Origin of the sequence: uncultured Sphingomonas sp. (assembly GCF_964237155.1) — a bacterium.
Lineage (GTDB): Bacteria > Pseudomonadota > Alphaproteobacteria > Sphingomonadales > Sphingomonadaceae > Sphingomonas.
The window spans coordinates 1-45,027 of record NZ_CAXSHH010000016.1; the positions used below are offsets into that span (position 1 = coordinate 1).

At 69.6% G+C, this 45,027-nt stretch carries 42 protein-coding genes and 2 pseudogenes; 24 read left to right on the forward strand and 20 right to left on the reverse strand.

What is annotated here, in order from left to right:
- From nuoF to ACFE71_RS05770, 15 genes and pseudogenes are all read left to right on the forward strand, one after another.
- Window positions 1–704: NADH-quinone oxidoreductase subunit NuoF (gene nuoF, locus ACFE71_RS05700; RefSeq protein WP_375427843.1), on the forward strand; the 704-nt coding region annotated here is incomplete at its 5' end.
- A complete protein-coding gene (locus ACFE71_RS05705; protein WP_375427844.1) occupies window positions 701–931 on the forward strand; it encodes a hypothetical protein in 231 nt (76 codons plus the stop codon). The genes nuoF and ACFE71_RS05705, both read left to right, overlap by 4 nt.
- Window positions 931–2,931, forward strand: a complete 2,001-nt coding sequence (nuoG, locus tag ACFE71_RS05710) for an NADH-quinone oxidoreductase subunit NuoG (protein ID WP_375427845.1) — start codon at window positions 931–933, stop codon at window positions 2,929–2,931. The genes ACFE71_RS05705 and nuoG overlap by 1 nt, the downstream gene beginning before the upstream one ends.
- A 2-nt stretch (window positions 2,932–2,933) precedes the next feature.
- Complete coding sequence (locus ACFE71_RS05715) at window positions 2,934–3,332, forward strand: clan AA aspartic protease (protein WP_375427846.1); 399 nt, start codon at window positions 2,934–2,936, stop codon at window positions 3,330–3,332.
- Window positions 3,329–4,375: pseudogene (gene nuoH / locus ACFE71_RS05720) on the forward strand (NADH-quinone oxidoreductase subunit NuoH); the annotation flags it as partial. The gene ACFE71_RS05715 and the pseudogene nuoH, both read left to right, overlap by 4 nt.
- Window positions 4,376–4,796: 421 nt before the next feature.
- Complete coding sequence (gene nuoI, locus ACFE71_RS05725; RefSeq protein WP_375427847.1) at window positions 4,797–5,282, forward strand: NADH-quinone oxidoreductase subunit NuoI; 486 nt, start codon at window positions 4,797–4,799, stop codon at window positions 5,280–5,282.
- Window positions 5,283–5,349: 67 nt separating this feature from the next.
- Window positions 5,350–5,961, forward strand: a complete 612-nt coding sequence (locus tag ACFE71_RS05730) for an NADH-quinone oxidoreductase subunit J (RefSeq protein WP_375427848.1) — start codon at window positions 5,350–5,352, stop codon at window positions 5,959–5,961.
- Between the two features lie 8 nt (window positions 5,962–5,969).
- Window positions 5,970–6,272: an NADH-quinone oxidoreductase subunit NuoK gene (nuoK, locus tag ACFE71_RS05735; protein WP_375403377.1), complete on the forward strand. Its 303-nt coding sequence runs from the start codon at window positions 5,970–5,972 to the stop codon at window positions 6,270–6,272.
- A 4-nt stretch (window positions 6,273–6,276) separates the two neighbouring features.
- Window positions 6,277–8,334, forward strand: coding sequence for an NADH-quinone oxidoreductase subunit L (gene nuoL, locus ACFE71_RS05740; protein ID WP_375427849.1), 2,058 nt, complete (start codon window positions 6,277–6,279; stop codon window positions 8,332–8,334).
- A gap of 7 nt (window positions 8,335–8,341) precedes the next feature.
- Window positions 8,342–9,877 (forward strand): NADH-quinone oxidoreductase subunit M, encoded by a 1,536-nt coding sequence (locus ACFE71_RS05745; protein WP_375427881.1) that lies wholly within the window; start codon window positions 8,342–8,344, stop codon window positions 9,875–9,877.
- Window positions 9,877–11,331: an NADH-quinone oxidoreductase subunit NuoN gene (nuoN, locus tag ACFE71_RS05750; protein ID WP_375427850.1), complete on the forward strand. Its 1,455-nt coding sequence runs from the start codon at window positions 9,877–9,879 to the stop codon at window positions 11,329–11,331. Before ACFE71_RS05745 ends, nuoN begins: the two co-directional genes overlap by 1 nt.
- 87 nt (window positions 11,332–11,418) lie before the next feature.
- The gene (locus ACFE71_RS05755; RefSeq protein WP_375427851.1) at window positions 11,419–12,156 is read left to right on the forward strand and encodes a biotin--[acetyl-CoA-carboxylase] ligase; all 738 of its coding nucleotides are present in this window, start codon (window positions 11,419–11,421) and stop codon (window positions 12,154–12,156) included.
- A gap of 8 nt (window positions 12,157–12,164) precedes the next feature.
- Window positions 12,165–12,947 carry a type III pantothenate kinase gene (locus ACFE71_RS05760; protein WP_375427852.1) on the forward strand — a complete coding sequence of 261 codons (783 nt, stop codon included), beginning with the start codon at window positions 12,165–12,167 and terminating at the stop codon, window positions 12,945–12,947.
- A 47-nt stretch (window positions 12,948–12,994) separates the two neighbouring features.
- Entirely contained in the window at window positions 12,995–14,632 is a 1,638-nt protein-coding gene (locus tag ACFE71_RS05765; RefSeq protein WP_375427853.1) for a ribonuclease J, read from the forward strand.
- A gap of 17 nt (window positions 14,633–14,649) precedes the next feature.
- Window positions 14,650–14,928, forward strand: coding sequence for a DUF1467 family protein (locus tag ACFE71_RS05770; protein WP_375427854.1), 279 nt, complete (start codon window positions 14,650–14,652; stop codon window positions 14,926–14,928).
- On the opposite strand, the gene ACFE71_RS05775 is transcribed toward ACFE71_RS05770, so the two are convergent.
- On the reverse strand, window positions 14,929–17,175 hold the full coding sequence (locus ACFE71_RS05775) for a hypothetical protein (protein WP_375427855.1): 2,247 nt from the start codon (window positions 17,173–17,175) through the stop codon (window positions 14,929–14,931).
- Between the two features lie 110 nt (window positions 17,176–17,285).
- Between ACFE71_RS05775 and ACFE71_RS05780 the strand changes: the two genes are divergently transcribed.
- From ACFE71_RS05780 to ACFE71_RS05795, 4 genes are read left to right on the forward strand one after another with little or no spacing between them, the layout of a single operon-like run.
- Window positions 17,286–17,582 carry an Hpt domain-containing protein gene (locus ACFE71_RS05780; protein ID WP_375427856.1) on the forward strand — a complete coding sequence of 99 codons (297 nt, stop codon included), beginning with the start codon at window positions 17,286–17,288 and terminating at the stop codon, window positions 17,580–17,582.
- Window positions 17,583–17,625: 43 nt separating this feature from the next.
- The gene (locus ACFE71_RS05785; protein WP_375427857.1) at window positions 17,626–18,807 is read left to right on the forward strand and encodes a hypothetical protein; all 1,182 of its coding nucleotides are present in this window, start codon (window positions 17,626–17,628) and stop codon (window positions 18,805–18,807) included.
- Between the two features lie 36 nt (window positions 18,808–18,843).
- Window positions 18,844–19,977 (forward strand): hypothetical protein, encoded by a 1,134-nt coding sequence (locus ACFE71_RS05790; RefSeq protein ID WP_375427858.1) that lies wholly within the window; start codon window positions 18,844–18,846, stop codon window positions 19,975–19,977.
- Window positions 19,974–21,326, forward strand: a complete 1,353-nt coding sequence (locus ACFE71_RS05795; protein WP_375427859.1) for a sensor histidine kinase — start codon at window positions 19,974–19,976, stop codon at window positions 21,324–21,326. The genes ACFE71_RS05790 and ACFE71_RS05795 overlap by 4 nt, the downstream gene beginning before the upstream one ends.
- On the opposite strand, the gene ACFE71_RS05800 is transcribed toward ACFE71_RS05795, so the two are convergent.
- The 3 genes from ACFE71_RS05800 to gltX are packed head-to-tail and all read right to left on the reverse strand — an operon-like array spanning window position 21,288 to window position 24,205.
- Window positions 21,288–21,488 carry a hypothetical protein gene (locus ACFE71_RS05800; protein WP_375427860.1) on the reverse strand — a complete coding sequence of 67 codons (201 nt, stop codon included), beginning with the start codon at window positions 21,486–21,488 and terminating at the stop codon, window positions 21,288–21,290. The two genes, ACFE71_RS05795 and ACFE71_RS05800, sit on opposite strands and share 39 nt — an antisense overlap.
- A 6-nt stretch (window positions 21,489–21,494) precedes the next feature.
- The gene (locus ACFE71_RS05805; protein ID WP_375427861.1) at window positions 21,495–22,778 is read right to left on the reverse strand and encodes a citrate synthase; all 1,284 of its coding nucleotides are present in this window, start codon (window positions 22,776–22,778) and stop codon (window positions 21,495–21,497) included.
- A gap of 20 nt (window positions 22,779–22,798) precedes the next feature.
- Window positions 22,799–24,205, reverse strand: a complete 1,407-nt coding sequence (gene gltX / locus ACFE71_RS05810; protein WP_375427862.1) for a glutamate--tRNA ligase — start codon at window positions 24,203–24,205, stop codon at window positions 22,799–22,801.
- Window positions 24,206–24,283: 78 nt separating this feature from the next.
- Here gltX and ACFE71_RS05815 point away from each other — a divergent pair.
- Window positions 24,284–25,771, forward strand: a pseudogene (locus tag ACFE71_RS05815) (ComEC/Rec2 family competence protein); the annotation flags it as partial.
- A gap of 559 nt (window positions 25,772–26,330) precedes the next feature.
- Here the strand turns inward: ACFE71_RS05815 and lexA are convergent.
- The 8 genes from lexA to ACFE71_RS05855 form a co-directional block, all read right to left on the reverse strand.
- On the reverse strand, window positions 26,331–26,984 hold the full coding sequence (gene lexA / locus ACFE71_RS05820) for a transcriptional repressor LexA (protein ID WP_375427863.1): 654 nt from the start codon (window positions 26,982–26,984) through the stop codon (window positions 26,331–26,333).
- Window positions 26,985–27,052: 68 nt separating this feature from the next.
- On the reverse strand, window positions 27,053–28,243 hold the full coding sequence (gene glp, locus ACFE71_RS05825) for a gephyrin-like molybdotransferase Glp (protein ID WP_375427864.1): 1,191 nt from the start codon (window positions 28,241–28,243) through the stop codon (window positions 27,053–27,055).
- Window positions 28,244–28,256: 13 nt separating this feature from the next.
- Complete coding sequence (locus ACFE71_RS05830) at window positions 28,257–29,000, reverse strand: fatty acid desaturase (protein WP_375427865.1); 744 nt, start codon at window positions 28,998–29,000, stop codon at window positions 28,257–28,259.
- Window positions 28,997–29,497 carry a beta-carotene hydroxylase gene (locus tag ACFE71_RS05835; RefSeq protein ID WP_375427866.1) on the reverse strand — a complete coding sequence of 167 codons (501 nt, stop codon included), beginning with the start codon at window positions 29,495–29,497 and terminating at the stop codon, window positions 28,997–28,999. Before ACFE71_RS05835 ends, ACFE71_RS05830 begins: the two co-directional genes overlap by 4 nt.
- A gap of 87 nt (window positions 29,498–29,584) precedes the next feature.
- Entirely contained in the window at window positions 29,585–30,052 is a 468-nt protein-coding gene (moaC, locus tag ACFE71_RS05840; RefSeq protein WP_375427867.1) for a cyclic pyranopterin monophosphate synthase MoaC, read from the reverse strand.
- Complete coding sequence (gene trpC / locus ACFE71_RS05845) at window positions 30,049–30,831, reverse strand: indole-3-glycerol phosphate synthase TrpC (RefSeq protein WP_375427868.1); 783 nt, start codon at window positions 30,829–30,831, stop codon at window positions 30,049–30,051. The genes moaC and trpC overlap by 4 nt, the downstream gene beginning before the upstream one ends.
- A complete protein-coding gene (gene trpD, locus ACFE71_RS05850) occupies window positions 30,828–31,823 on the reverse strand; it encodes an anthranilate phosphoribosyltransferase (RefSeq protein WP_375427869.1) in 996 nt (331 codons plus the stop codon). Before trpD ends, trpC begins: the two co-directional genes overlap by 4 nt.
- Window positions 31,820–32,419: an anthranilate synthase component II gene (locus ACFE71_RS05855; RefSeq protein WP_375427870.1), complete on the reverse strand. Its 600-nt coding sequence runs from the start codon at window positions 32,417–32,419 to the stop codon at window positions 31,820–31,822. Before ACFE71_RS05855 ends, trpD begins: the two co-directional genes overlap by 4 nt.
- 97 nt (window positions 32,420–32,516) lie before the next feature.
- Between ACFE71_RS05855 and ACFE71_RS05860 the strand changes: the two genes are divergently transcribed.
- Complete coding sequence (locus tag ACFE71_RS05860) at window positions 32,517–32,951, forward strand: hypothetical protein (RefSeq protein ID WP_375427871.1); 435 nt, start codon at window positions 32,517–32,519, stop codon at window positions 32,949–32,951.
- 41 nt (window positions 32,952–32,992) lie between these two features.
- Here the strand turns inward: ACFE71_RS05860 and trpE are convergent, their stop codons facing one another.
- Together trpE and ACFE71_RS05870 are read right to left on the reverse strand one after the other, a co-directional pair.
- Window positions 32,993–34,477 carry an anthranilate synthase component I gene (gene trpE / locus ACFE71_RS05865; protein ID WP_375427872.1) on the reverse strand — a complete coding sequence of 495 codons (1,485 nt, stop codon included), beginning with the start codon at window positions 34,475–34,477 and terminating at the stop codon, window positions 32,993–32,995.
- Window positions 34,478–34,482: 5 nt separating this feature from the next.
- Window positions 34,483–36,420, reverse strand: coding sequence for a SurA N-terminal domain-containing protein (locus ACFE71_RS05870; protein WP_375427873.1), 1,938 nt, complete (start codon window positions 36,418–36,420; stop codon window positions 34,483–34,485).
- A 122-nt stretch (window positions 36,421–36,542) separates the two neighbouring features.
- On the opposite strand from ACFE71_RS05870, the gene tpiA reads away from it, so the two are divergent.
- Complete coding sequence (gene tpiA / locus ACFE71_RS05875) at window positions 36,543–37,292, forward strand: triose-phosphate isomerase (RefSeq protein ID WP_375427874.1); 750 nt, start codon at window positions 36,543–36,545, stop codon at window positions 37,290–37,292.
- A 240-nt stretch (window positions 37,293–37,532) separates the two neighbouring features.
- Here the strand turns inward: tpiA and ACFE71_RS05880 are convergent, their stop codons facing one another.
- Together ACFE71_RS05880 and rimO are read right to left on the reverse strand one after the other, a co-directional pair.
- Entirely contained in the window at window positions 37,533–38,930 is a 1,398-nt protein-coding gene (locus ACFE71_RS05880) for a M17 family metallopeptidase (protein WP_375427875.1), read from the reverse strand.
- Window positions 38,927–40,279 carry a 30S ribosomal protein S12 methylthiotransferase RimO gene (rimO, locus tag ACFE71_RS05885; RefSeq protein WP_375427876.1) on the reverse strand — a complete coding sequence of 451 codons (1,353 nt, stop codon included), beginning with the start codon at window positions 40,277–40,279 and terminating at the stop codon, window positions 38,927–38,929. Before rimO ends, ACFE71_RS05880 begins: the two co-directional genes overlap by 4 nt.
- 186 nt (window positions 40,280–40,465) lie before the next feature.
- Here rimO and ACFE71_RS05890 point away from each other — a divergent pair, with 186 nt between their 5' ends.
- The gene (locus tag ACFE71_RS05890) at window positions 40,466–41,566 is read left to right on the forward strand and encodes an anhydro-N-acetylmuramic acid kinase (RefSeq protein ID WP_375427877.1); all 1,101 of its coding nucleotides are present in this window, start codon (window positions 40,466–40,468) and stop codon (window positions 41,564–41,566) included.
- Between the two features lie 16 nt (window positions 41,567–41,582).
- Here ACFE71_RS05890 and ACFE71_RS05895 read toward each other — a convergent pair whose 3' ends face one another.
- Both ACFE71_RS05895 and ACFE71_RS05900 read right to left on the reverse strand, forming a co-directional pair.
- Window positions 41,583–41,864 carry a hypothetical protein gene (locus ACFE71_RS05895; protein ID WP_375427878.1) on the reverse strand — a complete coding sequence of 94 codons (282 nt, stop codon included), beginning with the start codon at window positions 41,862–41,864 and terminating at the stop codon, window positions 41,583–41,585.
- Window positions 41,865–42,283: 419 nt separating this feature from the next.
- Window positions 42,284–43,462, reverse strand: coding sequence for a VWA domain-containing protein (locus ACFE71_RS05900; RefSeq protein WP_375427882.1), 1,179 nt, complete (start codon window positions 43,460–43,462; stop codon window positions 42,284–42,286).
- Between the two features lie 80 nt (window positions 43,463–43,542).
- Here ACFE71_RS05900 and ACFE71_RS05905 point away from each other — a divergent pair, with 80 nt between their 5' ends.
- Entirely contained in the window at window positions 43,543–43,809 is a 267-nt protein-coding gene (locus ACFE71_RS05905) for a hypothetical protein (RefSeq protein WP_375427883.1), read from the forward strand.
- 4 nt (window positions 43,810–43,813) lie between these two features.
- On the opposite strand, the gene ACFE71_RS05910 is transcribed toward ACFE71_RS05905, so the two are convergent.
- Together ACFE71_RS05910 and ACFE71_RS05915 are read right to left on the reverse strand one after the other, a co-directional pair.
- Complete coding sequence (locus ACFE71_RS05910) at window positions 43,814–44,668, reverse strand: AAA family ATPase (RefSeq protein ID WP_375427879.1); 855 nt, start codon at window positions 44,666–44,668, stop codon at window positions 43,814–43,816.
- A gap of 78 nt (window positions 44,669–44,746) precedes the next feature.
- The coding region (locus tag ACFE71_RS05915) for a DUF6975 family protein (RefSeq protein ID WP_375427880.1) at window positions 44,747–45,027 on the reverse strand (281 nt) is incomplete at its 5' end.

The window sequence follows — 45,027 nt, forward strand, 5'->3', positions numbered from 1 at the left end:
GGCTGTATGGTTGCCCGACCACGGTCAACAACGTCGAGTCGATCGCGGTGGTGCCGACCATCCTGCGGCGCGGGGCGGAGTGGTTCGCGGGCTTCGGGCGCGAGAACAACAAGGGCACCAAGCTCTACCAGATCTCCGGCCATGTCGAGCGGCCGTGCGTCGTCGAGGAGGAGATGGGCATCCCCTTCCGCGAGCTGATCGAGCGGCATTGCGGCGGCATCCGGGGCGGGTGGGACAATCTGCTCGCGGTCATCCCCGGCGGGTCGTCGGTGCCGCTGGTCCCGGCGGCGGAGATCATGGACGCGCCGATGGACTTCGATGGATTGAAGGCGGTCGGGTCGGGGCTGGGCACGGCGGCGGTGATCGTCATGGACAAGTCGACCGACATCGTCCGCGCGATCAGCCGCATCTCGTATTTCTACAAGCATGAGAGCTGCGGCCAATGCACGCCGTGCCGCGAGGGCACCGGCTGGATGTGGCGTGTGATGGAGCGGATGCGCACCGGCGAGGCGGCGCTCAGCGAGATCGACACACTGCTCCAGGTCACCAAGCAGGTCGAGGGCCACTCGATCTGCGCGTTGGGCGACGCGGCGGCCTGGCCGATCCAGGGCCTGATCAAGCATTTCCGCCCCGAGATGGAGCGGCGGATCAACGAGCGCGCGGGCAACGACGTGCTGACGCCGATGCAGGAAGCGGCCGAGTGAGCGACGACCGCACCCAGATGATGTTCGACATACTGCTCGGCATTCAGAAGGATCTGGGGCTGATCAAGCGCGAGATCGCGTCCCAGGGTATTCGACTGTCCTCAATCGGGGAACATATTCGCGGCATGATGACGTCGATCTACGGCTTGCAGGCGGATGTGGGCGATCTGAAACTGCGCGTGGACCGGATCGAGCGCCGACTAGGACTGAACGAGGTCGAACACTGATGCCCAAGCTAAAGGTCGACGGGATCGAAGTGGAGGTGCCGCAGGGCGCCACCGTGATGCAGGCGTGCAATGCCGCCGGCAAAGAGATCCCGCATTTCTGCTATCACGAGCGGCTCAGCATCGCGGGCAATTGCCGCATGTGCCTGGTCGAGGTGAAACCGGGGCCGCCCAAGCCGCAGGCTTCGTGCGCGCTGCCTGCCGCCGAGAATCAGGAGGTGTTCACCACCACGCCGATGGTGAAGCATGCGCGCGAGGGGATCATGGAGTTCCTCCTGATCAACCATCCGCTCGATTGCCCGATCTGCGACCAGGGCGGGCATTGCGACCTGCAGGACATCTCGCTCGCTTACGGCAAGGGGCATAGCCGCTTCGCCGAGAACAAGCGCGCCGTCACCGACAAATATATGGGGCCGATCGTCAAGACGGTCATGACGCGGTGCATCCAATGCACGCGCTGCGTCCGCTTCGCCGAGGAGGTCGCGGGCGTCGAGGAGATCGGCGCGATCGGGCGCGGCGAGGAGATGCAGATCACCTCGTATCTGGAGCACGCGGTCAAGTCCGAGCTGTCGGGCAACACGGTCGATCTGTGCCCGGTCGGCGCGCTGACGCACAAAGCGTACCAGTTCGAGACGCGGCCGTGGGAGCTGCGCCGCGTGCTGACGATCGACGTGTCGGACGCGGTGGGCACGAACATTCGGCTCGACGCGCGCGGGCGGCAGGTGCTGAAAAGCTCGCCGGTCATCAACGACGACGTCAATGAGGAGTGGGCGACCGACAAGACCCGCTACATGATCGACGGGCTGGTGCGCCGGCGGCTCGACCGGCCGTTCGTGCGGCGCGGGGGCAAGCTGGCGGCGGTGAGCTGGGACGAGGCGTTCGACGCGGTGGCACAGGCTGCGCGAGACGCGGGCGGAAGCGTCGCGGCGGTCGCGGGCGACCTCGTCGATTGCGAGACGATGTACGCCGCGCGCGAGCTGCTGGCGGGCATGGGATCGACCATGCTCGAAGGGCGGCAGACGGGGATGGACTATGACACGTCCAGCCTGGCGGCGGTCAACTTCAACACGACGATCGCGGGAATCGAGCGCGCGGACGCGGTGCTGCTGGTCGGCACCAACCTGCGCTGGGAAGCGCCGCTGGTGAACACGCGTGTCCGCAAGGCGATCAAGCGCGGGGCCAAGGTGTTCGGCATAGGTCCGCGGGTGGACCTGACCTATCCTGTCGAGTGGCTGGGCGAGGACCTGTCGGTGTTCGGCAACCTGCCGTCACACGCGGCCGACCGGTTCGGCGCGGCCGAGCGGCCGGCGGTGATCGTCGGCGGGGCGGGGCTGAAGGGCGCGCACGGCGCGGCGCTCGCCTTCGCCAAGCGGTTCAACTTGGTCCGGGAAGGCTGGAACGGGTTCAACGTCGTCCATATGGCGGCGTCACGGATGGGTGGGCTGATGCTCGGCTATGCGGCGCGTGGCGGGATCGGCGACCTGGCGAGCGCCCGCCTGACCTTCTTCCTGGGCGCGGACGAAGTGGACTTCACGCGCTTCACCGGGTTCAAGGTCTATGTCGGCCATCACGGTGACCGCGGCGCGGCGCATGCCGACATCGTGATGCCCGGCGCGACCTATGCCGAGAAGTCGGGTACCTGGGTCAATCTGGAGGGCCGCGTCCAGCGCGGCGAGCGGGCGGTGTTCCCGCCGGGCGACGCGCGCGAGGACTGGACGATCTTCCGCGCCTTGTCCGAACGGCTCGGGCGGCCGTTGCCCTTCGACTCGCTCCCGGGCCTGCGCGAGCGGATGACGCGCGATGTGCCCGCGCTCGGGCGGCTTGGGCTAGCGACGTTCGAGTGGACCCCGCCCGCGCTCCCCGCGACCGCGTCGGGCACGGTCGAGCGGTATCCGATCGCCGACTTCTACCTCACTAACACGATCTGCCGCGCCAGCCCGACCATGCAGCGATGCTCGGCCGAGTTGCTCCACGGCGAGAGCTTCGCGGAGGCGGCGGAGTAGCGATGGGTCACATCTTCTCCGAAATCGAAATCTCCAACGCCCGCGACGATGAACTCGCGCCGATGACGATATCGGCGCTCGTCGATACGGGCGCGTTACATATGTGTATTCCGCAGCATGTCGCGCTCCAGCTGAAGCTACCGGTCCAGGATCGCCGGCAAGTCACGATTGCGAACGGCGCGTCCGAAATGGTCGACTATGTCGGACCGGTCCGAATCCGTTTCGCCAATCGGCAATGTCTGGTGGGTGCTTTGGTGCTGGGCGACCAGGCGCTGCTCGGAGCCATTCCGATGGAGGATATGGACCTGGTCGTCAGCCCGTCGCGTCAGACGATCACCGTCAACCCAAGCAATCCGAACATCGCCGTTTCACTGGCGATGGGCGTCAGGACCTACCCATGATCGCGTTCTTCAACACCACCGTCGGGCTCAGCTATAGCTGGTCGTGGTTCCTCGCGACGATTAGCGGCATCCTGATCATCGCGCTGCCGCTGATGCTGACGGTGGCGATGATCATCTATGCCGAGCGCAAGATCTGGGCGGCGATGGCGCTGCGGCGCGGGCCCAACGTGGTGGGGCCGTTCGGGCTGCTCCAGAGCTTCGCCGACGGGTTGAAGGTGTTCCTTCAAGAGACGATCGTCCCGTCGGCGGCGAACCGTGCGTTGTTCCTGATGGCTCCGATCATCACCTTCACCGTCGCGCTGATCGTGTGGGCGGTGGTGCCTTTCGCGCCGGGCGTGGTGCTGGCGGACATCAATGTCGGGCTGCTCTACGTGCTCGCGGCGTCGTCGCTGGGCGTGTACGGCATCATCATCGCCGGTTGGGCGTCGAACTCCAAATACCCGTTCTATTCGGCGCTGCGGGCGGCGGCGCAGATGGTGTCGTACGAGGTCGCGATCGGGTTCATCCTGATCTCGGTCGTGCTATGGGCGGGCAGCTTCAACCTGTCGCGCATCGTCGAGGCGCAGCAGAACACGCTTGGGCTCGGGGTGAACGGCTTCGGCTTCAACCCGCTGCTGTTCCCGATGGCGGTGATGTTCTTCATCTCGTCGCTCGCCGAGACGCAGCGCGCGCCGTTCGACCTGACGGAGGCCGAGTCGGAGCTCGTCGCGGGCTACCAGACCGAATATTCGTCCATGAGCTTCGCGCTGTACTGGCTGGGCGAGTACGCCAACGTCATCCTGATGTGCACGCTGAACGCCACGCTGTTCTGGGGCGGGTGGCTGCCGCCGCTCGATATCGGGTTCCTGTACGCGGTGCCGGGCATCTTCTGGCTCGGGCTGAAGATGCTGATCTTCTTCTTCATGTTCGGTTGGGTGAAGGCGACCGTGCCGCGCTACCGGTACGACCAGCTGATGCGGCTGGGGTGGAAGATCTTCCTGCCCGTGTCGCTGTTCTGGGTGTTCCTGGTGTCGGGCGTGCTTATGTTGACCAGGGTAGGCTTACGACCAAACACCGTAGAGCCGGTGCGTGTTGCGTCTTCCATGCCGATGAGTTTGCGGGAAGACTGCTTGTTGACGCGAGAGAGTGGCGGGAAAAGCGCTTACAACGTGCGCGTGTATATGCCGGTGTTTGGAGATGACTGGCCGGAGCATGATAAGTATGCGGTGCGCGGCGATGCGAATGCGCCCGGTGCTCCCTATCCGTCAACGCTGACGAAGGTAGGCGTAGGGCCGTACTTCTTGAGCTGGCGCGGGCCGGAAAGGGAGAAGCGGCTTCTTAGCTATGAAGGGTTCGATGTATCGAACTCGGGCGGCATCGTGACGATCCTCCCCGACGAACGCGACCAATCCAGCATGTCCACTCGGTATAGTGGTCGCTGTTCCCCGACCGACGTCGTCGTCGAGACAAGCAAGGCAGTTTGACATGAGCATCGCTCAACACCTCAAGGCGTTCACCCTGTGGGAGTTCCTGGGCGCGCACGCCAAGACGCTCCGGTATTTCTTCAAGCCCAAGGCGACGCTCAACTACCCGTACGAGCGCAACCCGATCTCCCCGCGCTTCCGGGGCGAGCACGCGCTGCGCCGGTACCCCAACGGCGAGGAGCGGTGCATCGCGTGCAAGCTGTGCGAGGCGGTGTGCCCCGCGCTTGCGATCACGATCGAGGCGGAGCCGCGCGACGACGGCAGCCGGCGCACGACGCGCTACGACATCGACATGACCAAATGCATCTATTGCGGGCTGTGCGCCGAGGCGTGCCCCGTCGATGCGATCGTGGAGGGGCCCAACCTCGATTTCGCGACGGAGACGCGCGAGGAGCTGATCTACGACAAGGCCAAGCTGCTCGACAACGGCGACCGTTGGGAGCGGGTGCTGGCGAGCAACCTTGCCCAGGACGCACCCTACAAGTAAGGGCCGCCAACATTCTTGATCGCCGCGCCCGGGTCGGGGCGGCGCGCACGTCGAACGGGGCTCGTCGTTGATCCAGGCCATCGCCTTTTACCTCTTTGCGACCGTGGTCATCGGGTCGGCGGCGCTGACGATCTCGTCGCGCAACCCGGTCCACTCGGTGCTGTGGTTGATCCTGGCGTTCTTCAACGCGGCCGGGCTGATGGTGCTCGTCGGCGCGGAGTTCATCGCGATGCTGCTCGTCATCGTCTATGTCGGCGCGGTCGCGGTGTTGTTCCTGTTCGTGGTCATGATGCTCGACATCGACCTGGCGGAGATGAGGAAGGGCGTCGTGCGCTACCTGCCGCTGGGCCTCGCGCTGGCGGCGGCGCTGCTGGCGGAGATCGTGATCGGCATCGGCGCGTACGGCGCGGGCGGGATCGAGCTCGCCCGCCGCACGGCGGTGACGGTGGCGGGGGTGCCCAACATCCAGGCGATCGGGAACCTGCTCTATACGCGCTACCTGTTCGTGTTCGAGGCGGCGGGGCTCGTGCTGCTGGTGGCGATGATCGGCGCGATCGTGCTGACGCATCGCCAGCGCGGCGGCACGCGGACGCAGAACGTGTCGCGCCAGAACGCGCGCCGGCCGCAGGACGCGACGCGCAACACGCAGCCGGTCGTGGGCGAGGGCGTGCGGCTGTGAACGGGTCGATCGGCCTCATCCACTATCTCGTCGTCGGGGCGATCCTGTTCACGATGGGGGTGCTCGGCATCTTCCTGAACCGGAAGAACCTGATCGTCATCCTGATGGCGATCGAGCTGATCCTGCTGGCGGTGAATATCAACCTCGTCGCCTTCTCGGCGCATCTGAACGACCTGGTGGGCCAGGTGTTCGCGATGTTCGTGCTGACCGTCGCGGCGGGCGAGGCGGCGATCGGGCTCGCCATCCTCGTCATCTATTTCCGCGGGCGCGGGACCATCGCGGTCGACGATGTCGACCGGATGAAGGGCTGAGCGGTTGATCCACTTCATCGTGTTCCTGCCGTTGCTCGCCGCCGTCGTCGCGGGGCTCGGCAACCGCAAGTTCGGCGGTTCGCTGCTGCCCAAGCTGCTGACCACGGGCGCGCTATTCGCGTCGTGCGCGCTGTCCTGGCCGATTTTCCTGGGCTTCCTGGGCGGCGAGACGCCCGCCTATGTCGCGCCCGTCATGTCCTGGATCGTGTCGGACGGGCTGGACGTCGGCTGGGGCTTGCGCGTCGACGCGCTGACCGCGGTCATGCTCGTCGTGATCACCAACGTCTCGGCGCTCGTCCACCTCTATAGCTGGGGGTACATGGACGAGGATCCGGACCAGCCGCGCTTCTTCGCCTATCTGTCGCTCTTCACCTTCGCGATGCTGATGCTGGTGACGGCGGACAACCTGGTCCAGATGTTCTTCGGCTGGGAGGGCGTCGGGCTCGCCAGCTACCTGCTGATCGGGTTCTGGTACAAGAAGCCCAGCGCCAACGCCGCCGCGATCAAGGCGTTCGTCGTCAACCGCGTCGGCGATCTCGGCTTCATGCTGGGCATCTTCGGCGTGTATCTCGTCTTCCGCACCGTCTCGATCCCCGAGATCCTCGCCGCCGCGCCGGGGATGACCGGGTCGACGATCGGTTTCCTGGGCTCGCGGTTCGACACGCTGACGGTGCTTTGCCTGCTGCTGTTCGTCGGCGCGATGGGGAAGTCGGCGCAGCTTGGGCTTCATACCTGGCTACCCGACGCGATGGAGGGGCCGACGCCGGTGTCGGCGCTGATCCACGCCGCGACGATGGTGACGGCGGGCGTGTTCATGGTCTGCCGCCTGAGCCCGTTGTTCGAGGCCGCGCCGGTCGCGCTCGGCGTCGTGACGGCGGTGGGTGCCGCGACCTGCCTGTTCGCGGCGACCGTCGGGCTGGTCCAGACCGACATCAAGCGCGTGATCGCCTATTCGACCTGCTCGCAGCTCGGCTACATGTTCTTCGCGGCGGGGGTCGGCGCGTACGGCGCGGCGATGTTCCACCTGTTCACCCACGCCTTCTTCAAGGCGCTGCTGTTCCTGGGCGCGGGGTCGGTGATCCACGCGATGCACCACGAGCAGGACATGCGGTTCTATGGCGGCCTGCGTAAGGCGATCCCGCTGACCTTCGCCGCCATGCTGATCGGCACGCTCGCGATCACGGGCGTCGGATTGTACGGCGTCGGCGGTTTCGCGGGTTTCTATTCCAAGGACGCGATCATCGAGGCGAGCTGGGCGTCGGGATGGCTCGGCGTGTCGATGGTCGGGATGCTCGTCGCCTTCCTGACGAGCTTCTACTCATGGCGACTCATGTTCCTGACCTTCTGGGGAACGCCGCGCTGGGCCGCGTCGGAGCATGTCCGGCACGCGCTGCACGACGCGCGCGGGGATCACCAAGAAGCGCACCCGGCGGGCGAGGACAGCGGCCATGCCCCCTCGACCCATGACGCCGCGCACACCGATATTCCGCACGGTACCGGCGGGTATTATCCGCATGAGAGCCCGTGGTCGATGCTGCTCCCGCTCGGGGTCCTGTCGCTCGGCGCGATCGCGGCGGGGTTCGCGTTCCATCATTACTTCATCGAGCCAGAGGCGGGGGCCGAGTTCTGGCGCGGCAGCATCGCCTTTCGCGAGGCGCTGATGCACGCGATGCACGAGGTGCCGTTGCCGGTGAAGCTGTCGGCGACGATCGCGATGCTTGGCGGCCTCGCGCTCGCCTATGGCATGTACATCCGCTCGGCCGACGCGCCCGCCAAGGCGGCGGAGACGTTCCACCTCGCCTATCGGTGGTTCCTCGATAAATGGTATTTCGACGAATTGTACGACCTCGTCTTCGTCCGTCCCGCCTTCGCGCTTGGCCGTTTCTTCTGGCACCGGGGCGACGAGAAGACGATCGACCGCTTCGGCCCGAACGGGTCGGCCTGGGTCGTCCAAGCCGGGGTGCGCGCGGCGGCGCGGCTGCAGACGGGATACATCTACACCTATGCCTTCGTCATGCTGATCGGGCTCACCGGCGCGGTGACCTGGGCCATCGCGGGTTGACCCGGTGATCGGAGGCTATCCCATCCTGTCGTTGATGCTCGGCGTCCCCGCGCTCGCCGCGATCGCCTGCCTGTTCGTCCCCGCGCGCGAGGCGCGGTGGCTGGCGCTCGCCGCGACGCTGATCGATCTCGCGCTCGGCCTGGTCCTCTGGACCGGGTTCGAGACCGGCGGCGCGCAGTGGCAGTTCACCGAGTACCAACCGGCGTTCGGGCGGTTCGCCTGGGCGCTCGGCATCGACGGCTTCGCGCTGCTGTTGATCATGCTCAGCGTGTTCCTGATGCCAATCTGCATCGGCGCGAGCTGGAACGCGATCGAGAAGCGCGTGCCCGAGTACATGTCGGCGTTCCTGCTGACGGAGGTGCTGATGATCGGCACCTTCGCCGCGCAGGACATCTTCCTGTTCTACATCTTCTTCGAGGCCGGGCTGATCCCGATGTTCCTCATCATCGGCATCTGGGGCGGCGCGAACCGGATTTACGCGAGCTACAAGTTCTTCCTGTACACGCTGCTCGGCTCGCTCGTGATGCTGATCGCGATGCTTTATATGACGCGCGAGGCCGGGACGACCTACATCCCGCAACTCATGGCGCATGACTTCGCGCCCGAAGCGCAAACCTGGCTGTGGCTCGCCTTCTTCGCCTCCTTCGCGGTCAAGATGCCGATGTGGCCCGTCCATACCTGGCTCCCCGACGCGCATGTCCAAGCCCCGACCGCTGGGTCGGTGATCCTGGCGGGGGTGCTGCTGAAGCTCGGCGGCTACGGCTTCCTGCGTTTTTCGCTGCCGATGTTCCCCGAGGCGTCTGGGCAGCTCGCCTCGCTGATCTTCGGGCTATCGGCGGTGGCGGTGATCTATACGTCGCTCGTCGCGCTGGTGCAGGCGGACATGAAGAAGCTGATCGCCTATTCCTCCGTCGCGCACATGGCGATCGTCACCATCGGCCTGTTCGCCTTCAACCGGCAGGGGATCGAGGGGGCGATGATCGTGATGCTCAGCCACGGCCTCGTCTCGGCGGCCTTGTTCTTGTGCGTGGGCGTCATCTATGACCGGCTTCATACCCGCGAGATCGCGGCATACGGCGGCGTGGCGAGCGTGATGCCGACCTATGCGGTGTTCTTCCTGCTGTTCACGATGGCCTCGATCGGGCTGCCGGGGACGAGCGGGTTCGTGGGCGAGTTCCTGAGCCTGCTCGGCAGTTATCAAATATCGACCTGGACCGCGCTTCTCTGCACGACGGGCATCATCCTGGGCGCCGCCTATTCGCTCTACCTGTATCGCCGCGTCGCGTACGGGGAGGTCAAGACGGACGCGGTGCGCGCGATGCCCGACCTCAGCCGCCGTGAGCTGTGGCTGCTCGCGCCGATCGCGGGCGTGGTGTTGTGGATGGGCGTCTATCCGGAGAGCTTCATGGCCCCGATGCGCGACGATGTCGGCCGGTTGCTCGCGCGGATCGAGGGCGGGGCGCCCGAGAGCGATTCGCGTCCGACCGCTGGGCGAGCTCCGTCCATGACCGCGCCCGCCGTCGCGCATGGGAGCGCGCATTGATGAGCTACACCGACAACCTCCTGATGACCCTGCCCGAACTGGTGCTGTCGCTCGGCGCGATCGCGTTGATGCTGGTCGGCGCGTGGGGCGGGCAGAAATCGACCCGCGCCGTGTCCTGGACCGCGATCGCGATCATCGGCGGTGCGCTGGTGGCGCTGGCCGGGCCGGCTTCTGGCGGCGGCGCTGCGTTCGGCGGGTTGTACCGCGCCGACGCGTTCGCGGCTTACGCCAAGGTGCTGATCTATCTCGCCTCTGCGGTCGCGATCGTCATGGCGTCGGGCTTCTTCGAGCGGACTAGCGGAGACGACCTACGCCCCGAATATCCCGTGCTGATCCTGCTCTCCACGGCGGGGGCGGGGATGATGGTGTCAGCGGGCGACCTGCTGACGCTCTATGTCGGGCTAGAGCTTCAGAGCCTGTCCTCCTACGTGCTGGCGAGCTTCATGCGCCGCGATGCGCGCTCGGCTGAGGCGGGGCTGAAATATTTCGTGCTGGGCGCGCTGGCGTCGGGCATCCTGCTTTACGGCATATCGCTCGTGTACGGGTTCAGCGGCACGACCCTCTTCACCGGCATCGCCGACGCTTACTCAGTGCCCCCCGCCGAGCTGTCGACCGGACTGCTCTTCGGTCTCGTATTCGTCTTCGCCGGCATCGCTTTCAAGATCGCCGCGGTGCCGTTCCACATGTGGACGCCCGACGTGTATGAGGGCTCGCCGACGCCCGTGACCGCGCTGTTCGCGACCGCGCAGAAGGTCGCAGCCGTCGCGCTCGCCGTGCGCGTCGCGATGGAGGCGATGGGGCCGGCGGTGTTCCAGTGGCGTCAGATCGTCATCTTCGCCGCGCTCGCCTCGATCGCGCTGGGAGCAGTGGCGGCGATCGGCCAGACGAACATCAAGCGGCTGCTCGCCTATTCGTCGATCAACAATATCGGCTTCGCGCTGATCGGGCTCGCCGCCGGATCGGTCGAGGGCGTGTCGTCGGTGCTGACCTACATGGCGATCTATATCGCGATGACGATGGGGAGTTTCCTGGTCGTGCTCCAGATGCGCGAGCCCGACGGCACGCCCGTCGAGAGCATCGCGTCGCTCGCGGGCATGTCGCGGACGCGGCCCGCGCTGGCGGCGGCGCTGGCGATCTTCATGCTGTCGCTCGCGGGAATTCCGCCGCTGTTCGGCTTCTGGGCCAAGTTCGTGGTCTTCGACGCGGCGGTGCAGGCGGGGTTGTTCCCGCTCGCGGTGATCGGCATCGCGCTGTCGACGATCGGGGCCTACTATTATCTCCGCATCGTCAAGCTGATGTATTTCGACGAGCCCGCCGGGTCCTTTCCGCCGATCACCAGCCGGATCGAGGGCGGGCTGATCGCGGCGGCGGCGGTGCTCGTGTCGCCGATCGGCTATTTCGCGATCGTGCCGCTCGGCGTGTGGACGATGGCGGCGGCGCGGTCGCTGCTCTGAGAAGCGTCGTCGCTCATTTACCCGTCAACCCGGACTTGATCCGGGGTCCCGCTTTTCGCTTTCCGTCCCGGCCCAGGAAGAAGCGGGATGCCGGATGAAGTCCGGCATGACGGGAGGGGAGTCGTGATCCGCACCGTCGCGGAAACGGGGTCGACCAACGCCGACATGGCCGCGCTCGCCCGCACCGGGCTGGGCGAGGGCGTATGGCTCCGCGCCGAGCGACAGACCGCCGGGCGCGGGCGGCAGGGGCGGGACTGGGTGTCGCCGCCGGGCAACCTGTATGCCAGCACGCTGATCAGGCAGCGCCCGACCGATCCCGCGCCGGCCACCCTGGGCATGGTCGCGGCCGTCGCGCTAGACGAGGCCGTCCGCGTGTATGTCCGTGACGCGCCGCTCATGCTCAAATGGCCCAACGACCTGCTGCTCGGCGGGGCCAAGCTGTCGGGCATCCTCTTGGAACGCGTCGAGGACGCGGTGGTGGTCGGCATCGGCGTGAACCTGGCGCACCGCCCCGACTTGCCCGAGCGCCCCACGACCAGCCTTGCCGAACACGGCACGGCGGTTGCGCCCGCCGATTTCGCCGACACGCTGGCCGAAGCCTTCGCGCGGTGGCTCGGCCTGTGGCGGAGCGGCGGCGTCGTGCCCATCCGCGCGCGCTGGCTCGACCGTGCGCACCCGACCGGCACCGCGCTCGCGGCCCGCTTGCCCGACGGGAGCGTGCTCGAAGGGCTGTTCGCCGGCCTCGACGACGACGGCGCGCTCACGCTGCGCTTGGCGGGAGGCGGCACCCGTGTCATTCACGCCGCCGACGTGTTCCAGCTCTAGGATCCCCGATGCTGCTCGCCATCGACGCCGGCAATACCAACGTGGTGTTCGCGCTCGTCGAGGGGCGGCGGATCAGGGCGCGCTGGCGGATCGCGACCGACCCCAGGCGGACAGCCGACGAATATGCGGTGTGGCTGATCCAGCTGCTCCAGATCGAGGGATACGAGCGCAAGGACGTGACGAGCGTGGTCCTTGCGACCGTCGTTCCGCGCGCGCTCCACAATCTCCAGGTGCTCGCCCGGAAATACTTCGGCGTGGAGGCGATGATCGCCGGGCGAGCGCCGCTCGAATGGGGGATCGCGATCGATGTCGACGAACCGGCGTCGCTCGGGGCGGACCGTGCGGTCAACACCATCGCCGCGCATGCGCTTCACCCGGGCGACCTTATCGTCATCGATTTCGGCACCGCGACGACCTTCGACGTCAGCGATTACCAGGGCGCGTACAAGGGCGGAATCATCGCGCCCGGCATCAACCTGTCGCTCGACGCGCTCGTCACCGCCGCCGCCAAGCTTCCGCGCATCGCCGTCGAGGCGCCCGTCACGTCCGGCGTGATCGGCCGCAACACCGTCGACCAGATGCAGATCGGCATCTTCTGGGGCTATGTCGCGATGATCGAAGGGCTGGTCGCACGGCTCCAGGTCGAGGTGGGCCGCCCGGTCAAGGTGATCGCGACCGGCGGGCTCGCCACGTTGTTCCAGCCCCACACCCCCGTGTTCGACGCGGTGGAGCCCGACCTGACGATCCAAGGGCTGGCGATAATGGTCGAACGCGCCCATATCCACCCTTGAATTCCTCGCGCCCGAGCACGGCGCTTCCCCTAAATCGAAAGAACTGAATGACACCGGCAAAAGAACTGCTTTTCGTCGCCCTTGGTGGATCCGGCGAGATCGGCATGAACGTCAATCTGTACGGCGCGGACGGCAAATGGGTGATGGTCGATTGCGGCATCACCTTCGCCGACGCGGGCTATCCCGGCATCGACGTGATCCTGCCCGACCTGTCCTTCATCGAGGACCGGCGCGAGAGCCTGGTCGGCGTCGTGCTGACCCACGGGCATGAGGACCATATCGGCGCGCTTCCCTACCTCGCCGAGGATCTGGGCGTCCCGCTCTACGCCACCCCCTTCACCGCCGGGCTGATCCGCGGCAAGCTGGAGGAGGAGGGGATCGCCAACCGCGTCAAGATCCGCATGATCCAGCCCGACCAGCGGTTCGATGTCGGCCCGTTCGGCTTCCGCTTCGTGCCGCTGTCGCACTCGATCCCGGAAGCGAACGGGCTGCTGATCGACAGCCCCTACGGCCGCGTGTTCCACACCGGCGACTGGAAGCTCGACAGCGATCCCGTGATCGGCTCCCCCGCCACCCCCGAGCAGCTCCAGGCGATCGGCGACGAGGGCGTGGACGTGATGGTCTGCGACTCGACCAACGTGTTCAACGACACGGCGTCGGGCTCCGAGGCGAGCGTGTTCGAGGGCATGCTCGGCGCGGTCAACGCCGCCCGCGGGCGCGTGATCGTCACCAGCTTCGCGTCCAACGTCGCCCGGCTGTCGACGATCGCCAAGGTCGCGGTCGAAACCGGTCGGTCGCTCGTCGTCGCGGGCCGTTCGCTCGACCGCATCCTCAAGGTCGCGCGCCAGTGCGGGTACCTGAAGGATTTCCCGAACACCGTCTCGCCCGAGGAAGCGATGCGCCTGCCGCCCAAGCAGGTGCTGGTCGTCGCGACGGGCGGGCAGGGCGAGCCGCGCGCCGCGCTAGGCCGCATCGCCGACGGCAGTCATCCGCTCGCGCTCGACGAGGGCGACAGCGTCATCTTCTCGTCGCGCCAGATCCCGGGCAACGAGGTCGCGATCGGCCGCATACAGAACATACTGGCCGCCAAGGGCGTGGCGATGATCACCGAGCGTCAGGCGCATGTCCACGTGTCGGGCCATCCGGGTCGGCCCGAACTCGCGCAGATGTATAAGTGGATCAGGCCCAAGCTCCTCGTCCCCGTCCATGGCGAAGCGCGGCACCTGATGGAGCATGCCCGCTTCGGCCGCGCGGAGGGTGTGCCCGACACGCTGACGCAGATGAACGGCGACATCGTCCGGCTGACCCCGGGTGCGGCGAAGAAGGTCGGCAAGGCCCCCGTCGGTCGCCTCGTGCTCGACGGCGACGTGATCCTGCCCGCCGACGGCTCGACGATCAACGAGCGGCGCAAGATCGCGATCAACGGCCAGATCTCCGTCGCGATCGCGATCGGGCGCAACGGGACGCTGATGGGCAGCCCCCAGGTCCGCATCCAGGGCATCCCGGTCGAGGAAGACCGCGCGGCCTTCATCGAGGACACGGTCGCGGCGGTGGCGGCGGCGGTGAAGGGCGGCAAGCGCCAGGTCGACCGCGTCCGCGAGGACGTGCGCCTCGCCGTCCGCAAGATCGCGACGCGCTGGACGGGCAAGAAGCCGATCGTCGACGTGCTGCTGATCCAGGGCTGACGAAGGGCGGACACGCGATGCAATGGACCTCGGCGCTCGCGATCTACCTGCTGTTCTGGTCGTTCTCCGTGTTCGTCGTCCTGCCCTTCGGGGTCAGGACGACGCACGAGGCCGGGGGCGAGCATGTCCCGGGACAGGCGGACAGCGCGCCGCACGAGTTCGACCTGCGCCGTCTTTGCCTGCGCGCGACGATCGTCGCGACGGCGGCCTTCGCGATTTACTATCTCAACTACGTCAACGGCTGGATCACGCCGCGGTCGGTCAATCTGTTCCTGCGCGAGCGGGCCGACCTGTAGCTAGTGCAGCCGCTCGATCGCCTGCGCCAGCGCGACGTAGAGCTTGCCCATGTCCGATGACAGCAGCGTGATGCCCAGTGCCGATCCATCCGCCTGTTGCAGGACCGCGCGCAACATCGCCTCGAAATCGTGGATGTACCGGTTGACCGCCTCGCGGAAATGCTCGTCCGCGTCGTACAGCCGCGCGATGTCGCGCGCGTCGCCGCCGTCGAGCAACCGCACCGCCCGCCGGGTGAACACCCCCCGGTCGCCCTTCAGATAGGCGGCCCAGGCGCTGTCCGACACCTCGGGGCCGAGCATTTTGGCGACGTCGATCGAGGCCGAGTTCAACGTCTCGATCAGCCCGGCTACCTGCCTCGACAGGGTGTTGCGGTCGTGCTTCTCCCGATCGTCGCGCGCTTGCTCGATCCGGGTCTCGATGATCGCGGTCTGGTCGGCGATCGCCCGGCATTCGCGCGCGACCCGCTCGGCCACGTCGCCCGCAGCGGCCACCGCGGCGTCGGTCGCGGTGGCCAGCGCCTCGATCTGACGCTCGACCGTTCCCGACGCGGCCCGGCGCAGCGCCTGGGCGCCCGCCGCCTCCAGCCGGGAGACCGCCTCCGGCACGATCGCGGCCAGTCTGTCGCGCGCGTTGTCGGCGGTCTCGGCGGCGGTGTCGCGGATGCGGAGCAGCGCCTGGACCAGCTGCGGCGCGGCCTCGTCGGAGAAGCGTCGCGTCCGCTCGATCGCCTCGTCGACCGTATGGCCGAGCGCGTCCGCCTTGGTTCGGCCCGTCGAGAGCGTCTCGAGCAGCTGTCCCGCCAGCTGGTCGAGCGTCCGCCGCTGGTCGGCGACGACGCCCGCGATCGCCTCGATCGCGTCGTGCGTGCTCTCGGCGGCGGTGACGAGCGCCAGCAGCTCGGGCTTGGCCTCGCCGATGACGCGCTTGCTGCCCGCGATGCGCGCGTCCAGGCGGGTCAGCGCCTCGGGCAGCGTCTCGTCGATCTCGCGAGCGGCGGCGTCGAGCGCCAGAAGCAGCGACTCGGTGGTGCCGATCGTGCGCGTCGCCATCGCGTCGCCCGCCCGCAACGCCTCCGTCATCGCGTCGGCGGATCCGCCCAGCGCGCTGATCGACGCGGCCAAGATCTGCGCGCGTTCCGATCCCTGTTCGTGGAGCCGGTCGAGCTGCACCTCGACGCCGGCGATACCGGTCTGGAGGCGGTCGACGATCAGGTCGCCCGACGCGCGCTGCATGTCCAGGCGGCCCGACACCCGCTCGACCACGGCCTCGACCGACGCGATCCGCGCCGCGAGCGCGTCGGCGCTGTCGCGCGCGGCATGGTCCAGCCGCGACTGGTGCGCGGCGACGAGATCGATCATCGCCTCGCCCTGCGCCGCGATTCCCTGGCGCGCGCCGTCGACGGTCGCGGTCGTGCGCGCGATGAGCGCGTCGACCGTGTGCGACAACTGTGCGCTGACCGACTCCAGGCGCTCGCTCGCCGTATCGCTTTGCCGCTCCATGGCGGCCAGGTGTTGCGCCAGGCTTTGGGCGGCGCCGCAGGCCGACGCGTCCGCCTCCCGCCCGCGTTCGGCCAGGGCGGTCACCCGTATGTCCAGATCGGCCGCATGTTCCGCCGCCGACCGGCCGGTATGGTCGAGCAGGCGCGCGGCCTCCTCCACCCCGGCTTGCGTCCGGGGCAGCGCGGTGAGCAGCGCGTCGACGCTCCCCTGCGCCGTCGTCGCCGCATCGGCGAGCCCGCGCGCGTGGGCGTCCATGCGGCCGATCTCCGCGCCGACGCCGCGCTCGATCCCGCCGAGCCGCGCATGCGCCGCATCGCCCATCTCCAGGAGCGCGCCCACCTGGTCGGCGAGCTTCGCGCGGTTGGCGTCGATCGCGTGCGACAATTCGGACACCGTCCGCTCCAGCAGCGCCGCCTCTTCCCGCATCGCGCGCGCGATGTCGCCGAAACGCCGCGCCTCCGCCCGACTGTTGCGCTGGACGAGAAGCCAAACCGTCGCGACCAGGATCGGCACGACGCACAACGCCGCGACGAACTGGAGCAGCTGCACCGCGTCGAGATCGCCCAAACGCGACCAGGTCGCCCAAATCGCGAACGCGATCCACGACGCGACCGCGCCCGCCGCCAGAAACGGCCAGACCGGGCGCGAACGCTCGACCTCCTCCGGATGCGCCTCCGACCATGTCGGTTCGGCCTGGTCGTTCCAGCCGGCCGCTTGAGCGAAGCCCTCCTCGGCGCGTAGTTCCACGATCAGTCCCCTTGTTGCGCATGGTTTACCAGTTTTCGGCCGCGCCACAATCCAGCTGCGATCGGCGTAGGTTACGATGCGTTAACCGTTTCGCCGCTACGCCGCCTGTCATGGCATATGATCCCGGGGCGATCGAGGCGGCGTTGGCGGCGGCGGTGGGCGACGAGCCCGGGCTGATCGCCGACCTCCGCGTGGCTTTCCACGACAGCGTCGACCGGGCGTTGACCGCGCTCGAACAGGCGACCGACGAGAGCGGGTGGCGCGCGGCCGCATGGCGACTGAAGGGTCTCGCCGCGAGCTTCGGCGCGATCAGGCTGATGGCGCTCGCGTCGGAGGCCGCGGATCGGTCGCATGGGGACGCGCGCACCCTGCGACGTCTGCGCCGCGCGGTGGAACGGCTGGTCTGACGCGGCTGGACGGGGGCGGGTGGCCGCGCCTAACAGCGCCCGCATGCTCGCCGGGTTATTGTTCGCCGTCCGCGATGCGGAGGACCGGCCAGACCGGCTCGCCGCCACCTTGCCGTTCGCCGGCGCCACCCTCGTCGAATATCAAGCGCGGCTGCTGATCGCGGCGGGCGCGTCGCAGATCGTCGTGGTCGTGACGCGCCTGACGCCCGACCTGCTCGGCGCGATCAGTCGCATGGGGCGGGGCGGCGTCGCGGTCGACGTGGTGCGCGGCGCGGGCGAGGCGGCGGAAAAGCTCCATCCGCTGGCGCGCGTGCTGGTGCTGGCGGACGGGCTCGTCACGACCGAAGGCGTGCTGCGTCCGCTCGCCGGGGACGGGCCCGAGACGCTTCTCGTCGTCGCGGACGGAGAAGGCGGATCCGGGTTCGAACGGATCGGCGGGCGCATGGCCTGGGCGGGGATCGCCCGGCTCGACCCGGCGCGTCTGCGCGACGTGGCGGCCATGCCGCAAGATTGGGACACGCAGTCGGCGCTGCTTCGCGCGGCGTCGCAGGGCGGGGCCGCGCATCTGTTGCTTTCCGCGACCGCCGCGGCGGAAGGGCACGGCGTCGAGCATCGTGCGGACGCGCTCGACGCGCGGGGCCGCGCCGTGCTCGCGAACGCGATCGGTGACCGGCACGGCTGGTTCGATCGGTGGATCGTGGCGCCGATCGGCCGCGCCCTGCTGCCGGCGCTGGTCGGGCGCGGTGCGTCGGCCGGGGCGGTCGCGGCGGGAGGAGCCGCGTTGGGCGCTGGCGGTCTGGCCGCGATCCGCGTCGGATGGATCGTCGCCGGTCTGCTGATGATGCTCGGCGCGGTGATCGCCTGGACGTTGGGCGGCACCCTGGCGGGCTTGCGCGACGAACGGCGGCTCGCGCGCGGACAGCGGATCGCCATGTCGGCGGGGCCAGCGGCGGCGGCGTTGGTGCTCGCGGTCGGATCGGGGGAGCGGCTGGACGGGCCGGCGACGCTGGTCGTCGCGACCGCGCTCGTCACGATGGCGGGCCTGGGCGAACGCGCGATCGCGGGACGGCCGCGAAGGCTGTTCTGGGGCGGGCCGGGCGCGTATCTGGTGATCGTCGCGGCGGGCGAGATGCTCGGCGCCCCGGCGATCGGGTTGGCGGCGGCGGCGGTCTATGCGGCGGCGACGCTGGGCGCGGCGATCGAAGCGCTCCGGCGCGAGGTTTAGTGGGGCCTTAACCGCGCCGGGGCTAGAGGCGGCGGGATGACGTTCGACTTCACCCCTGGCGACGGCGGGACCGCTCCGTCCGGTCACGCCCGGGCGATTGGGGCCGACGCGCGCGTCGATACCCGCCTGCGCCATGCGATCGGCGACCTGTTCCTGCCCGACTCCGCGCGCCTCGACGACCGGACGCGCGCGCGCATCCACCGCCTGCTCGGCGGCGTCGTCGCCGCGGCGGAGGCGGAGGTCCGCCGCCACGCCGCGCGCCTGCTCGCCGCGCGCGGTGCGACCCGGGCCGCGGAGGCGCTGCTCGGCGGTGCGTCCGTCTTGTCGCCCCTGAGCGAAGCCGGGCTGCTCCGCGATCCCGAGTTGATGAAGGAGCTGGTCGCGCGAACCGAGCTGGACGGGCTGTTCGACGCGCTCGCCCCGGCGGTGGTCGCGCCGGACCGTCCGAGCCTGCTCGTGCATCTGGCCGACTCGCCCGACGGGGTGGTCGCCGCGGCGGCGCTCGCGCTGCTCGCCGCCGACAACCGTCGCGGCGCCGCGAATGAAGGCGTCGGGCCGGTCAGGAGCGATCTTCCCGCCCAACTGCGCCAGCGGCTGTTATGGTGGGTGGCCGCCGCGATCCGCGCGCAAGGCCCCGAGCCGGGCGGCCCCGAGCCGGGCGGCCCCGAGCCGGGCGGCCCTGGATCCGGCGGCATGGCCGAGCGCGACCGCGCGATCGCCGATGCGACGCTGCGCAGCCTGGCCGCGCATGACGAGCGCGACCGGCCCGAGGCCGCCGCCGCCCGCCTGGCAGGCGCGATCGACGCGCGGGCCGACGAACTCGGGCCCCTGCTCCTCGAGGCGCTGGCCGACCGGCGCGGGGCGCTGTTCGTCGGCCTGCTCGCCCACGCGAGCGGCGTCGACCACGATCAGGTCCGCCACCTGGTGGTCGATCCGCGCGGCGACCTGTTGACCCTGCTCCTGCATGCGGTCGGCGTCGACCGCGCGCGCATCGCCCGGATCGGCGTCGCGTTGGCCGAAGCCGATCCGCGGCGCGATCTCGAACGCTTGGCCGACGCGGTCGATTGGGCCGCCGCGCACGACCGGGCGGACGCGCGCGCCGCGCTCGCGCCGCTGGCGCTGGACCGCGACTTCCGTGCGGCGGTCCGCTCGTTGGCGCGCGCGCGGTGAGCGTCGCGGAGGTCGCGCACGGCATCGTCGATGTCGACGGGCGGTTGACCGACGCGGACGACGCGCTTTTGGGCCTGGTGACGCGCGCGGGCGGGGGACTTGGTCGGACTCTGGCCGTGCCGCAGCTCGCCACCATCGCCCGGCTCGCCCGGCGATTGCAGGTGCCGATCGCGCGCGGCGTCATCGTCGCCGACCGCGACGCCGACATCGAGTTGTTCGTGCGCGCGCAAACCGATGGCACGGGCGTGCGCCTGTCGGTCGCGGGCTGGCGCGAGCGCCGGCCCTGGCGACCGACGGACGAAGGCGCGCGGTTCGACCTGTTCCTGGCCGGTGCCGACTGGCGGTGGGACTGCGACGCGGCGCTCCGCTTCGGCGCGGTGTCGATCGAGGCGGGCGCGCGCCACGGCTTCGATGCGGTCGGGCTGCTCGGGCGGCCTATCACCGACCTGTTCGGCTTCGAGCCCGACCCCGCCGAACGCCTGCCGATCCTCGACGCGATCGCCGATCGCCGGCCCTTCTCCGGGCAGCCGGCCAAGCTGCGGCCGTCGGGGAGGCCCGTGTTCGTCTCCGCGCTGGCCCGCCGTGCCGTGGACGGTGGGTTCGCGGGCTTCGCGGGCGGCGTCAGCCTGGTCCGGCAGGTTGTCCTCGACGCCCCGGCCACGATCGGCGCGACGCTCGGCGGTCGGCTGGAACGCGCGCTCAGGCGGCCGCTCGGGCGGATCATCGCCGACGCCGACAGCATCGGCGCGGAGGCGGACGGAGCGATCGGCGGCGATTATGCGGGCTATGCCGCCGACATCGCCAGCGCCGGACGGCACCTGATGGCGTTGATCGACGATCTGGCCGACCTGGAGGATGTCGAACGGCCCGACTTCACGCCCGCGATCGGGCCGATCGACCTGGCCGACGTCGCGCGGCGGGCGGCGGGTCTCCTGTCCGTCCACGCCGCCGACGCGGGAGTGGCGATCGTCCGGCCCGGCCCGGACGATCGCGATCCGGTGCGGGGCGATTTCCGTCGCGCGTTGCAGATCCTGGTCAATCTGGTCGGCAACGCCGTCCGTTATTCACCGCGCGGCGGGGTGGTCACGGTCGCGACCGACGGCCGGGGTCGGGTCACGGTCGCCGACGTCGGCAAGGGCGTCGCCCCGCAGGATCAAACGCGCATCTTCGACAAGTTCGAGCGGATCGACGTCCTTGAGCCCGGCGGCAGCGGGCTCGGCCTTTATATAGCGCGCCGGCTCGCCCGGGCGATGCGCGGCGACGTCTCCATCGATAGCGCTCCCGGTGCGGGCGCGCGCTTCACGCTCCGACTACCGACGGACGCGTCGTCCGAGCAGGATCAACGCTAGCCCGACCACCGCGAGCGCCGCGCCGCGATTGGCCCAGGGCCGCTGGTCGATCATGAAGCTCGATCGCGGCCAGTCCACATAGCCCAAACCCTGCCCGATCCAGAGCAGTCCCATCAGCGTGGCCATCACGCCCAGCGCGATCAGGACGGCCCGCGGGCGCACGTCTCGTCAGCGCTCGCCGACGGGAAGGTAGGCGCGCCGCGTCGGCCCGGCGTAGAGCTGGCGCGGGCGACCGATCTTCTGGTCGGGATCGGTGATCATCTCGTTCCACTGCGCGACCCATCCGACCGTCCGCGCCAGCGCGAACAGCACGGTGAACATGGACGTCGGAAATCCGATCGCCGACAGGATCACGCCCGAATAGAAATCGACGTTGGGAAACAGCTTCTTCTCGACGAAATACGGGTCGGAAAGCGCCATTTCCTCCAGCTGGAGCGCGACGTCGAACACGGGGTCGGACACGCCCAGCTCGCCCAGCACCTCGCGCACCGTCTGCTGCATCACGGTCGCGCGCGGGTCGTAGTTCTTGTAGACGCGGTGGCCGAATCCCATCAGGCGAAACGGGTCGTCCTTGTCCTTGGCGCGCGCGATGAACTCGGGGATGCGATCGGGCGTGCCGATCTCGCGCAGCATGTTGAGCGCCGCCTCGTTCGCGCCGCCATGCGCCGGGCCCCACAGGCACGCGATGCCGGCCGCGATGCAGGCGAACGGGTTCGCGCCCGACGATCCCGCCAGCCGGACGGTCGACGTCGACGCGTTCTGCTCGTGATCGGCATGAAGGATGAAGATGCGGTCCATCGCCCGCTCGACGATCGGGTTCACCTCGTACGGCTCGGCCGGCACGCCGAACGCCATGCGCAGGAAGTTGCCGGTGTAACTGAGCGAATTGTCGGGATAGAGGAACGGCTGACCGACTGAATATTTGTACGCCATCGCCGCGATCGTCGGCATCTTGGCGAGCAACCGGTGGCTAGCGATCGTGCGTTGTATCGGATCGTGGATGTCGGTCGAGTCGTGATAGAAGGCGGACAGCGCGCCGACGACGCCGCACATGATCGCCATCGGGTGCGCGTCGCGGCGGAATCCCCGAAAGAACGTCGCGAGCTGCTCGTGGACCATCGTGTGGCGCGTGATGGTGTTGGAGAACGTCGTCAGCTCGGCCGCGCTGGGCAGTTCGCCGTTGAGGAGGAGATAGGCGACCTCCATGAAGCTCGACCGCTCGGCCAGCTCGCCGATCGGATAGCCGCGATGAAGCAGCACGCCCTCGTCGCCGTCGATATAGGTGATCGTCGACCGGCAGCTCGCCGTGGAGGTGAAACCGGGATCGTAGGTGAAGTTGTCGGTCTGCGCATACAACTTGCGAATGTCCACCACATCCGGCCCCACCGTCCCCGACAGGACCGGGTAGTCGAACTGCTTGCCGCCGAGGTCGAACTTGGCCGTGTCGCTCATTCCCGTAACTCCCAAATTGTTCAGGCGGCCATCCGGTCCGCGATCCGCGCCAGGCTCTCCTCCCGGCCGAGCAGGACCAGGACGTCGAAGATGCCGGGCGACGTCTTGCGGCCCGTCAACGCGGCGCGTAGCGGTTGGGCCGCCTGGCCAAGCTTGACGCCCCGCTCCTCGGCCATCCTTCGCACAGCGCCTTCCAGCGTCTCCGTATCCCAGGATGGCGCGGCGTCAAGCGCGCCGTGTAGCGCGGCGAGAAGGGCGGGGGCGTCGCCGGCGAGCAGGCCCACCGCCGCCTCGTCCGGCTCGATGGGGCGGACGGCGAACAGGAAGCGAGCACCCTCGGCCAGGTCGTTCAGGTTGGCCGCACGGACCTTAAGCACCGGCATCGCCCGCGTCAGGAGGTTCGTGTCGTTCATCCCGATTCGGGACGCGACGAGGGCCGCCAGCCGCGCATCATCCGCCTGGCGGACGTAGTGGCCGTTGAGGTTGTCGAGCTTTTTCCCATCGAAGCGGGATGGCGACTTGCCGACCGCGTCCAGGTCGAACCAACGCACCGCGTCCTCGCGCGCGATGATCTCGTCATCGCCGTGACCCCAGCCGAGCCGAAGCAGGTAGTTGCCTAACGCTTCGGGCAGGATGCCGAGTTCGTCGCGGTAAGCCTCGATCCCGACCGCGCCGTGGCGCTTGGACAGCTTGGCCCCGTCGGCGCCGTGGATCAGCGGGATGTGCGCATGCACGGGTTTGGGCCAATCCATCGCATCGTAGATCGGCGATTGGCGGAACGCGTTGTTGAGATGGTCATCGCCCCGGATCACGTGCGTCACGCCCATGTCGTGATCATCCACGACGACCGCGAGCATATAAGTCGGCATGCCGTCCGACCGCAGCAGGACCATGTCGTCCAGCTCGATATTCTGGACGGTGACGGAGCCCTGCACCCGGTCGTCGATCGTCGTCGCTCCTTCACGCGGAGCTTTCAGCCGAACGACGAAGGGCTGGCCGGCGGGACCGTCGGCTACGTCGCGGTCGCGCCAGGGGCTGCGGATGCGTAGCGGCTGCTTGGCGGCTTCGGCTTCGGCGCGCTGGGCCGCGATCTCGTCGGCGGTCATGTAGCAGCGGTAGGCGTGTCCGTTTGCAACCATCGCCCGCGCGATCTCCGCATGGCGGGCGGCGCGCTCGAACTGGAACACCGCGTCGCCGTCCCAATCGAGGCCGAGCCAGCGCATGCCGTCGAGTATCGCGTTGATCGCGTCCTGGGTCGAGCGCGCGCGGTCCGTGTCCTCGATCCGGAGCAGGAATTCACCGCCGTGCCGGCGCGCATACAGCCAGTTGAACAACGCCGTGCGCGCGCCGCCGATATGCAGATACCCGGTGGGCGACGGCGCGAAACGCGTCACCACACGGCCCGTCGTCGATATGGTTGCGCTCAAGCGCGAGGACTCCCAGGATGCCCGGCGATGGCCAGTTCCGCCGCCCGCGCGCCTAGCATGCGTCCATCCCGGCGAACAATGGGCGAGTGGGCGGGCCGGGCGAACGCGGCGACCGAGCGCAAGCTGGAGGCCGAGCGCGAGCAGCTGCCGCTATGGACGCCGGTGGCAGTCCTGGCGGGGGTGACGGCCTGGTTCCTGTTGCTCGACGAGCGCGCCTGGGGGGCGGTTCTCCTGCTCCTGGTCTCGGTCGCCGGGCTCGGTACGGTCTTCGCGCGGGGCGGCCGCGCGCCGCTGGTCGTTGTGGTCGGCGCGCTGGCGATGGCGAGCGGGCTCGCGCTGGTCTGGTGGCGGGCCGAGCGGGTGGCCGCGCCCGTCCTGACGCGGCCGACGATCGCCGCGTTCACCGCCGCGGTCGAGCGGGTCGAGGCGCTGCCGGCGCGCGAACTCGTCCGGCTGACGCTCGCCCCGGTCGGCGCGTCGGGATTGCCGCCGCGCGTCCGGGTGAACCTGGCCCAGGCCGACGCGCCCGCCCGGCTGACGCGCGGCGCGGTGGTGCGCCTGCGCGCGCGGTTGATGCCGCCGCCCGAAGCGGCGTTGCCCGGCGCGTATGACTATGCGCGCGTCGCCTGGTTCGCCGGTGTCGGCGCTACCGGGCGCGGCTTCGCGCCGGTGACGGTCGTGCGCGCGGGGGAGGGCGCATCGACCCTGCGCGAACGGCTCACCCGACATATCGAGGGCCGGTTGGACGGGAGCATCGGCGGGATCGCGTCGGCGCTGGCGACGGGCGACGAGGGCGCGATCACCGAGGATGATGCGGAGGCCATGCGCCGGGCGGGGCTCGCGCACCTGCTGTCGGTCAGCGGGCTGCACATCACGGCGGTGGTCGCGGCGACGATGGTCGTCACCCTGCGCCTGCTCGCGCTCAGCCCACGGCTGGCGCTCACCTTGCGGTTGCCGGTGGTCGCGGCCGGCGCGGGAGCGGTGGCCGCGATCGGCTACACCTGGCTGACGGGCGGAGAGGTGCCGACGATTCGGTCGTGCGTCGCCGCGTTGCTGGTGCTGGCCGCGGTCGCGCTCGGGCGCGAGGCGCTGACGCTCAGGCTGGTCGCGGTCGGCGCGCTGTCGGTGATGGTCGTTTGGCCGGAGTCGGTGGCGGGACCCAGTTTCCAGCTGTCATTCGCGGCGATCGTCGCGATCGTCGCGCTGCACGAGCATCCGCTGATGCGCGCCTGGTCCGCGCCGCGGGAGGAGGCGTGGCACCGACGGCTCGGGCGAAGCGTGATATCGCTCCTGCTCACCGGCGTCGCGGTCGAGATCGCCCTAATGCCGATCGCGGTGTTCCATTTCCACAAGGCCGGGCTCTACGGCGCGCTCGCCAACATCGCGGCGATCCCGTTCACGACGTTCGTCATCATGCCACTCGAGGCGGCCGCGTTGCTGCTGGACGCGGTCAGGCTCGGCCGGCCGGCGTGGTGGCTGGTCGGTCACGCGATCGGGCTGTTGCTGGCGGGTGCGCGGTGGATCGCGGCCGTGCCGGGCGCGGTGGCCGCGCTCCCGGCGATGCCGACGGGCGCATTCGCGTTGATGGTCGGGGGCGGGCTATGGGTCGCGCTGTGGCGGACGCGGTGGCGGCGTTGGGGCTTGGCGCCGGTGCTGGCGGGCGGCGCGTGGGCGCTGGGCGTCCCAGCGCCCGACCTGCTGGTGACAGGGGACGGGCGGCACGTGGCGGTGCGGCTCCAAGGCGGTCGGCTGGCCATGCTGCGCGACCGGACGGGCGATTATGTTCGCGACATGCTGGCGGAGAATGGCGGCGTGGACGGCGAGCCGATGCTCCTAGCCGAACAGACGGAGGCTGCGTGCAACCGCGATCTTTGCACGGTGCGGGTCGACGGCCACCGGATCGCGGCGACGCGTAGCGCGTATCTGATGCCGATCGACGACACGACCACATTATGCCGCGAAGTCGACATCATCATCAGCGAGCGGCGACTGCCCCGAACCTGTCGCCCGAAATGGCTGAAGCTCGACCGCCCGGTGTTGGAGCGGACCGGCGGACTGGCGATCGACCTGACGTCCGGACGGATCGCGACCGTCAGGACGCCGGGCGACCGGCACCCGTGGCGGATCATTCGTAGCGGCGAAGGATACCCGACAGGCGGCCCTGCACACGTACCTGAGCGGGCGCGTAACGCTGCGGATCGTAGGCGCGATTGGCGGGATCGAGACGCACCATCGCGCCCTCCCGGCGGAAATATTTAAGCGTCGCCTCCGAGTCCTCGATCAGCGCGACCACGATCTCACCGTCGCGCGCGTCCTCCGTCCGGCGGATCAGCGCATAGTCGCCGTCGAGGATACCCGCCTCGACCATCGAGTCGCCCGACACCTCCAGCGCGTAATGCTCGCCCTGGCCAAGCAGCGCGGCGGGAACGGGAAGCATCGTCGACCCCTCGAACGCCTCGATCGGAACACCCGCGGCGATGCGGCCGTGCAGCGGAATCTCGACCACGTCGTTGGCGGGCTTGGGCGGCGTCGTCGCCTTGGCACGGACCGGCTTCTTCTCCACGCGCTCGGGCATGCGCAGGATCTCGAGCGCGCGGGCACGGTTAGGCAAGCGGCGGATGAACTGGCGCTCCTCGAGCGCGGATATCAGACGGTGGACGCCCGACTTGGATTTCAGGTCAAGCGCGTCCTTCATCTCCTCGAACGAGGGCGAGATGCCCGTATCGTTCAGCCGGTCGTTGATGAAGCAGACGAGTTCGTGCTGCTTGCGCGTGAGCATGGTGGTCCTCCGCTGGGAACAAACTCTCAGAACAGACTGGGAACCAATATGGAACGTGAAACCCGATGTCAACCGATGTCTAGGACTTCCGCCGAGTCGCCGGCCTTGGCGGTGGGCGCATACGGCGCGCGGACGATCAGGCAGTTCGATCGCGCCAGCGTCAGCAGCATCGAACTGTCCTGGATGATGGATGCGAAGACGCGCCCCTCCCGGTGCTCGGCGCGCAGATAATCGGCGCGCCCGTCGTTCGCCGGCAAATCCTCGCCCAATAACGCGACCGTCGTCCGGGGCAGCGGGTTGGCCGCGCCCGCCAACCGCGCGACCGCCGGGCGGACGAACAGCAGCGCGGTGACGAACGCTGAGACGGGATTGCCCGGCAATCCCAGCACGACCGCGCCGCCCAGGCGGCCCGCCATCATCGGCTTGCCGGGGCGAAGCGCGACGCGCCAGAAATCGACGGCGCCGCCCGCGGCTTCCAGCGCCGGGCGGACGAGATCGTGATCGCCGATCGAAGCGCCGCCGGTGGTGACGATTAGGTCGGCGCGGATGTTGGCGAAGGTATCGCGCATCGTGGTCACGTCATCGGCTAGTATGCCGAGATCGACGAGCTCGACGGGCAGGTCGGCAAGCAGCGCGGCGAGCATGACGCCGTTCGATTCCGGCAGTTTGCCGGGTGATCCTGCGACGTCGTAGGAACCGGGCGCCGCAAGCTCGTCGCCAGTGGCCGCGACCGCGACGCGGACGGGCCGGTGGACCGGGATCGTCGCGTGTCCCCCGATCGCCGCGACCGCGATGCGGGCCGGAGTGATGCGCGCGCCAGCCTCGATGAGGAGGGCGCCCTCACGGAAGTCGAGCCCGCGCGCGCGCGTGTTGCCGCCCGCGCGCGCGGGACCATCACCGGTCAGGCCGAGCGTGCCGCCGTCGCGGGCGGCATCCTCCTGGATCAGCACGGTGTCGGCGCCTTCGGGCATCGCCGCGCCGGTGAAGATGCGCGTCGCCTGTCCGGGCGTGACCGCGCCCGCGAAGGGCCGCCCGGCCGCGCTTTCGCCGACGACATCCCATGGACCGGGGAGGTCGGCGAAGCGGATGGCGTAGCCGTCCATCGCCGATAGATTGGTCGCGGGCTGAGTGCGGAGCGCGTGGATATCCTCGGCGGCCCAACGCCCGGCGGCCTGCGCCAGGGACACACGCTCGGTCGCGACGGGTCGGGCCTGCGCGAGCAGGCGGGCCTGCGCCTCAGCGACGGGGAGAAGCGTCACGGAACGCCTACCGTCAGGCGTGCGCCGATCCGCGCGCGCGCCGCCGCCCGGGCAGCGCCCACCACGGCGTGTTCGGCGACAGGTGATGCTCGTGATGATAACCGCCGAAGTGATAGCAGGTCAGGAGCGACAGCAACGGCCCGATCCGCGTCGATCGCGCGCGGTGGCGGTCGGCGAAGGGTTCGTCCGCATGCCGGTGCGGTAGATAGGTGCCGAACAGGAACAGCTGACCCAGCGCGAGAAGCGCCGGGACCGCCCAGAACACGACGATGTTCCCGAGCGACGCGCCGAGCACCAGCGTATAGATAAGCGCGACGGCGGTGATCCGCGCGATCTGGGCATGGCTGTAATAACTCCGAAAGAACGCCGCGAACCAGCGCGGCGCGGAGCGCGGATGGTCGGCGCTGAAGTCCGGATCGTCCGCCGTCCCGACATGACGGTGATGCAGATGGTGCTTCGGCTCGAGCCGACCAAAGGACAGCCCGGCATATAGCGCGAGCGAGGCGATCCCGACCGCGCGGTTGACGCGGGGCCGGCCCGGCGCGAGCGCGCCATGCATCGCGTCGTGCGCGACGATGAACAGCCCCGTGCTCAGCCAGGCCTGGACCACCACGAGCACCGCCGCGAGCGGAATGCTTGCCGGTGTCCACCTCCAGAAGAAGATGCCCGCGACATGGATGGCCAGCCACACGCCCGTGATCAGTGTGGCGAGCGTCAGGCCGATACGGGTCTGACGCCGCTTGTCCGCGGTCGTCACCGCGCGTCGCCAGTCTCGGCCATGCGCGTCCGTCCCTTACCCGCGCGTAGCTGCGCCTTCAGTCGCGCCGGCGAGGGCGCGAAGATGAACCCGTGGCTGACCGTACCGTCGCGGCCGACCACCGCATGATGCAGCCGGTGCGCCTGGAGCAGTCGTTTGGCATAACCCCGCTTGGGCACCCATCGAAACCCGAACCGCTGATGCACCAGCATGTCGTGAACGAAGAAATAGACCAAGCCATAGACGGTGATGCCCAGCGCCGCCCACCAGACGCGCTCGAACCAGATACCCGCCGTGAACATCGCGGTCACGACGACGGAGAAGACCACGGCATAGAGATCGTTCTTTTCATACAGCTCGTCGTGCGGCTCGTGATGCGACCGGTGCCACCCCCAGCCGAGCGGCCCATGCATGACCCACCGATGCGTGCCCCAGGCGAAGCACTCCATGAACACGACCATGCCGACGACCCAGGCGGCCTTTTCAACCCAGCTCATGCGCGAACCTTTCCACCACGCCATGATAGGGGCTGCGGAGCCGAACTGCGAGGGCGGACTTGCCCGCACCCACTGCGCACCGGGCCGCTAGGCGGTCCAGTTCCCCGAGCGCCCGCCCGACTTGGCGAGCAGGCGGACGCCGTCGATCGTCATCGCCCTGTCCAGCGCCTTGGCCATGTCGTATATCGTGAGCAGCGCGACCGAGACGGCGGTCAGCGCCTCCATTTCTACGCCGGTCTTGCCGTCGGTGGCGACGGTGGCCGTCGCGGTCACGCCGCCCTCGTCGATCGTCAGATCGAGCCTCACGCTCGTGATCGGCAACGGATGGCAGAGCGGGATGAGGTCGCTCGTCCGCTTGGCCGCCATGATCCCCGCCACGCGCGCGACCGCGAGCACGTCGCCCTTCGCCACCGCGCCCGCGCGGATCGCGGCGGCGGCCTCGGGCGACATGGCGATGCGGCCGGTGGCGATGGCCTCCCGCGCGGTGACCGCCTTCGCGCCCACATCGACCATGCGCGCCCGACCCGCCTCGTCGAGATGCGTGAGCCCGCTCATCCGACCAGGGTCCGGGTCGCGGCGGCGATGTCGGGCGCGCGCATCAACGCCTCGCCGATCAGGAAGCACCGGATGCCGTGCTCCGCCATCGCATCCAGGTCGGCGCGCGTGGTCAGGCCGGACTCGGCGACGAAGGTGCAGCTCCCCGAGGCGTGCGCGACGAGTTCGTAGGTGCGCGCGAAATCAACCGTGAAATCGCGCAGGTCCCGGTTGTTGACCCCGATCAGGCGCGATCGGAGCCGCGCGGCGCGGTCCATCTCGGCGCGGTCGTGGACCTCGATCAGCACGTCCATGCTCGCCTCCAGCGCGGCGCGCTCGATCTCGGCGGCGGCCCCGTCGTCCAGCGCCGCCATGATGAGGAGCACCGCGTCCGCGCCGAGCGCGCGCGACTCGGCGACCTGCCAGGGATCGACCAGGAAATCCTTGCGGATCGCGGGCAGGGCGACCGCCTCGCGCGCGGCGACCAGATACTCGTCCGCGCCCTGGAAATGTTCGACATCGGTCAGCACCGACAGGCACGCGGCGCCGCCTTCCGCATAGGCGCGGGCATGCGCGGGCGGATCGAAATCGGCGCGGATCACGCCCTTGGACGGGCTGGCGCGCTTGATCTCGGCGATGAGCGCGTAGCCGTCGGCGCTGCGCCGGTCGAGCGCCGCCTTGAACCCGCGCGGTGGAGCCTGCGCGGCGATGCGGCGGTCTAAGTCGGACCGAGTAGTAGCCGCCTTGCGCGCGGCGACCTCTTCGCGCTTGGTCGCGAGAATGCGGTCGAGGATTGTCACGGATAGGCGATCCAGGCATCCAGCAACCGCGCCGCGCCGCCTTCATCGATTGCTTCCACCGCGACCGCGACGCTCTCGATCAGCGTCGCGCCGCGCCCAGCGAGGAGGAGTGCGGCGGCGGCGTTCAGGAGCACCGCATCCCGGTACGCGCCCCTCGCCCCACCGAGCAACGCCCGGAGCGCGGCGGCGTTCTCCGCTGCATCGCCGCCCCGGATCGCGCTGATCGGATGACGCGGCAGCCCGGCATCCTCCGGTGTGACGCGGTCGGGAAGGGCGACCGCGCCGACGGAGACGACCCTACTCGGCCCCGCGCAGGACAGCTCATCGATTGCTTCCTCACCCGACACTACCAGCGCCGCCTCTGTCCCCAGTTGCGCCAACGCCTCGGCATAGAGCGTGGCGTAGTCGGGCCGGGCGATGCCGAGCAACTGGCGCGTGACCAGCGCCGGATTGGCGAGCGGGCCCATCAGGTTGAAGATCGTCCGTCGTGCCAGCCGTTGCCGGATCGGCTGGATTCGCTTCATCGCGGGATGGTGATTGGCCGCGAACAGGAAGCAGATGCCCAAATCGCGGAGCGACCCCTCCGCGCTCGCCCCCGCTCGCTCCATATCGAGTCCCAGCGCCTCCAGCGTGTCGGCCGCGCCCGCCTTGGACGAGGCTGCGCGGTTGCCGTTCTTGGCGACGGGCACCCCGGCCGCCGCGACGACGAGCGCGACGGCGGTGGAGACGTTCAACGTGTGATGTCCGTCGCCGCCCGTCCCGCACACGTCGATCGCGCCGGGCGAGGCGTCGATCGGAGTCATCCGTTCGCGCAAGGCGCACGCGGCCTCGGCGATCTCCAGCGCGGTTTCGCCCCTGTCGGCCAGCCGGACCAGAAACTCGCCGATCGCGCTCTCGGTCGCGCGCCCGTCGAGTATGTCGGCGAAGGCGGCGCGCGCCGTCTCGCGCGACAAGGGCGAGCTCGGGTCGGGCAGGAGCGCGAGGCTGGTCATACCGGGCTTGGCACAAGCGGATGCGGCGCGACCGCGATCCCCGCCGCGCGCAGGAAGTTCGCCAGCAGCGCGTGGCCGTGCTCGGTCGCGATCGATTCCGGGTGGAACTGGACACCGTGGATGGGCAGCTCGCGGTGCCGCACGCCCATGACGACATCGTCCGCGCGCGCGTTGACGATCAGCTCGTCCGGCACGTCGCGCACGATCAGCGAATGGTAGCGCGTGGCGTGGAAGGGCGAGGGCAGCCCTGCGAACACGCCCGTCCCGTCATGGTCGATCAGGCTGGTCTTGCCGTGCATCAGCCCACCGCGCCCGACCCGCCCACCAAAATGCTGCCCGATCGCCTGGTGGCCCAGGCACACGCCGAGCAGCGGCCGCCGCTGGTCGACGCAGCCCGCCACGAGGTCGAGGCTGACCCCCGCGTCGTCGGGGGTGCGCGGCCCCGGCGAGATCAGGAATGCGTCCGCCCCGCTCGACAGCGCCTGCCCCGCCGAGATCGCGTCGTTGCGCACGACCTCCACCTCCACGCCCAGTTCCTGGAGATAGTGGACGAGGTTCCAGGTGAAGCTGTCGTAATTGTCGATCACCAGGATCATGCGCGCGGCTTTAACGCTTCGGCGCGGACGCGCAAATCGTTTCTTGCCCGGACCCGCCCGACGCTCCAGACGTTGGGTGGTCGAGGAGATCGATCGCATGCGTACACTGGTGATGTTGGCGGCGTTGATGAGCGCCGGGATGACCCCCGGTGCGGTATCCGCACAAAGCGACGCACAGGCGGAGACCGGCCAGCCGCCACAGCGCATCCGCAGCGTCTCGATCACCGCCGGCGAGCGGTGCCCGCCCTCGACGGATACCGAGGTCATCGTCTGCTACCAGGGTGGCAATCCGTACCGCATACCGCCGGGGCTACGCGAAAGCGCGCCCAGCGCCGCCAACCAGAGCTGGGTCAACCGCGCGGCCAATATCGACCAGGTAAGCCGCGTCGCGGGCGGATTGCCCGACACCTGCTCGCCGATCGGTACCGGCGGCCAGTCCGGCTGCGCGCTCGCCGCCAATCGCGCCTACGCGGCGGACAAGCGGCAACGGGAGTTGGACGAGCGGCTGGCCCCTGGGGGCGACGACGATTAGCGCGTAACGCCACCCTCTCCCGCGAAAGCGGGAGAGGGTGCTTATTGCCCGAACCGCGCGTCGCTTGCCCGAGCCACGGCATCCCGCGCCGCCGCCAGGATCGCTCCCGCCTTCGCCTCGCACTCGCGCTGCTCGGCCGCCGGATCGCTATCCGCCACGATCCCCGCTCCCGCCTGGGCATGGATCACCCCGTCCTTCACCACGGCCGTCCTGAGCACGATGCACGAGTCCATCGACCCGTCCGGCGAGAAATATCCGACCCCGCCCGCATACGCCCCCCGCCGTTCGCCCTCCAGCTCGGCGATGATCTCGCACGCCCGCACCTTGGGCGCTCCCGACACCGTCCCCGCCGGAAAGCCCGCGAACAGCGCGTCGAGCGCATCCTTCGCCGGGTCGAGCACGCCGACGACGTTCGACACGATGTGCATGACATGGCTGTACAGCTCGACGGAATAGCTGTCGGTCACTCGGACGCTTCCCGGAACCGCCGCGCGCCCGGCGTCGTTGCGACCCAGATCCAACAGCATCAGATGCTCGGCCCGCTCCTTGGGGTCGGCGAGCAGCTCGGCGCGGTTGCGCTGGTCCTCCGCGGCCGTCTCCCCGCGCGGACGCGTGCCGGCGATCGGGCGGATCGTGATCTCCCCGTCTCGCGCGCGGACGAGGATCTCGGGCGACGAGCCGATCAACGCGAAGCCGGGCAGATCGAGATAATACAGGAACGGCGACGGGTTGATCCGCCGGAGCGAGCGGTACAGTTCGAACGGCGGCAGGGAGAAAGGCGCGGAAAAACGCTGGGCCAGCACCACCTGGAAGATGTCGCCCGCCGCGATGTATTCCTGCGCCGCCGCCGCCATCGCGCGGTAGCGATCGGGCGCGATCGCGGGGGTGTAGATAGGGTCGGGCAGCTCGGCGCGCACGGGCGCGGGCAGGGCGGTGGAGGCGAGCCGCGCCCCGACCGCATCCAGCCGCTCCTGGGCTTCCGCCACGATCGACGCCGGATCGCGCGCCGGATCGGGCCATGCCGGCGCGACGAGGTACAGCGTGTCCGCCAACCGGTCGAAGACCAGCATCACCGTCGGCCGCACGAACATCATGTCGGGCAGACCGAGCGGATCGGCCGTAGGCTCCGGCAGATCCTCGACCAGCCGCACCGTCTCATAGCCGAAATAGCCGACGAGGCACGCCAGCGCGCGCGGCAGTTCGGCGGGCACGTCGGCGCGGCACTCGGAGACGAGCCCGCGTAGCGCCTCCAGCGTCGGCGCGGGGCAGGGGGCGAAGGAGTCGCGATCGGTCAGCCACTCGCGGTTGACCTCCGCGCGACCGCCATGCGCGCGAAAGACCAGGTCGGGCGCGAGCCCCAGCAGCGAATGCCGCCCGCGCGTGGACCCGCCCTCGACCGACTCGAGCAGGAAATCGCCGCGCCCGGGCTCGAACAGCTTGAGCGCGGCGGCGACCGGCGTTTCCGTATCGGCGACCTGCCGACGCCAGACCAGCGCGGGCCGGCCTGCCCGTAGCTGGTCCGGCAAGTCGGTTATCGCGACTGCCCCTGCAGCTCGGCGCGAACACGTCCCACCGCCGCGCGGTCGACCTCGACCCCGACCGCGTTCCGCGCGGCGCGGACGAACTGTTCGCTATATTCACGGCCCACGACGCGGCCCAGATCGGCGCGCGTCGCGTCGATCAACCCCCTGTTGCCGCGCGCGTCGCCGGCTTGCACCCGGTCGAGCTTGATCACCAGCCACCCGTCGCGACCCGGCGACTCGAGCAGCTTGGCCGTGCCAGGGGCCATCGAGAAGAGCAGCGCCAGCGCGGGCTCCGTCCCGCGCGGGTTCGCGGCGATCTGCGACCGCGCGATGTCGAGCGGTCGCGGCGGGGGTAGCCGAAGTCCCGTGCTCCCGAGCGCCTGGGTCAGCGGCGCGCCCCGGCCGGCGCGCGCGACCACCTGCGCGGCGATCCCCCGCGCGATCCGGCGCGCGCGGTCGGCCAGCAGGTCGCGCGTCACCTGCGGCGTGATCGCGGCGAGCGGACGCGGCGCGGCGGGCACGACATCGCCGAGCGCGACCAGCGCGAACGAGCCGTCCGTCCCCGTCGGCACCAGCTGCGGCGCGTCGCCCGGCTCGACCGCGAACGCCGCCTGGAGGATGGGCGTTAGCGCCGGATCGGGCCGCGCGCCCGCCATGTCGGGATCGACCCCGCTCGCCAACAGCGGCCGCGTCGCCTGCGGCTGGAGCTTGCGGTCGGCGATCACCTCGTCGAACGTCGCGTTCCCCGTCAGCGCCTCGTCGATCGCCGCTTGCGTCTCGGCCAGCGCCTCGGCGGTCTTGCGCTGCGTCAATGCCGCGGCGATCTCCGGCCGCGCCTCGGCGAGCGGGCGACCGGCGGAGCGCGTCACCGCCTCGACCCGCGCCACCACGAAGCCGAGCGGCCCGCGCACCGGCCCGATCAACGACCCTTGCGCGGCGGAGAAGGCGGCGGTCGCGGCGGCGTCACCGGCGAGCGCGGCGTAGGCGGCGCGCTCGGTCGCGGCCTGCGTCGTCGCTTCCAGCCCGACGGTGCGGGCGGCGTCGGCGACGCTCGCCCCCGCCCGGATGCGCGCGGCGAGGGCATTCGCGCCGCCCTGGTCGGCGACGACGACTTGGGCGATCGTGCGCCGCTCGGCCGGCGCGTACCGGGCGCGGTCGGCCTGGTAGGCGGCCGCGATCTCCGCCTCGGTCGGCTGCGCGCGGCTTGCCACCTGCGCTGGCGTGACGACCGCGTACCGCACCGATCGACGTTCGGGCACCGTGTAGCGCGCGACGTTGCGCCCGTAGAAGGTGTTGAGCTCGATCGCGCTCGGCGGCGTTCCCGGGCCGATGGCGGATAGCGGGATGAAGCCGATCTGCCCCGCGCGCCGCTCGAGCAGCAGGGAGGCGTAGGGAAGCGCTAGCTGGGCGGGCACCTGGCTCGCGCCCACCTGCGGCGCGGTCAGCCGCCGCGCCATGAGGTCGCGCGCGATGTCGCCGCGAACCTGAGCGTCCGTCAGTCGGCGCTGCTGGAGCAGGCTTTGATACAGGTTCTGGTCGAACTGGCCGGTCGGCCCCAGCAACGCCGGTATGCTCGCGATCTCGCCGTCGATTGACCGTTTGCCGACCATGACGCCCTGCCCTTCGCCGAACGCCCACAGCGCGCGCCCGTCGACCAGCCGGTCGATCGCCTGATCCAGCCCGCCCGCGGACAGATATTGCGCGATGTCGAACGTCGGCTGGCGTTGTCGCGCCGCCTCCACCTGCGACTGGGCCGCCTGGCGCAATTCCAGCGCGGGGATGCCCACGCCGCCCACCTCGGCGACGTCGCCGCTCGCCACCGATCCGCCGACCCCCAAGTCGCTCACGTCGGCGGAGGCGAAGGCGAAGGCGATCGCGCCCAGCACCAGGAACGATACGATGATCCCCGCCCGCGACTTGGTGAAACGCCGAAAGACTTGAAGCATGGGCTGGACGCGACCGATCGTGATGTGAAGGCCGGACCCTTACGGACGCGGCCCGCGCGCATCAAGCGGGCGGTTGCGCCCGCGCCCGCGCCCGTTATCGACGAGCCGGAAACTGGAGGGGCATGGGTATGCGGCGCAAGCTGATCGCGGGTAACTGGAAGATGAACGGGAGCGTCGGCGCATTGGGCGAGCTCGACGCGATCGCGGCGGCGGCGGCCGACGCGCCCGGCGTCGACGTGGCGGTGGCGGTGCCCGCCACGCTGATCGAGCTGGCGTCCGACCGCGCGCCTGCGCTCGCGATCGGCGCGCAGGACGTGCATGACCGGCCGAGCGGCGCGCATACCGGCTGCGTCTCCGCGGCGATGGTCAAGGAGGTGGGCGCGCGCTTCACGATCGTCGGCCATTCCGAACGCCGCGCCGACCAGGGCGAAACCGACGCTCAGGTCCGCGCCAAGGCGGAGGCGGCGCGCGCCGCCGGCCTCCACGCGATCCTGTGCGTCGGCGAAACGGCGGCGGAGCGCGACGCGGGCCGGGCGGAGGCGGTGGTCACCGCCCAACTTGCCGCGTCGCTACCCGAAGGCGCTTCGGGCGACTGGCTGGCGATCGCCTACGAGCCCGTCTGGGCGATCGGGACCGGTCGTACGCCCACGGTCGCCGACGTCGCCGCGATGCACGGCGCTCTTCGCGCAAGGCTGCGAACTCTGCTGGGCGACGAGGCTGACGCGCTCCGGCTTCTATATGGCGGCTCGGTCAACGACGCGAACGCCGCCGAGCTGCTCGGCGCGGGCGACGTCGACGGCGCGCTCGTCGGCGGCGCGAGCCTGACCGCCGCCAAGTTCGTGCCGATCATCCGGGCGGCTGCGCGGCTCTGACGGGTCGACCGCGAGATCATGGTTGGTTCACGCAAAGGCGCGAAGGCGCGAAGGAGTTTAGTTCGCACGGAGACGCGGAGGAGGATGATTTGCTGCGTGAGCGGCTTTTACCATCATGGACCATCGTTTAGGTGAAGCCGCTGGCGCGGGAGGCCTGCGCGACGGTCCGAGCCCCATCTCCTTCGCGCCTCCGCGCGAACCAAACTCCTTCTCTTCGCGCCTTTGCGGCTTCGCGTGAACTCAATCCACTCCATGGACCGAGTACCGCTTCCGCAGCATCGCCCATGTCGCCCGCAGGCCGAGCGCCTCGCCCCCCTTGGGACGACCCGGCTTCGCGGCCGCCCGCCACGCGAAGGTGTCGAGATGCGCCCAGGGTATCCCGGCGGGCACGAAGCGGCGCAAGAACAGCGCGGCGACGATCGCGCCCGCCATCCCGCCCTCCGGCGCGTTCTGGAGATCGGCGATGTCGGACTTCAGCATCGCGTCATACCCGTCCCAAAGCGGCAGCCGCCATAGCGGATCCCCCACCTCCATCCCCGCCGCGAGCAGGTCGGCCGCGAGCGCCTCGTCATTGGCGAAGATCGCGGGCAGCTCCGGCCCGAGCGCGACCCGTGCCGCCCCAGTCAACGTCGCGAAATCGAGGATCAGTTCGGGCGAGCCCTCCACCGCCTTGGCCAGCGCGTCGCCCAGGATCAGCCGCCCCTCCGCGTCGGTATTGGTGTTCTCCACGGTCGGCCCCAACCGCGACCGGAGCACGTCGCCCGGCCGGAAGGACGACGCCGACACCGCATTCTCGACCGCTGGCACCAACAGATGCAGCCGCACCGGCAACCCCGCCGCCATCACCAGCCGCGCCAGCGACAAGGCGTGCGCCGCGCCGCCCATGTCCTTCTTCATCAACCGCATGCCCACCGACGGCTTGATGTCGAGCCCGCCCGTGTCGAAGCACACACCCTTACCCACCAGGGCTACGCGGGGGTGCGCCGGGTCGCCCCATTCCAGCTCGATCAGCCGCGGTGCGCGCTCGGGCGTCGCCGCCTGACCGACGGTGTGGATCATCGGATAGCCCTGCTCCAGCAGGTCGCCGCGCGTGATCGTCGGCGCTGCCCCGAACTCCAAGGCAAGTGCCTCGGCCTCCGCCTCCAGCTCGGTCGGCCCTAGATCGGCGGCCGGCGTATCCACCAGATCGCGCACCCGCGCGGTCGCGTCGGCAATGCGGACCGTCTCCTCGATAGATGCGACATCCCCGGTGAGCAGCACGCGCCCGCCGACATCCGTGGATTTTCGATACCGCTCGAAACGGTGCTGCGCGAGCAGCCAGCCGAGCGCCGCCGGTCCGGGATCGCCTTCCGCCAGCCGGTACGTGCCGGGCGGCAGCGCCGAACCGCGCGAGGCGATACGCCAGGGCGAGGAGTTCGCCTCGTCGCACACCAGTAGCGCGGACCAGTCCTCCGCCGCCTCGCCGGGAAGGATCGCCGCATCGCCCGCCTTGCCGGTAAGCGTCTGCGCGTCGAGAATCGTGCGGACGCGCGGCGGCTGCCCCGTGAGCCAGTCCGCATAGTCGGTGGGCTTGACGACGTGAAGGACGCGGGCGGCCTCCCCGCGATCGGGCCGGAGCAGCGCGGCGAAGTCGGTCATGCCGCGACCCCGACCGGCGCGCCGTACAGGTCGTGCTCGTCCGCATCCTCGATCGTGACGGGCACGATGTCGCCCGCCGCCAGATGCGCCGCGTCGCGCAGGAACACCTGCCCGTCGATGTCGGGCGCGTCCGCCTGGCTGCGCCCGGTCGCGCCTTCGTCTCCCACCTCGTCGATGATGACCGGGAGGGTACGGCCGATCTTCGCCTGTAACTTGGCGGCGGAGATGGCGGCGGTGCGCTCCATCACGCGGGCGTAGCGTTCCTCCTTCAGCGTCTCGGGCACATGGTCGGGCAGCGCGTTGGCGGCCGCCCCCTCGACGGGCTCGAAGCGGAACGCGCCCACTCGGTCGAGCTGCGCCTCGTCGAGCCACTGGAGCAGATACTCGAAATCCGCCTCCGTCTCGCCGGGGAAGCCGACCACGAAGCTCGATCGGATCGCGATGTCCGGGCACACCGCGCGCCAACCGCGGATGCGTTCAAGCACCTTGGCGTCGTTGGCGGGCCGCTTCATGCGCTTGAGCACCGACGGGCTGGCATGCTGGAACGGGATGTCGAGATACGGGAGCACCGATCCCTCCGCCATCAGCGGGATGACGTGGTCGACGTGAGGGTAGGGGTAGACGTAATGCAGACGCACCCAGGGCGCGATCCGCCCCAGCTCGCGCGCCAGGTCGGTCATGCGCGGCGTCACCTCGCGGCCCTTCCAGCCACGCGGTTCGTGCCGGATGTCGACGCCGTAGGCCGACGTGTCCTGACTGATGACCAGCAGCTCCCTCGTCCCCGCCGCGACCAGCTTCTCCGCCTCCCGCAGGATCGCGTCGGGTCGCCGGCTGGCCAGGTCGCCGCGTAGCGACGGGATGATGCAGAAGGAGCACCGGTGGTTGCAGCCTTCCGAGATCTTCAGATAGCCGTAATGCCGAGGCGTCAACTTGAGTTCGGTATCCTCGACCGCTCCGCCGGGTACCAGGTCCAGATACGGCGAACGTGCGACCGGCGCGGCCGCGTGGACGGCGCTCACGACCTGTTCGTATTGATGCGCGCCCGTCACCGCCAGCACGCCCGGGAAGCGCGCGCGGATCGTCTCCGCCTCCTTGCCCATGCATCCCGTGACGATGACGCGCCCGTTCTCCGCGATCGCCTCGCCGATCGCCTCCAGACTTTCCTCCTTGGCGCTGTCCAGGAAACCGCAGGTGTTGACGAGCACGACGTCCGCGCCCTGGTAATCGGGCGACATCGCGTAACCTTCGGCGCGCAGCTTGCCCAGGATGCGCTCACTATCGACCAGGTTCTTCGGACAACCGAGCGAAACCATACCCACGCGGGGCGGTGAGGGAAGGACGGTCGCCATGGAGGTGCGCGCATGTAGGGCAAGCGGGCGGGAGTTTCCAGTTGTCGCCGCGCTACCCCACCTCGTCACCCCGGACTTGCCCCACCCTCCGTCACCCCGGGCTTGACCCGGGGTCCCGCTTCTTCTTCAGGCGATGACGAAAAGCGGGACCCCGGCTCACGGCCGGGGTGACGGGAAGGAGAATGAATGGCCCAACCAATACTCGCGATCGGCCTGATGTCCGGCACCTCGCTCGACGGCGTCGACGCCGCCCTGATCGAGACCGATGGCGAAGCGCATGTCCGCCGGATCGCCTTCCGGGGTGAGGATTATTCCGACGCCGCCCGCGCGCAGCTCGCGGAAGCGACGGCGGTCGCGCTTACCTACGACGCGCCGCGCGCCAGCCCGGTCATCGCCGCCGCCGCCGACCTGACCGCCCGCAGCCATGCGCTCGCGGTCGCCGAACTCCTGCGCGACGCCGGGATCCAGGCGAGCGCCGTGGGCGTGATCGGCTTTCACGGCCAGACGGTCGCGCACCGCCCCGATCGGGGCTGGACCTGGCAGATCGGCGACGGCGCTGCGCTGGCGAGGATGACGGGGATCGACGTGGTCGCGGACCTTCGCTCGGCCGATGTCGCCGCCGGCGGGCAGGGGGCGCCGTTGCTTCCCATCTACCACGCCGCGCTCGCGGCGGGGCTGAGCGGCCCCGTCGCGATCCTCAATCTCGGCGGCGTCGCCAACGTCACGTTGGTGGGAGCGGAAGAACTGGTCGCCTTCGACACCGGCCCCGCCAACGGCCTGATCGACAGCTGGGTGGAGACGACGACGGGTGCGCGGTTCGATAAGGACGGGCGGCTCGCGGCCGCGGGACGGGTCCATGCGGACGTGCTCGACACCCTGCTGGACCACCCCTTCTTCGACCAGCCTGCGCCCAAGTCGCTCGACCGCGCCGATTTCACGATCCAGCCCGCGCGCGGACTGTCCGCGACGGACGGCGCGGCGACGTTGACCGCGTTCACCGCCGCCGCCGTCGCGCTCGCGATCGACCGGCTGCCCGTGCGGCCGGAACGCCTGTTGATCGCGGGCGGGGGGCGGCGCAATCCGGTCATGCTGGCGATGATTGGCGAACGGACCGGTATCCGTCCCGAGCCCGCTGAGATACTCGGCTGGGACGGCGACGCGATCGAGGCGGAGGGCTTCGCCTACATGGCCGTCCGCAACCTCCTTGGCCTGCCGATCAGCTTCCCGGGCACGACGGGGGTGCCGCGCCCGACGACCGGGGGCACGCTTCACCGCGCACCCCGGTAGCGGCTGACCGCCCGCCTCAGGCGTGCTTGCGGCGCTTGCGCTTCTTCGATTTGGGTTCGTCCTTCGGCGTCAGGAGCGGGAGCAGCGCCGCGACCAGTCCGCCGACCACCGCCAGTCCGCCAACCACCATCGCCGCGACCGCGAGTGGCGTACGGTCGTCCTCGTCACGCGCGCCGGGCCCGTTCGTCGGCGCGTGCCCCACGGGCTTGGTCGCTCCGGACGCGGGCTCCGCCTTGGTCGGCTGCGGCGATTGTTCGTCGTGCGTATGCGGCATGCGGGAAGCGGGGATATGCGACATTCGAGGGTAAGCTCCTGATGAACTTGGTGACGTGGCATAACCGTCATCGAGCGGCGCGGTTCCGGTCGCGGGCGCCACCGATCGACCCGGCGCGCTTGGAACTCATATTAACGCATTGTTAACCAATCCACGATAGGAAGGTTGAAGGATTGCCGTTAGGCAACGTGCGGGGCGTAGAGGGGCGGGGATCGTTGATGGAATCCGACTTGAGGTACTATAATCGCCGGATCGACGCGGAACGGGCCGCGGCGGCGCGGGCCTTGACCGACGCCGCGCGCGATCGCCGGATGCAACTGGTCGCCAGCTACATACGAAAGCGGGAAGCGCTTACGGCCTGAACACGGCCCGCCGGTCGGGGCGACCCGTTGGCTCCTCAGTAACCCGCGTGACATGAACGAGCGACCCGGCAGCCGGTCCCGTCAACGCTTGCGCGTCAACTCGCGCATCGCGGAGTCCAGCCCCGCCAGCGTCAGCGGGTACATGCGCTCGGCCAGCAGCTCGCGCACGATCCGGACTGATTGCGAATAGCCCCATTGCGCCTCGGGCACCGGGTTCAGCCACACCGACGCAGGGTAGGTCGTGGTCAGCCGGTGTAGCCACGCCGATCCCGGTTCCTCGTTGAAATGCTCCACCGACCCGCCCGGATGCGTCAGTTCGTACGGGCTCATCGACGCATCGCCGACGAATACCAGTTTATAGTCATGGCCGAACTTGTGGAGCAGATCCCAGGTCGATGTCCGTTCGGTGAAGCGGCGGCTATTGTCCTTCCACACGCCCTCGTATGGGCAATTGTGGAAATAGAAGAACTCCAGGTTCTTGAACTCGCTCGTCGCCGCCGAGAACAGCTCCTCGCAAAGCTTGATCCAGGGGTCCATGGACCCGCCCACATCCAGGAACAGCAGCAGCTTGACCGCATTGTGCCGCTCGGGCCGCATCACGACGTCGAGCCAGCCCTGGCGCGCGGTGCCGTCGATCGTCGCGTCGATGTCCAGCTCGTCCGCCGCCCCCTCGCGCGCGAAGCGGCGTAGGCGGCGCAGCGCGACCTTGACATTGCGCGTCCCCAGCTCGCGCGTGTTGTCCAGGTTCCGGTATTCGCGCTGGTCCCATATCTTGATCGCGCGCCCTTGGCGGGACTCCCCGCCGATCCGCACCCCCTCGGGATTATAGCCCGAATTGCCAAAGGGCGAGGTGCCGCCCGTGCCGATCCATTTGGACCCGCCCTGGTGGCGCCCCTCCTGCTCCTTCAGCCGTTCCTTGAGCGTCTCCATGATCTCGTCCCACGATCCGAGCGCCTTGACCCGCTCCATCTCCTCAGGGCTCAGGTACTTCTCCGTCACCGCCTTCAGCCACTCGTCCGGCATGTCCGCCGGGGCTTGGCCGAATGTCGCGGCGACGCCCCGGAACACCTTGGCGAACACCTGGTCGAACCGATCGATCAGCCCCTCGTCCTTCACGTATGTCGCGCGGGCGAGATAATAGAACTCCTCCGGCGTCCGCTCGATCACCTCGCGATTGAGCGCCTCCAGAAGCAGCAGATGCTCCTTCAGGCTGGCCGGGATGCCCGCCGCGCGAAGCTCGTCGAGGAAGTTTAGGAACATGCCCATCCCAATGCTCCCGGCCCGCGCCGCCCGCAAGTCGAGGCGTGGACTTCGCGGCCGCGCGGGTTAAGGCCGACTTCATGGATTTCGACCTGCTCCTCCAACGCTTCTTCGGCACCGACGACATCGCCGCGCTCCCGCCCGAGCGGATCGGGGAGGGAATGGAGCGGCTGCGGCTCCAGTTCGGGCTCGAGCGGGACGAGGGCCGCCGCTTCGCGCTCTGGTGCCTCCTCTACATGCTCGGCGACGCGCCCGACGTCGACGTCGCCTTCAAGGACCCGGAGGACCGCGAGGCGGCGCGCGACTTCATGGACCTGACCGACCGCGAGCTGGAAGGCGACGACTAGCCCGTCAGCCCCGGTTCGCCTGCCGCTTGGCCATGAAGGCCAGCCGCTCGAACAGCATCACGTCCTGCTCGTTTTTCAGGAGCGCGCCGTGGAGTGGGGGGATCGCCTTGGTCGGGTCGCGGTTCTGCAGCACCTCGAGCGGCATGTCCTCGTGCAGCAGCAGTTTGAGCCAGTCGAGCAGCTCGGAGGTCGACGGCTTCTTCTTCAGCCCCGGCACCTCGCGCACATCGTAGAACAGATCCATCGCGCGGCTAACCAGCATGCGCTGGACGCCGGGAAAGTGAACATCGACAATGGCTTGCATGGTGTCGCGGTCGGGGAACTTTATGTAATGGAAGAAGCAGCGGCGGAGGAACGCGTCGGGGAGTTCCTTTTCGTTGTTGCTCGTGATCACCACGATCGGGCGCTCCACCGCGCGGACCGACTCGCCCGTCTCGTAGACGTGGAACTCCATCCGGTCGAGTTCCTGGAGCAGGTCGTTGGGGAACTCGATGTCCGCCTTGTCGATCTCGTCGATCAGGAGGACGGGCGGGGTCGGGTGGGTGAAGGCGTCCCACATCTTGCCGCGCCGGATGTAGTTGCCGATGTCGTGGACTCGCGGATCGCCGAGCTGGCCGTCGCGCAACCGCGCCACCGCGTCGTATTCATAGAGGCCCTGCTGCGCCTTGGTGGTCGACTTGACGTTCCATTCGATCAGGTCCGCCCCGACCGCCCGGGCGATCTCGCGCGCGAGCACCGTCTTGCCCGTGCCCGGCTCGCCCTTCACCAGCAGCGGGCGGCGCAGCGTCACCGCCGCGTTGACCGCGACCTTCAGGTCGTCGGTCGCGACATAGTCGGTGGTGCCCTCGAAACGCTTCATGTCATCCATCCCGTCAAGCCGTGACGGATCGATGCGGCATCGACGCCGCGCTGGCAAGCGTCAGCCCCCCCCCCGTCGTCAACCCCGGCGAGCGAGCGAGCGCGCCTCGAGCAGGCTCCAGAGCGCCCGGTGCTGGTCGAGCAGCGCCCGCGCCCCGAACAGCATCGCCCGCCGGACGGACGCGCCGTCGTCGAGCCGCTCCAGCACCGCCGCCGTCCCGTCCGCCCCCGGCAGCGCGGGCGGGGGCAGCGCCAGCCCGTACGCGTCCGCCGCTCGGTCGATCACCGCGCGGATCGCCGGCCATTCGAGCGCCAGCGCCGCCGCCGCGCCCGTCGCCACCCCGACCCGGTCCGACCGGG

Bases quoted from the DNA above. Each gene is read 5' to 3' on its own strand.
- nuoG (WP_375427845.1), top strand. From the start codon at position 931: ATGCCCAAGCTAAAGGTCGACGGGATCGAAGTGGAGGTGCCGCAGGGC.
- ACFE71_RS05715 (WP_375427846.1), top strand. From the start codon at position 2,934: ATGGGTCACATCTTCTCCGAAATCGAAATCTCCAACGCCCGCGACGAT.
- nuoI (WP_375427847.1), top strand. From the start codon at position 4,797: ATGAGCATCGCTCAACACCTCAAGGCGTTCACCCTGTGGGAGTTCCTG.
- nuoN (WP_375427850.1), top strand. From the start codon at position 9,877: ATGAGCTACACCGACAACCTCCTGATGACCCTGCCCGAACTGGTGCTG.
- ACFE71_RS05755 (WP_375427851.1), top strand. From the start codon at position 11,419: ATGCCGGATGAAGTCCGGCATGACGGGAGGGGAGTCGTGATCCGCACC.
- ACFE71_RS05760 (WP_375427852.1), top strand. From the start codon at position 12,165: ATGCTGCTCGCCATCGACGCCGGCAATACCAACGTGGTGTTCGCGCTC.
- ACFE71_RS05765 (WP_375427853.1), top strand. From the start codon at position 12,995: ATGACACCGGCAAAAGAACTGCTTTTCGTCGCCCTTGGTGGATCCGGC.
- ACFE71_RS05770 (WP_375427854.1), top strand. From the start codon at position 14,650: ATGCAATGGACCTCGGCGCTCGCGATCTACCTGCTGTTCTGGTCGTTC.
- ACFE71_RS05780 (WP_375427856.1), top strand. From the start codon at position 17,286: ATGGCATATGATCCCGGGGCGATCGAGGCGGCGTTGGCGGCGGCGGTG.
- ACFE71_RS05785 (WP_375427857.1), top strand. From the start codon at position 17,626: ATGCTCGCCGGGTTATTGTTCGCCGTCCGCGATGCGGAGGACCGGCCA.
- ACFE71_RS05790 (WP_375427858.1), top strand. From the start codon at position 18,844: ATGACGTTCGACTTCACCCCTGGCGACGGCGGGACCGCTCCGTCCGGT.
- ACFE71_RS05805 (WP_375427861.1), bottom strand. From the start codon at position 22,778: ATGAGCGACACGGCCAAGTTCGACCTCGGCGGCAAGCAGTTCGACTAC.
- lexA (WP_375427863.1), bottom strand. From the start codon at position 26,984: ATGCTCACGCGCAAGCAGCACGAACTCGTCTGCTTCATCAACGACCGG.
- ACFE71_RS05835 (WP_375427866.1), bottom strand. From the start codon at position 29,497: ATGAGCTGGGTTGAAAAGGCCGCCTGGGTCGTCGGCATGGTCGTGTTC.
- moaC (WP_375427867.1), bottom strand. From the start codon at position 30,052: ATGAGCGGGCTCACGCATCTCGACGAGGCGGGTCGGGCGCGCATGGTC.
- trpD (WP_375427869.1), bottom strand. From the start codon at position 31,823: ATGACCAGCCTCGCGCTCCTGCCCGACCCGAGCTCGCCCTTGTCGCGC.
- ACFE71_RS05855 (WP_375427870.1), bottom strand. From the start codon at position 32,419: ATGATCCTGGTGATCGACAATTACGACAGCTTCACCTGGAACCTCGTC.
- ACFE71_RS05860 (WP_375427871.1), top strand. From the start codon at position 32,517: ATGCGTACACTGGTGATGTTGGCGGCGTTGATGAGCGCCGGGATGACC.
- ACFE71_RS05870 (WP_375427873.1), bottom strand. From the start codon at position 36,420: ATGCTTCAAGTCTTTCGGCGTTTCACCAAGTCGCGGGCGGGGATCATC.
- tpiA (WP_375427874.1), top strand. From the start codon at position 36,543: ATGGGTATGCGGCGCAAGCTGATCGCGGGTAACTGGAAGATGAACGGG.
- ACFE71_RS05880 (WP_375427875.1), bottom strand. From the start codon at position 38,930: ATGACCGACTTCGCCGCGCTGCTCCGGCCCGATCGCGGGGAGGCCGCC.
- rimO (WP_375427876.1), bottom strand. From the start codon at position 40,279: ATGGCGACCGTCCTTCCCTCACCGCCCCGCGTGGGTATGGTTTCGCTC.
- ACFE71_RS05890 (WP_375427877.1), top strand. From the start codon at position 40,466: ATGGCCCAACCAATACTCGCGATCGGCCTGATGTCCGGCACCTCGCTC.
- ACFE71_RS05895 (WP_375427878.1), bottom strand. From the start codon at position 41,864: ATGTCGCATATCCCCGCTTCCCGCATGCCGCATACGCACGACGAACAA.
- ACFE71_RS05900 (WP_375427882.1), bottom strand. From the start codon at position 43,462: ATGTTCCTAAACTTCCTCGACGAGCTTCGCGCGGCGGGCATCCCGGCC.
- ACFE71_RS05905 (WP_375427883.1), top strand. From the start codon at position 43,543: ATGGATTTCGACCTGCTCCTCCAACGCTTCTTCGGCACCGACGACATC.
- ACFE71_RS05910 (WP_375427879.1), bottom strand. From the start codon at position 44,668: ATGAAGCGTTTCGAGGGCACCACCGACTATGTCGCGACCGACGACCTG.